Source organism: ANME-2 cluster archaeon (genome assembly GCA_019429385.1).
GTDB lineage: Archaea > Halobacteriota > Methanosarcinia > Methanosarcinales > Methanocomedenaceae > Methanocomedens_B.
Map to the genome: position 1 here is coordinate 1 of JAHYIS010000008.1, position 57,671 is coordinate 57,671.

Consider the following 57,671-nt stretch of genomic DNA (forward strand, 5'->3'; position numbering starts at 1 on the left):
CCCTTTTGGTGAGGGGGCTGGCAGGCGCTTTTCGATTCTTCCTGCGGGCTTTGGGTGCGAAGTGGCGACGGATGCTTGGGTGGAGTTATATCCAGTTGTTGTGCCGGTGGAGTGCCGCCATGGCTGTTAAAATATATAATTTATGAAATATGCCACATATAATCTGTGTAAATCCGTGAAATCTGTGTCTAAAAAATAATGAAACCCAGCCTCCATCCTTCTTCAGTTCTCCTTCCGCCCCTTCGTGTTCACTTATACAGGGTGCCCCTTTTGGTATGCTCTGCCTGTCCTTGTGGTGATGGGGGTTGGCAGGCGCTTTTCGATTATTCCTGCGGGCTTTGGGTGCGAAGTAAGGATGGATGCTTGGGTGGATGGTGGGAGGTGGGGGGCTTGAAACTAAATTTCGAATTTCTATTTCGAAACTAATTTTTAATTGTGGATTTGGGAAGTAGTATTCAGTTGTTGATTGTGGAGTGTCGCCATGGCTGTTAAAATATACAAATTATGAAATATATAACATCTAATCTGTGTAAATCCGTGAAATCTGTGTCTAAAAAATGATGAAACCCAGCCCCCATCCTTCTTCAGTTCTCCTTCCGCCCCTTCGTGTTCACTTATACATGGTGCCCCTCCCGGTATGCTCCGCCTGCCCTTTTGGTGAGGGGGCTGGCAGGCGCTTTTCGATTCTTCCTGCGGGCTTTGGGTGCGAAGTGGCGACGGATGCTTGGGTGGAGTTATATCCAGTTGTTGTGCCGGTGGAGTGCCGCCATGGCTGTAAAAATATATTAATATTCGATTAAAAAACCACAGAGAATACAGAGCGATTTTACATTTCTCTGTGTTCTCTGTACCCTCTGTGGTTAATTTTAAACTGATTTCCAGATCAAATTCATTCTTCACCTTTCCTGCTGCCCCTTTTGGTTCACTTATACAGGGTGTCCCCCTCGGTCTGCTCCGCCTGCCCATGTGGTGAGGGGGGATTGGCAGGCGCCTTTCGTTTCTTCCTGCGGACTTTGGGTGCGAAGTGAGGATGGATGCTTTTGTGAGGGGTTGGAGGGGGGGGCTCGATTTGCATTAAAAAGCAGGCATTTGGTGGGCTATTCAACTGACCCTGCCACCGCAGCCCGTAAGGGCGGCATGGTGGCAGCCAGCCTTGTTGATAATGTTGCCTGGGTTCGGAGAGTCAGGAATGAGAAACAGGGTGCCGACTATGGATGTGATTTCTGCTGCCCTTTTCGGTTCACTTATACAGGGTGCCCCTCTTCAATCTGCTCCCGACCGCTCTTGTGGTGAGGGGGCTAACAGGCGCTTTTCGTTTAATCCAGGTAGTCTGTTCTGAGTGAGTGATTTGTGTTTGGATTGGTGTGTCTGCTCAGTGAGATATAATTATAAAGTTATTTTTGGTACTTCAATTAAAACCATTTATCAACAATTTCAGTAGCATTCGAAGTCAAATCAATAATGTTTTGTTTCAATTTACTAAATGTTATGTTTTTATCGAAATTGAATTTTGCAATTCTCAATGGTGTTTTATTCATCTCCCATTTTCCTATGTCGTTATTATTAACATGTTCAAAGAACAACTCTCTTCTTTGTCTATAATCATTCAAGAAAGTTTTATCATATGTTTCCAACTCTTTACGTGTTTGGTAGGGGCATGTAGTGTATTCAAGGTATAAATCGAATGAATCATACCTAGTATCCCATTGAAAGTCAATATTGATTTCAAAGCATGTGTGACCATTATTTACATTTTTACAGTTGGTGCCTCTCCACTGAGGATTTTTGTACCATTGACCTGCTGGGATGTATGAACTGCCACGATTGCCAGTTACAAAATAATCTATAGTGAAGCTGTCATCAATACCCACATGTTCAACCATTGTATGGAATGCTTTGTGAAGTGTAACAAGCCTCTTGGCTCTATTCAGGTAGTCGATGATAATATCTTCATTTCGAGGTGGTTTCCAATTGTAGTATTCATCTACTCTTTCCTTCAATTCATGCAATAGAATGTCTCTTTTCGAGTTTCCAAGGTTATCAGGGATGCATTCTGAAATGGAAAAGTAATTCAAAATCTTGAAAGTCGATGATGCAGGTTTATCACTATCAAGTGTGAGGTAGAAGAAAGTCATGTGAGGTTCATGACTATCGATCATTCCATTTTCATTAAGGTACTGTATCAAACTTAATTTGAATTCTTCACTTGCATAGCGTCGGGTCTGCTCCCACCCTTCACCAGAGAATAACTTATTCTCAATCAATATTATGGAACTACCTTTTTTGCTTATCAGCAGCATGTCCGGTACGTCTTTTTTCCTTCTGGTATTGGATTTGATAGTAACAGGCAGGCGAGTCTTTATGATCCAGTCCCCATAGTCAGGAACAGATAATACCGTAAGTGTATTTTTTTTAAATTCTGGTGATGTTTCAAAGGAATAAGCAATCAGGTCAGTGTAACTGTCTTCCCTTCCACCAATCCCAAGAATATCAAAAATATGTTCAACCATAGTAAATACTTGATAAACTCTGTATATCTAACTTTCTTTTAGTATCCTCCCTTCTGGAACCCGGGGGAATAATCGTGAAAAGATAGTTTTGGGTTAAAGAAAAGACATTATTTTCATAATAGAAGGGAAACTGTTAAACTTGGGATAATAATTTAAGGGGGGTATCCATGAAAAACCTACCATCACGTGATGCAGGCAGTATCATCATGGAACCCGTCTACGAATTCTGTCCATGTCTGCGGATAGTCTTTGCCTGGCACTGGGTAGTGGGGGCTTTTCGTCATCGAATAACTTTACCCGTTCAACACCATAGGTTTTTCGTGGATACCCCCATAATTTAATTCCAAATTCCAGTTTCGAAATTAATTTTAAAAGGATAATTTCAACTTTCATCCCATCTTCGGCTCTCCTGCCGCCCCCTCTCGCCTTCCTTCTGCCCGGGTGCCCGTCTGGATCTGTTCCGCCCGCCCTTTTGGTGAGGGGGGCTGGCAGGCGCTTTTCGATTCTTCCTGCGGGCTTTGGGTGCGAAGTGGCGACGGATGCTTGGGTGGGTGGTTGCAGGTGGAGGGCTCGAAACTAATTTTATTAATTGTGGGTTGGGGGGTTGTATTGAGTTGTTGTGTGCGGAGTGACGCCATGGCTGTTAAAATATATATTTTATGTGTTTTTTTGAACCGCAGATAAACGCTGATGAACGCAGATATTGCGACTAAATGCAGATTCTTTTGTATTTCGGTCAATGAAATTAGATTTAAATTCCGAAATAACATTTATCTGCGTGTATCTGCGTTCATCTGCGGTTGATATTGAAATGATTCCTGCCCCCCCTTGAATCACTCACCCACTGCCCGGACATGCTTCTCTGGCTGGGTGTGGGTGTAACTATTCAACTGACACTGCCACCGCCGGCCGAAGGGGCGGCATGGTGGCAGCCAGCATTATTGATCCATGTTGCCTGGGTAAGGAGAGTCTGGAATGAAAAACCGGGTGACGATTATGAATGTGATTCCTGCCGCCCTTTTTTGGTTCACTCTGCAGGGTGTCCTTCTCAGTATGCTATGTTCTCCTCCTTTTCCCCAACCGTTTCGTCAACCACTTCTCTATCTCGATAACAAAAAATCCCGGAAGTGCAGCCAGTATCATAAGCCCCCACCAGTCGAGCGGTAGGGGTGCGGTCTTTAGCGGATTTATCCCGATGTAGGGGGGAGCATAGACAATTGCAAGTTGCAGCCCAACAGTAATGAGAATACCTGCAAGTACCCATCTGTTTGAGAAAGGACTGAAGGTGAATGCAGATTCGGTAATCGAGCGCGCAGTAATCAAATAGCCGATATGTACAAGCATCACGGTTGTGAACGCAGCGGTTTGCGCCTGGGTGAGCAGGTACGGGTCAAGTATCAGGTTTCCATCAATTGCCGGCATCCCGCGGTAATAAAATATCGCAAAACCTGATACCGCCATAACAAGGGAGACAAGTCCGACCTTCTTGAAGAATGGAGAGTCGGTAATCCGTTCATTCATATTTCTCGGAGGTTTTTTGAGCAGGTCCTTCTCCATAGGTTCTTTAATGATCGGCAGCGCGAGTGCCACCGCATCGAGAAGGTTTATCCAGAGGATCTGCACAGGTTCGAGCGGGAGGCGGTCGTGGAAGAGTGCCAGGAACGGAGCAAGCATAATAGCTCCCAGCACCAGTATCGCCTGCCCCCCGTTTGTCGGGAGCGAGTACAGGATGACTTTTTTAATATTGTCGTACACATACCTTCCCTCTTCCACCGCAGCAACCACGGTTGCAAAGTTGTCATCAGCAAGAATCATGTCAGAAGCTTCCTTGCTCACTTCCGTTCCCGTGATACCCATGGCAATTCCAATATCAGCAGCCTTCAGCGCAGGTGCGTCGTTCACACCATCGCCGGTTACTGCGACAACATGTCCATGCTTTTGCATAGCCTGTGTGATTCGTAATTTGTGTTCAGGTGTAACCCGTGCATATACCGAGGTATCTTCTACGACACTATACAGTTCATCATCACTCATACGTGACAGCTCATCTCCGGTCAACACCCTGTGAGTATCTATTCCCAGTTTTGCGGCAATGGCTTTCGCCGTACTTGCATAGTCCCCGGTCACCATTGCAACCCGTATACCTGCATCCCTGCATTTTTTCACCCCGTCAATCGCTTCTTCTCTTGGCGGGTCAATCATTCCCTGGATCCCGAGAAACGTCATGTCCCTCAGGTCGCGCTCATCAAGCGTCGTTTTGTCAGTTACCTTGAATGCCATGGCAATCAGCCTGAGCGCTTCCTCTGCCATCTCATTGGCTTTTTCCAGTGTCTTCTCTTTGTTGACCGGTCTGATGTTCCTATCTTCCATCCTGGTACTGCACATCTCCAGTATCCGCTCTGGTGACCCCTTCACATAGATGATATTCCCACTCTCTGCCTCATGGAGTGTAGCCATGTACTGCTGTTCAGACTCGAACGGGATCTCGTCCAGCTTTACCAGGTCATCGTCAATACCCGCTTTCATTGCACAAACCAACAATGCACCTTCGGTCGGGTCTCCACGTATGGAATATCCGCCATTTTCCACGATACCTGCATTATTGCAAAGATACCCTGCCCTCAATGTTTCCCTCAACTCATCAGTCATCTCCTGCGGAGTGAATTCTCCAGAGGGTTCGTATCCGACCCCGCTCACCCTGTAGTCCTGTCCGCCCGAATATATCCAGGAAACCGTCATCTGGTTCTTGGTGAGGGTCCCGGTCTTATCCGAGCATATGACTGTGGTGCATCCAAGGGTCTCTGCTGCAGGTAATCTTTTGATTATCGCATTCTTTCGCGCCATTGCGGTCACACCGAATGCCAGGGACATGGTCACTATTGCGGGCAGTCCTTCAGGTATAGCGGCGACTGCCATGGATACCGAAGCGAGGAATGCATATATTACATCGTACCCGAACCATACTGCCAGGAGAAAATTAATAAAGGTGATTGTGAGGATCGCAATGACAAGGAACCGTGTAAAGTCCGCCATCCTTCTCGTAAGCGGTGTTACGATCTTTTTTGTCCGGGTAATCAGTGTTGCGATCCTTCCAATCTCTGCCTGGCTACCGGTACCGATAACGATTCCATATCCGAGCCCTTTCGTGACGAACGTACCGCTAAATGCCATGCACTTCTGGTCCGCAATAGTCGCTTTTCTCATAACCGGGTCAGTATGCTTGGCCACAGGTACGGACTCTCCTGTCAATGCTGCCTCATCTGTGCTCAGATTCTTTGTACGGAACAGCCGCATATCTGCAGGGACTTTATTCCCGCCCTCCAGGATCACTACATCCCCCGGGACCAGTTCCCTTGCAGGTATGACAATCGTCTCATTATCCCGTATCACGGTGCACTCAGGTGTCATCAACTTCCCAAGCGCTTCCACCGATTCTTCAGCTTTTCCTTCCTGGATAAAGCCGATTACGGTATTTGCAAGGACCACGGCAAGGATGACTACTGAATCCATCCACATATCCGCGCCTTTCCATATACTAAGAGCAGTGGTGATCGCAGCACAGGCAAGCAGGATGTAGATCAACGGGCTGTTGAACTGCATCAAAAATCGAATAAGTGGACTTCGTGACTTAAATGTCAATTCATTGAACCCGTATTTGCCAAGTCTTGCCTTTGCCTCATCCGGGGAAAGTCCTGATGGTCCTGACCGCTGTTTTTCGAAAACGTGGTTCACAGACAGTTGATACCATTTGATTTCATTTGATGATACAGTTTTTTCCATTGCACCCACGTTTAATAGTACGCTCTGCCACTAAATAAATATATATACCCAAAAAATAATTGCGGACAGCAAACCATGGCTGCCAACAAACAATTTACCGGTAAGTGTTACCGTTCAACAACATATCAGTATGAACAGCCCACTACCGATGGGATATCATCGGATGCCATTGGATATCATCAGGTGCTATCGGAAATCGTGGAAAACTACAGAAGACCAGCGGAGAGCAGAGGATTACACAGGAGGCAGTAACTTGGGATACAAAACGCTTTTAATAATCGGCATTGGTGGATTCCTGGGTGCTACGTCACGGTATTACCTGTCAGGACTGGTCAGGCATGACAATTTTCCCTACGGGACCCTTCTGGTCAACTTTATAGGGTGCCTGGTCCTGGGATTGTTGATATTCTCACATATATACCAGGGATATTTTTCTGATACGACCAGGAATTTTATCGCTATAGGACTTCTGGGTTCGTTCACCACCATGTCAACATTTTCCTACGAGACCGTGCGGCTGTTCAATGAATCCAATATAATGATGGGGTATGGGAATATACTCATGAACATTGTGTTGAGCATTTCCGGGATTTATGTTGGCAGGTTCATTGTAACGTCATTAAGCATTTGAGGAGAATTAAGCAGCATTGCCTTGTTTGACACATTTGTTTGATATCTTTGGTCGATTACCATTTTTTTTCTGCATATCACCTCCAGGTTAAATAAACTGCGGATTAAACCGCAGCTAAAGTAAATTATAATAACCCCCACAGCTACTATTAAACAATGGAACACTATTTTGCCCGGGTGGTACACTATGGGAATCAGGCCGATAACCCAAATAATAATACTTTCAATCCTCACAACGCTGATCATGCTTAGCGGATGCACTGAAAACAATGATGGTCAGCCGCAGGTTGATGATAACAATTCCGGCAATGGACAGTTTATTTATGGGGACGCTGCAGTTGAAAATATAGATATAATGATACTTGAATCGTTTCCGGTGCAGGTGATAGTGAAAGCTGCAGGATACCTTCCCGATGGCTGTACCGAGATAAACAATGTCACTACAAGCAGGAACGGGAACACATTTACCATCAGCATTACAACGATCCGGCCTGCTGCTGTCATGTGCACCCAGGCAATCGTACCTTTTAATGAGACCATCCCGCTTAATGTCCTTGGACTCAAGGCCGGCATCTATAATGTGACGGTCAATACCGTAAGCGATTCATTTGAACTGCACATGGACAATGCCATTACCGAGGGCTTGGACGGAGAAGGTATGGAATTGAAAATGGGCAATACCTTTTATGTTCAGCTCAATGAGAACCCCACAACAGGATTTTCATGGATGATGGATACCACTGACGGACTTGTTGTGGTCAATGATGAGTACATTGCACCCGACCCCGGACTGGTGGGTGCGGGCGGAGTTCACGTGTGGGAGATACAGGCGGTTGCAACAGGGACGCACCAGGTCTCAGCTTTGTACAGGCGCTCATGGGAAAATGTGACCGGGGATGAGCAGATATTTGGATTTACCGCAGAGGTCATTTAATATTTCAACGGGAAAGTGTTCATTTTACCATGGATTCGGAGCCGGTTATATATCCTGTATTTCGTTCCAAATAGTGCTGCGACACGACAGTCACTGCCAAATTTTCACGAACCCACTGCCATACTCTTTACCCACTATTCTACCCATATCCCTGCGACCTTACTTCCAGCTCGTCCAGGCACACAGTCTCAGTCTGGGACACATCCCCCAATGATACCTCGATATCAAAACAATCGAACTGCTCGATACGATTATTTTTCAGGTTCAACTTCACCCCGTTGGCAGATGAATTGACATTTGAGTCCAAAGAATATATGAACACGTTATCCTCTCCATCCTCAACACCGTAAACGCTGACATCCCACCTGAAACCCACATACTCCGAAGGAAGGGTCAGTTCAATAAATGCCCACTGGTCAGTAGTATTTATGTAGCGTGAACCATTGAACCAGGTATTAACGGTCACATCGAATGTATCGATACCATTATTGTCAGGATATTTTTCCTCCAAAACATTTTCCTGATAAAACAATAAGACGAAAGCTGCTACTATGAGCAGCACACAACCCAGGGCAACCACGATCATCATTATGAACTTTTGTTTACCATCCATTCATACCAGAGATGAACGTTACAGCTAATTACTTTTGCCACCCATGATCTCTTTGAGGAACCGCCCGGTATATGAACTGCTCACCAGGGCAACTTCTTCGGGCGTACCTTTTGCGATCACGGTGCCGCCACCCTCGCCACCCTCGGGTCCCAGGTCGATGATATGGTCGGCGGTCTTGATGACATCAAGGTTATGCTCAATGATCACAACAGCGTTGCCGGCATCGGTCAGCCTGTTCAATACAGACAATAGTTTATTCACGTCATCAAAATGAAGCCCTGTGGTGGGCTCGTCAAGGATGTACACGGTACGACCCGTACTTCTGCGGCTCAGTTCAGCGGAAAGCTTAATGCGTTGAGCTTCGCCGCCGGACAGCGTTGTGGCTGACTGTCCCAGTTTAATATATCCCAGACCCACGTCCTGGATGGTCTGGAGTTTGTTCGTGATCTTGGGGATGTTCCGGAAGAATTCAAGGGCTTCCTCAACGGTCATGTCCAGCACATCCGCGATATTCTTGCCCTTGTAGGTTATCTCAAGGGTCTCGTTGTTATAGCGGCTGCTGTGACATACCTCGCACTGGACATACACATCGGGCAAGAAATGCATCTCGATGGTGATGATACCGTCGCCGCTACATGCCTCGCACCGCCCGCCCCTGACATTGAAACTGAACCTTCCGGGCTTGTACCCGCGGGCCTTGGATTCAGGAGTCATAGCGAACAGTTCCCTGATCGGCGTGAACACGCTGGTATACGTAGCAGGATTGGAACGCGGTGTCCTGCCAATGGGACTCTGGTCGATGGTTATCACCTTGTCTATCTGTCCGATACCGTCAATGCCATCGTGTTTGCCGGGTTTTGAACGTGCGCGGTGGAGCTTGTGTGCCAGTGCCTTGTTCAGTATTTCATTGACCAGCGTGCTCTTGCCCGAGCCTGAAACACCGGTCACGCAGGTCATTACACCCAGGGGGAACTTCACATCAATATGCTTCAGGTTGTGTTCCTGCGCACCCCTGAGAGTCAACCAGCCGGTCGGAATCCTGCGCCTGGACGGGATCTCAATGTTCTTTTTCCCTGAAAGATACTGCCCGGTAAGCGATTGTACGGTTTTCATGACCTTTTCGGGCGGACCTGCCACTACGACCTCGCCGCCGTGGACCCCGGCACCTGGCCCCATATCCACGATATAATCTGCAGCGAGCATGGTATCCCGGTCATGTTCCACGACAATGATGGTATTACCCAGGTCCCGCAGTTGTTTCAGCATCCTGATAAGCCTGTCATTGTCCCTGTGATGCAGTCCGATACTGGGTTCATCCAGGATGTACAGCACGCCCACCAGGCTGGAACCTATCTGCGTAGCCAGGCGTATGCGCTGTGCTTCGCCGCCTGACAGGGTGCCTGAAGCGCGGTCCAGGCTGAGATAATCCAGACCAACATCGATAAGGAATCCCAGCCTGGCATTGATCTCTTTCAGGATGCGCCTGGCTATCAGGAATTCCCGTTCATTCAATTCAATAGTAGTAAAAAAATCCGCAGCATCCTTCACAGACATGGCAGATATTATATCAATACCTGTATCCTTCACCGTGACCGCAAGGCTATAAGGTTTCAACCTCTTCCCGTTGCATTCCTGGCACGGCGCCGTGCTCATGTACTGCTGGATCTTGTCACGCATCTCTTCACTGGTGGATTCACGGTACCGCCGCTGCAGGTTATGTACCACACCCTCGAACCTGCTGTAGTGTTCCCATACACCTGGCCTTTCCTTAGGTACATACCTGAACTTTACCTTCTCGGTGGTCCCGTACAGAATAATGTTAAGCTGCTCCTGGCTCAACTCTTCGATAGGCGAGGTTATGGAAAAACCGTATTTTTCAGCAACAGCCTTCAGGGTCTGGATGTGGTACCCGTTTGGCGATTTGCCCCACGGTTCAACAGCCCCTTCCATAATGGAAAATGTGGGGTCGGGTATGATAAGTTCGGGGTCGAATTCCATGGTACTGCCCAGTCCCTGGCATTTGGGACAGGCACCCCTGGGATTATTGAACGAGAACATGGCAGGTTCCAGTGCCTCGAAACTCAACGTGCAGTGGGCACATGACAGGTGTTCACTGAACAGCATCTCACGGTCTTCATCCACAACCTGTACCATTACCACACCGCCACCCACATGCAGTGCAGTCTCGACCGAATCGGCAAGACGTTCCTTTATACCTTCTTTTATCACCAGGCGGTCGATGACGACATCGATATTGTGCTTCTGGTACCTGCCCATCTGGATATCATCTTCCAGGCTGTGTATCTCACCGTCCACCCGCACCCGGCTGTATCCTTCACGTTTCAGGTCATCGAATAACTGTTTATACTCCCCTTTGCGGTCCTGGACAATAGGTGAGAGCACGTGTATTTTGGTATCTTCAGGCAGTACCATCACGCTGTCGATGATCTGGTCAAGGGTCTGTGGTGCTATCTCCCTGCCGCAATCAGGGCAGTGCGGCACGCCTATCCTGGCATACAGCAGCCTGAGGTAATCGTGTATCTCAGTTACCGTGCCCACGGTTGAGCGCGGGTTCTTGCTGGTGGTCTTTTGTTGAATGGAGATGGCAGGGGAGAGCCCTTCTATATATTCGACATCGGGTTTGTCCATCTGGCCAAGGAACTGGCGGGCATAGGCTGAGAGGGATTCCACATAACGACGCTGTCCTTCCGCATAAATGGTATCGAATGCAAGCGAGGATTTACCGCTACCGCTGATCCCGGTAATAACGATGAATTTGTCCCTGGGCAGTTCCAGGTCGATATTTTTGAGGTTGTGTACCTTTGCGCCTTTGAGCAGTATCTTATCAAGTGCCATTTTGTAGCTCAAGATTTACCTGAACCATATTAACACTTTCAGCCAGACAATTCTGGAATGAGGGTAAAAAGCAGGAAGGTTTATTGCGAAATAAGACTAAATATTAATGGGGAATGGAAATATGAGCTATGTATGTATCTATCTTGTAGGTAATCGATGTACTGCTAGCGCGAGCCATTATTTTCCTGACGCAAAACACATTGAGAAGTATTGCCATAGTCTTGATTGCCAGAGATGTCCTGTCATGATGACGTACATAACCCGGCCAGGTATATTTTCAGATGGGTGGTAGAATAATAACGATTTTAGCCGATTTTAGTCTATTTCTTCCAGTTTCTGTTTCAATTCCCTGATACGATCCCTCATAGAAGCAGCATCTTCGAACTCAAGCTGTTTTGCTGCCTTTTGCATTCTGGCTTCCAGGTCGATCATGAGGTCCAGTATCTCCTCCTGGGACAGATCTTCAAAGAGTTGTGTGCCAATTTCTTCGTGTTTTGGTACAATGTCTTTTCGAATAGATTTGGTTATGGACCGTGGTGTGATATTGTGCTGTCTGTTATATTCCTGCTGGATGAGACGACGCCGGTTTGTTTCATCCATCGCTCTTTTAATGGAACCGGTTATCTTATCGGCATACATTACCACCCTGCCTTCCACGTTGCGGCTGGCGCGGCCGATGGTCTGGATGAGCGAGCGCTCAGACCTCAGGAATCCTTCTTTATCAGCATCAAGAATGGCGACCAGTGACACTTCGGGAAGGTCAAGACCTTCCCTCAACAGATTAATGCCCACCAGTACATCGAACTGGCCCAGGCGCAGATCCCGTATTATTTCCACCCGTTCAAGGGTCTGGATATCAGAGTGCATATACCTGGCTTTGATATCGAGTTCAGCCAGGTATTCGGTCAGGTCTTCAGCCATCCGCTTGGTCAGGGTAGTGACCAGGACGCGCCCGCCTGCATCCACCTCACGCCTGACCTCTCCTATCAGGTCGTCCACCTGTCCCTGTACAGGACGTATCGCAACTTCGGGGTCTACCAGCCCGGTAGGCCTGATGATCTGTTCAACCACTCTGGCGCTATTTTCCAGTTCAAAATCACCGGGCGTGGCCGAGACATATATGGTCTGCCCCGCACGTTTGCGAAACTCATCGATCCTGAGCGGCCTGTTGTCATAAGCACTGGGTAACCTGAAACCGTTTTGTACCAGCGCGTCCTTGCGGGCGCGGTCTCCATTGTGCATCCCCTGTATCTGCGGGAGGGTAACATGGCTTTCGTCAAGGATGGCTAAATAGTCATCAGGAAAAAAATCAAGGAGGGTATAAGGGGGTTCTCCAGGCGAGCGGCCTTCCATATGCGCGCTGTAGTTCTCGATACCGGAACAGTACCCTATCTCGCGCATCATTTCGATATCGAACCGCGTTCTTTGTTCCAGCCGCTGTGCTTCCAGAAGTTTCCCCTGGGAACGGAACCGCTCAACTTCCACTTCCAGTTCCGCTTCTATTGAGACTATGGCTTTTTCGATGGCCTCGGCAGGCATAACATAATGCCTGGCAGGGTATATTGCAGCGCACTGGAGGTCGTGCAGGGTATGACCTGTCAACGGGTCGAACTCGGTTATCCGTTCCACTTCGTCGCCGAACAATTCTATGCGCAACCCCTGGTTCGACATAGCGGGAAAGATTTCTATGGTATCGCCGCGCACTCTGAAATTGCCCTGGGTAAAGTTCAGGTCATTGCGCTCGTACTGGATATCTACCAGCGCGGCCTGGATATATTTTCGTTCGATATGCTGGCCCACATCAAGCACCAGCGTCATGCTGCGCCATTCTTCAGGACTGCCCAGTCCGTAGATACAGGATACACTTGCTACCACGACCACATCCCGCCGTTCTATGAGCGAGCGGGTGGTAGCGAGCCTGAGTTTGTCTATCTCTTCATTGATGTGGGCATCTTTTTCAATATAGGTATCTGTGGTGGGCAAATAGGCTTCCGGCTGGTAGTAATCGTAATAACTGACAAAGTATTCCACTGCATTCTCAGGGAAGAACTCCTTGAACTCGCTGTACAATTGGGCGGCGAGGGTCTTGTTATGGGCAATGACCAGGGTGGGGCGCTGGACTTTTTCGATCACCTTAGCTACCGTGAAGGTCTTGCCTGAACCAGTGACCCCGAGGAGGGTCTGGTGTCGTTCACCGGCCTGGATACCTTTTGACAGGGATTCTATAGCAGGTCCCTGGTCACCGGTGGGCTGGAATTCTGATACGACGTTAAAAGCGGGCATTTACTGGAGGATATGTTTAGGAGAGGTATTAAAAGGTAGGTTGGTAACCGGGTCATATAATTAGTAGATAGGGATTTTCTTCTGCTGAAAAAGGGCATTTGCGGATTTTATTACAAATAATTAAATACTATCTGATGTTATAACCAAAGAATGGTTACATGTTATTTCGAAAAAACAGGCACAATTCAGATAATCAAAACACTTTATGTGTGATTCATATTTTTAATAATGGCGAATGTTCCCATTAATACGTTGTACGAGGAGGATATTGTTTGTGGATAAAATCAAAATTGCAATTGTAGGTCTTGGAAATTGTGCCAGTTCCCTGATACAGGGAATTGAGTATTATAAGAATAACGACAGCAATAGTGTTAATGGACTCATGCATTGGGACCTCGGAGGTTACCTTCCTTATGATATTGAGGTCGTGGCAGCTTTTGATGTTGATAAGCGGAAAGTGGGAAAGGATGTATCAGAGGCTATATTTGAAAGACCGAATTGTACGACCGTGTTTTGTAAAGATATACCCCGCACCGGCGTAAAGGTGATTATGGGGCAGGTGCTGGACGGCATATCAGAACACATGAGCGGTTATGATGACAAAGCCACCTTTATTGTTTCTGATGAAAAGGAGGCTTCGAAAGAGGATATCGTAGATATACTAAATGCCACCAGGGCCGAGATTCTTTTGAATTACTGTCCTGTAGGGTCTGAACAGGCCACACGGTTCTATGCAGAATGTGCCCTGGAAGCCGGAGTGGCGTTTATCAATAACATGCCTGTTTTCATTGCAAGTAATCCGGAATGGGCTGCCAGGTTCAAGGAAAAAGGCATACCCATAATAGGCGATGATATAAAAGCACAGATAGGGGCCACCATTACCCACAGGACCCTGGTTGACCTGTTCAGGAAACGCGGAGTGAAAATTGACAGGACATACCAGTTAAATACCGGGGGGAATACTGATTTTCTGAATATGCTCAACAGGGAGAGGCTTGCCTCTAAAAAGACGTCAAAGACCGAATCGGTGCAATCTGTGCTGTCCGAGAGGCTCGATGATGATAATATCCATATCGGTCCCAGCGATTATGTCCCGTGGCAAAAGGATAACAAGGTCTGCTATCTGAGGATTGAAGGCAAGCTGTTCGGTGATGTGCCCATGAACCTGGAAATGCGACTGTCTGTGGAGGATTCGCCAAACTCTGCGGGAGTGGTGGTAGATGCCATCCGCTGTTGCAAACTGGCACTTGACAGGGGTGTAGGCGGGATACTGTATTCTCCATCCTCATATTTCATGAAGTACCCGCCCGAACAGCATTCCGATACTGAGGCTTACCAGTTGACGGAAGATTTCATCAACGGTGATAGAGAGAACTGAACAGGGACCTTACCCTGCCGGGCTATTGAGCTCACGAACACGACCATGTCTGGGGAACGGGAAGTTATCCTTGTCAAAAAATTAGTGAATAAACGCATCGACTGTACCTGCGGGGTGGCTGTGATGCCCATTGACCCCTCGCCTGAAGTAAGTGAGGCCATCAAGAGAGTGGCCCGGGAGTCTGGTGCACGTTTTCGTATTATTGATACCTCGGTGCATCCGGAGGTAGTTTCAAAGTATCATATCAAGGAACTGCCTGCTGTTTTGATAGAAGAAAGGGTGTACGAGGCTGATGAAGGAACGGTAAAGAGGGTGCTGGCTGAAATTACCAGCTGAAATAGAGCCAAAAATGGGGTTTTTATTTGTAAACAGGCGAATATGGTGGTTATTTTAAGACATTTTTAAGAAAATGCTATTCGCCCAATGTTTCATGTGGAAAAATACGAAAAAGGGTAATGTGCAGACCAGCGACCAGAAGATCCGTATCTACAGTACAGGCAATACCGTAATGAAATGATTTATAGCATATTTAATGGGTTATTTATTAAGGGAGAACATGAGACTTCGTAATCTAGCGATTGTGTGCATATTGGTAATATCTGCTGTTTCCGGGTGCCTATCTAATACAGAAAAGATAAACGATTACGGGAATGAGACCGAAGCTACCCAATACCAGGGTATCAAATTAACTCCTCTGAGCAGGCAGCGTAATAATGCAGTAGAAGGAACTCAATATATCGATAAGGAAACGTACAGGCTGCAAATTGATGGACTGGTGGAAAAGCCGGTAAATCTTACGTATGACCAGATACTTGCATACCCTTCAACATCCAAAGTGGTCGACATGAACTGCGTGGAAGGGTGGGGCTTTACTGCAAAATGGACCGGGGTTCTCTTCGAAACATTGCTCAACGATTCGGGTGTTCATGAAAATGCTACTGACGTGATATTCTACTGCGCTGACGGATATTCCACGTCACATGACCTCGATTTCCTGATGGATAATGATATCATGCTTGCCTACAGGATAAATGACGTTACCCTGCCTCATAGCAGAGGATTTCCTTTGCAGCTGGTTGCTGAGGATAAGTATGGGTACAAGTGGGCTAAATGGATAACCCGTATCGAAGTTACGAATGCCGAGTACAGGGGGTACTGGGAGAGCAGGGGGTACAGTGATAGAGCTGATGTAGGTGGACCTGCATTTGAAAGATGAACGGGTAACTCCGTATGAAGAACATGTGTTAAAAAGTGTTATGTATACCTCGGATGATCCCGGATACATGAAAGATGAGGATGGTGAGAAAATCTCACCAATTCCCTTTTAGATTTATTTCATGACGATCCTCGGTCATACATCAGATTTGACACTATTTTGATAGTACATAAAGTATACCTTTTTGTACTCAAGTAAATCCGACCGCAGGGAGGATTTTCTTGTACCTCATACTACAGTTATCGTCTGCGTGTCTGGGATTTCACTACTTTTCAGGCTGAAACTGAATGTACCCGTTTCATTGAAAGTGTATTCATGATATCTCATATAACTGATATCGATCGGTTCTTCCCAGAATCCATCTTCACTTATCAAATACCTATGACTCTTTTTGAGCTCACGGTTCTGCCATTTGATAGTTGTACCTGCGGGTATTATTATATCCATGGGTAATGAGAAACGATTTAGCGAAAACTGACTTATATATTCAGCAGGTTCATTTACAGGCATTGTATCGGGTCTCAGAAGTGTTTCCATTATCCCAAACTGGAACTCGCCATATTCTAAACAAGTCAATGCTTCGTCCATTTTTGAAAAATCGGTTCTGGTAGGATCATATTCTGCATAATATCCGGCGAGTCGGTATGCTTCCAATGCATGTTCATATTGTTCAACAATTATTTGATTTTCGGGAGAAACATGGAACCCTTTTACTTTTAATTGATCATCTTCGACATACTCTTTGAGGGTTTTGCCCCAATTTCCGGTTCGCATATTAATAGTGGTCTGACTTCTGATTGAACTCATAGAATCTAATGTCCATGCAATGAATTGTTCGTCATCATATGTTTCCACTACTATCGGAGTTAGGGATGTTGTATTTTTTGAAATGAATGTTGTTTCATCAGTTTTATCATCATTGATATCAGACTCTTCTGCAGGCGCAACGGCAGGTTTTCTTACATGTTCGTAAGGCTTGACATCATATTCATCAACACAACCCAAAGTTAGCATCAATAGTAAAATGACTGCTATTCCTATGATTACGTTTTTCTTTCCATTCATTTTTCTCTACCTTCTTCAAAAATATATACTATATTATACTATCCATGTTTTTGTTTAAATAAATTGTGAACAATTTAAGGAGAATGTATACGATTAACATTGACTGAACATGAAATTATTATAAGTACAGGGCTAATCAGACAGTATCGAGCAGATGTACACTATTTTAATGTCTTAATTCCAAATTATGGATAAAATTCTCATAATCAAAAAGAATAAGTACATAATGACCATAATTTATTGAACGGAAATATTTTTAAGGGGATGTCAGATGAAAAAGGAGAAGAAGTTCGGCACTCAATGTGTCCATGCAGGAGAAACACCGGATATTTCATACGGAGCACATACGACACCGATATATCAGACGTCCACTTTTGTATTTGATAGTGCCCAGCAGGGTGCTGCACGATTTAACGGTGAAGAAGAAGGATATGTATATGCCCGTGTAGGACCAAATACCCCCACACATGCAGCTTTTGTAAAAAAGATCGCTGCACTCGAAGGTGGTGAGACCGGCCAGACCTTCTCATCCGGCATGGCTGCGATAACTGCTGTTGCTCTTTCTCAACTGGAACAGGGAGACCATCTTTTGTCCACGAATGTAGTCTATGGCGGTACCTATGGATTATTTTCATCAATTCTCAGTAAGTTCGGTATAGAGGTCAGTTTTGTTGATACATCGGATCCCGGGAATGTGAAAAAGAACATACAAGAAAATACCAGGGTCATCTTTTTAGAAACACCAGCAAATCCCACCATGATAATCAGTGATATTGAAGAGATATGCACAATAGGCCACGATAGAGGTGCACTGTGTGTCGTTGACAACACCTTTGCTACTCCCTGCTTCCAGAGACCTCTGGAATTGGGTGCAGATGTCGTAATCCATAGCTGCACGAAATATATCGGTGGTCATGCGGACCTGTTAGGTGGTGTTGTTGTTGGAAAAAAAGATTTTATTGATAGCATGTCATCAATTGTTAATTCTACTGGGGGAGCTATGGGTCCCCTTGAAGCCTGGCTATGTATCAGGGGATTGAAGACCCTGCATCTCAGAATGGAAAGGCATGCCAGTAATGCTATGAAAGTTGCCGAATTCCTGGAGACACATCCGAAGATAGGGTGGGTCAGGTATCCCGGATTGCCTTCTCATCCACAATATGATATCGCTAAAAAGCAGATGAACGGCTTTAGTGGTATGATGTCTTTTGGGATCAAGGGGGGTATTGAAGCGGGACAGAACCTCATGAACAGTCTTGAATTGTGTTCACTGGCAGTTAGCCTGGGTGCAGTTGATACCCTGATACAGCATCCTGCGTCCATGACCCATGTGAATGTTCCCGCTGATGTACGAGCAGAGACGGGAATTACTGATGAGCTGGTGAGAATTTCAGTGGGTGTCGAAGATGCAGAAGACATAATAGCAGATCTTGACCAGGCGTTAGCACACCTATGAACAATACGACGGCATATGAATTATAATTTGAATTCTAGACAATTATGCTTTCCCAGCTATTGCCAATCGTATCTACCTGATATTACCAGGTATCAGTTTCCACCCCGGCAATAATCGTGCTTAATGGTTCTTGATGTTGTATTTGGATACATGGTAGATCATACGATTAGGCTGATACTGATTGTGCAGCTTCGGAGGTGAGCAGTGTACAGGGAGTTGGCAAGGTCAGAATATATAACCCAAAATCTATTTATCACATCATCTCTAATGATAAAATTGGAGTGTAATTGTAGTAGATATATAATTCTCTAGCAATGCACAGAATTGTACATACCAGGGGGTAATGTAAATGACTGTATATGAAAAGATGATACGTGAAGCCATAGCTGCACAAAAAGCCGATGTGGCAGTGGTAAAGGAAAAGCGAGGTACGAAATTCAAATTAAGTGATGTCAAGCCGTATGTTGACGTTGCCAATAAAATGAAACCTGAAGGAACCCAGAGCAAAGCTGTATTCGACCTCCATAAGGATTCGATCAACGCACACTTTGAGATACTGAGCAGCCTCACAGACACGGTAAGGCCAGAGGATGACCCGTTCGTGGAGCATTACCAGACCGGACCCATTCTTGAGATACTGTATGATGAGAAACCGGATTTCCGCAAGTCCATGGATACATTCATCAATGGATTGGACAAGGCGAAAGCCCTGATATCCAAGGAAGTGATCCGGAGATATGGCGGATTTTACGGACCCACCTGTGTAGTGGATTTCGCTCTTGTCCCCGGCAGTACCACAAACCTGGTCAACAGGATCCTCCAGAAACTGGATATAAAGGATGACCATAAACGCACTATCCTGGCATCAAAATCCTGGGGTATGAATACATCGTACGGTATCGGAGATGTGTTCGCCCATGCCCTTGAAGACGGTAAGACCGCTGCAGAGGCAGTGGATGAAGAGGTCAAGATGTTGAAATTCATCTATGATCAGCCTATAGAAGCACAGACGAAACTCATGGAGAATGCAGGACATACTTCTTTTGATGTAAGGAAATACCAGGACCAGTATAAGGAAAGGATGAAGAACACGGTAAAAGCAGCCATCGATGATGAAGTGCTTGATGCGAACATTGTGACCGTTCCTGCCTATTGTGTAGGTGACATAGCACATCATATCTCCCAATCCACCTTCAACATGTGCAAGGATGACGTGATAATGGCGGTCATCGAAGCCGAGACAGCCGTGCTGGAGAGTACATTGAACAAGGCGATACGCCAGGGTATAGAAAGTGAGTATAAGATATTGAGCCTGGCAACAGCAGCAACAGCAGCGGGAGCCGAGTACATACTTGAAAAGGACGGGTTCACCGCACCTATGGTCGTGGACCTGCTCACGAAGAGGTTCCATAATTACGTCCAGCTATATCCCACCCGGGGTGCCGCAGCAGAACTGCATAACCATGATTTCATGGATATGATCTGGCGGGGCTGGATGATACTTGAGAAAGCCCAGAGAAGCCGTAATGGCAAGAAGGAATCGCTTAAACCCAAGTCCGGTACCTATACCATCGATCTTGAACCTATTGACAAGAACGAGGTCATCATGAACCCGCAAAGATACGCATATCCAGGATGTGCCATTACTGTCCGGTTCTCAGCACTGATGAGGTTGGCCGATTACCCGTGCCTGCTCACGAGTGAGCCGGTAACCGCGACCCTGATGACCAACATCATCGCGCTGCATAAGGATAAACCCGGGGCGCCGGCCAGGGTATGCAAGCATTGCGCCTCAACATCCATTGATGTCAGGCACCAGTACTGCCAGTGGGCTGAAGCTATATGAGGAGACTATTACCATGCATTGCTATGTTTGTGCACAAAAGGGAAAAGAGACTGTTGCCATTGCCACATGCATTGTATGTGGAATGGCCCTCTGCCAGGAACACCTGATAAGGTCAGATATCGATATGTGGGAAGGGGGGTACCCGGTCCCGCGCCAGAAAGCAAAGAAAAAACTTCCGAGGATCCTTTGCCATGAATGCTATAGCGCATTAACGTGAGGTTTGATGATGGCTGAAATAGGAATCATGAAGCGCTCTCTGGCCGAGCTGATAGGCACGTTTGCCCTCGTATTCATCGGGCCCGGAGCAGCAGTGATAACATTATTACTGGCTGAGGGGCAGACCAATAAGGGTGGCTTTAATATCGGCATAGGGTATGGTGGACTGGGAGACTGGCTGGCCATAGGTCTTGCATTCGGATTTATTATAATGTGCATGATCTATGTCTTCGGTCACATATCAGGGACCCATATCAATCCGGCAGTTACTCTTGCTCTATGGGCTACCAGACGGTTCCCGGGCAAAGACGTGGTACCCTACATAGGAGCACAACTTATCGGTGCTGCTCTGGGGTCATTATGCCTGGTGGCTGTACTTGGTACAAGAGCAGCTACGATCGGTGGTCTGGGTGCAACGGCACCGTTCGAGGGTGTCACCTATTCCCAGGCTATTATCTGCGAGGCCATAGCAACGTTCTTTTTAATGCTGACCATCATGGGGGTAGCAGTGGATAGGCGTGCACCGGGCCAGTTTGCAGGATTTGCCATTGGGATGGTTGTGGCAGTGGACATTATTGTCACGGGAAATATCACAGGCTCGTCGTTGAACCCTGCCCGTACTTTTGGACCATATCTGGGAGATACACTGTTCGGGGGACCAAACCTCTGGAACTTTTTCCCGATCTATATTATTGGACCAATAGTGGGTGCCGTAATCGCTGCCTTTCTCTACGACTATATTGCAGGTTTGAAAGAAGCCGAATAAGGCTTCTTTATTTTATTTTCTGCTCTTATAGAGAAACAAATACTATTTGTAGAACTTCCTTGATGTGTGCGGGCCTGGCAGACGCTTTTTGATTAAACCGGTGATTCAGTGTTTGAATTCCCATGCAAAAGAAATGCTACTCCACTGGGAAGCAAAATAAACCTTTATCTCATGTCAATGGATTAGATTCCTGTATGGACGATAGACCAGAAGAACCTGAATCCCGGCTGTATAGTGAACGGATGAGAGGGAAGACAGGTCACAAACACCATCATGGTTCATGGGATGATATATACAAAGGAGCTAAACCGGAATACCTTCCCTGGTTTTCACCTGAGCCTGATACCGATATCATGCAATTGATCGACAAGCTTGTACCGGGCAGGGCCCTGGATATGGGCTGCGGTCCCGGTATCCATTCGATAGCACTGGCAAAACGGGGATGGCATGTAACTGCCCTGGACATTTCACCGGGGGCTATCACCATGGCGGAAGAACTTGCTAAAAAAGCCGGGGTTGATGTAGATTTCAGGGTCATTGATGTGCTCACCTTTGAACCGGATGGGAAGTTTGACCTGGTGCTCGACCAGGGGTTTTCTCCATTCACTTGAACCACCCCAGCACCCCGGATGGACGGACCTGGTGGCAGCCGCCCTGAAACCGGGTGGTATTGTGGTGGCCAAGGAATTTACCATTGATCCGGTGAACCAGTACGGTCCGGCGGGATTGAGCGAATCCGAGATGCGGGATGTCCTGGATGGGCGATTCACGGTAGAGATGCTTGAGAAGACAGAATTCTCTGTCAGGGGGTACGCGCATGATGGGCTCATCTTACGGGGGATACGTGTTTAGGTGGGAAAAGATTGTACGTGGGTCAGGATGTCGGTTTTTCCTTCCGGTTCCTGTATTCCCTGTTATATGAAGGGAAACGGGCCGTTTAAACCGGTAAATCACTTTGAGAACCCTGTGCTTCTATCAGTTTTATGGTTGCCAGGCAAAAGCAGAGCACAGTGAATGGGTATGTGACCAGCCAGCCCACCTGAAGTGCGCCCCCGACTCCATTGATGACCCATAGGACGATACCCAGTATTATTGAAAATTGCAGGTTCGCCCAGCCTAATTGATAACTTTTTGTCAGGGAATCAATGGCACCTTTTTTTTCAGATACGGCAATCGGGATGGCATACTGGAATAATATAATGAGGACCAGGCCGGGGATGATAAGGAACAACATTCCTACCATTATTGCCAGTCCTGCGATTATTGCCAGCACCCAGCTGGTGATGAAGTAATCAAATCCCTTGAACACATCTCCGATCTCTACTTTCTCTCCCCTGATAAGCATAAACGCCATATGGAATATGCCGAAGAACAGGGGCGGTGAAAATTCCCACCTAAAATTGACCCTACTGCAGCGATAATTGTTGCAACGATAAATGTGACAAACTGTTCTTTATATAATCCATACCCTTCACTCAGTATATCTTCCACTCTCACGGGTTACGCCTCCACAAATTATTGAAACCATTGGTGGAATGTTCTGTTCATTTATTTATAATTATCTGGCAGATTTTCCCCATTCTTTTAGCCCAAGTTTGACACTTAAACTTCCTTTTTTCAATAAATTCTTCTGTTTTGTCAGGAAAACCAATTTGACAGTTTAAAAAATAAAGACATAAACCTACGAAATTCCCGTATTTCGACTCATAATCAACGTATTTATCCAGTTAAAATTCGCATAAATCAGATTTTTCATCCCATTTTTCATGAAATCCACAGTAACTTTCAAATGGTTTTTCCTGACAAAACAGAAGACATTCCCGAAAAGAAAGAAGTGAAAAGTGTCAAACTTGGGTTATGCATGAAAAAAAAACCATAAAACAGATTTTGTTTATTTTTTCACCGAAATTGCTGTTGGTTCAATGGTGACCTCTGATTTCATGGAATTAGCGGCAATGCAACGCTTTTTTGCATGCTCCAGCATCCGCAGGATCTGTTCTTCGGACTCCTCTGCTTCGACTCTGGGCCTGAGGACTATTTTTGTGAACACCCTGAGTTTATCTACTTTTTCCAGGGTCCCTGTTGCAGTGGATTCATAGGAAATTAGGTTCACTCCCATATTTGCAGCTGTTCCTAAAAACGTAGTCATGAAACATACGTTGGCCGCTGCCACAAACAGGTCTTCAGGTGTTATTATCCCTTCATGTCCGCCGAATTCCGGCGGAGTAGCCACAATAATCTCAGGCTTTCCCTCCTGAAAAAACGAGACCGTTCCCATTTTCTCACGACCCCACCTGAGGGAACTTTCATAAAAAAGCATATCTTCTACCATGTCAATTCACTACACAAATTATATCCTGAAAAATCTTAATACTTTTGGAACAACCATGAATGACACAATATCTCGTATTCCCCTTCACCTTTATCATGCAAACCAGTGCGACCCAAAGAAATGCACTGGCAAAAAGCTGGCAAAGTTTCACCTTGCACACCTGCATCGTCAGGCCGGCAAATTACCGAGAGGTGCAATATTTCTCGATCCAATGGCACAACAGGCCCTCTCGCCAGCAGATAACTATAGCCAGGGGATAATTGTGCTGGATTGTTCATGGGAAGAGGTCGAGCGTGTTTTCCCCACCCTGCAAAAACTCAGGCTTGAGCACAGGGCACTGCCGTATCTGTTAGCTGCAAACCCGGTAAACTACGGAAAACCGTTTAAGATGGGGACTGTAGAAGCTTTTGCCGCGGCTCTGTATATCTATGGGTATAAAGGTCAGGCCATGGAGATATTGGACAAGTTCAAATGGGGCCACACATTCCTGGAACTGAACTATGAACCGCTTGAAGCATATTCAAAAGCCAGGGACAGTCGTGAAGTGGTCAAAATCCAGTATGAATTCATGTAATAGTAGAATACTGGCGTTCATTGTATATTCTCTAAAAAGTCTCGCAATTCAATACATAACTTATTTATGCATGCCTTATTATAATACGCTCGATGGATAAGCGAATAGACTCATTGAAAAATGATACTACATTCATGTTAAGCATTATATCCATTATAGCAATATTCATACGAATAATACCTTTTTCAAAAATCTTTATCAATGGTACTGTTGCCATAATTGGATGGGACCCCTATTACCATATGAGAAGGATTTTTTTTACTGCTAATCATTTTCCTGATACTATCACGTTCGATTCATATCTCAATTATCCGTATGGGCTGGAGATCGGGTGGCCTCCCCTGTTCGACCAGGTCATTGCATTCATCGCACTACTGAACGGCCATGGCTCTCCGGACCCGTTCATCGTCCAGACGACAGCGGCAATTTTCCCTGTCATTTTAGGGATTATCGTATTCATACCACTCTATTTTGCCGTATCAATGATCTTTGACCGCAACGTTGCATTAGCAAGCGCGTTTATCCTTGCAATTCTCCCGACAAACATTAATTATTCAATGCTGGGGTCAACAGACCACCATATTGCAGAAGTATTTTTATTAATTACATCATACGCATTTGTTATCGCTGCTCTTAAAAGTCCTCGTCATAAACGTCTTTCATTATCGCGTATTCCGAAAATCGGTCAAGGCAAATCCCTTTCACTCCAATTTATTTATGCGATATGTGCCGGCTTCTTCCTGGCAGTAGCCTTATTTACCTGGATAGGTGCTCCGATATTCATTGGCATTATTTCACTTTATGTGGCATTACAATACACAGTTGACTTGAAAAAAAACAGGCCTTTGCCAGGTCTTAATAACATTTTCATCCCGGCTTTATGTGTTACCCTTGTGTTAACAATCTTTGGAGTAATAAGGTCTGTTCGACCGGGATTGGAGATGAGTCCGATACACATCTCCTGGTTCCAGGTCTTATTCGTTCTGCTCATTATCCTGTCAGTATTTGCATTATCTTTCCTCGCAGGATTTGTTTCATCAAAAGGATATGGTTGGTGGAGTTTCCCGTTCATTGTAGCAATTTCAATGGTTATCATCTTTTTTGCACTTCACCTTTTCTCGCAATCAACATTTGGTTCACTGAAATATGGAATTAGTTATTTACTTGGGTATGGAGACGTATTATCAACAATTGCCGAAGCCCAGCCTTTAATTCAGGGACCGCAACAAACACTCAATACATTATTCGCTTTCTTTGGTTCAAGTATATTCTTTGCCATTCCGGCTTTACTCCTGTTCGTACAGAAAATGTTCAAGGAAGAGCATCCACCTGAATTGCTTTTCTTTGCATCCTGGACTCTTGTTATCTTGATCCTTTCATTGTCACAGATACGTTTCGTCAACCAACTTTCTATTATTGTTGTGATATTGGCAGGATATTTCATTATCTTCAGTATCAACGTGATCAATTCATTCAAATATTCAAATGTATTGAAACTCACCGGCATTGCTATACTGCTCTCGGTTGCCATCATACCTACTGTGTATTCAGGGTATCAAATAGTGGCAAATCCGCAACTTCCTCCGCAGGATTGGGTAGATTCTATGGAATGGTTGAAAAAAAATACACCCGAAACTTCATACTATGACAATCCCAATATGATGCCAGAATATGGCGTGATGAACTGGTGGTCGTATGGTAATTGGATCCTGTATCTTTCAGAACGTCCTGTAGTGGCAAATAATTTCCAGGCAGGTATGGAAGATGCAGGGCGCTTTTTCATTGAATCTGATGTATCCAGGGCAAGAGCGATACTGGATGCCAGGAATGTCAGGTATATCATTACGACAGGCGAAATGGTGTACGGGAAAAACGAAAATATTGCACTGGCTGCAGGTGAAAATCCTGCTGAGTATTCTGTACGCAGCGATATGTTGAAAACTACTACAATGTATAGATTGCACATTGGTGATGGTTCAGGACTGGGTTATTATCGTTTATTGTATGAATCTAAAAGTCCACAGATATTCCTTAAAAATGTTAAAATATTTGAGTATGTAAAAGGTGCGAATATCATCGGGCAGGCTTCACCACATGAAGTGGTGCTGGCATTCACCAATATTACGACGAATCAAAATAGGGTTTTTACCTATTTTAATTCAGTGGAAGCTAATGAAACTGGGTGGTATACTATTTCGGTGGCATATTCTACGACTGAGTCAGCATTTGTAAGGAATAAAGTAGAACCGTATAAGGTTATTAATTCTAAAAATATTCTGATAGACGAAGTATCAGTGAAGGAAGATGATATAATTCATGGCAGAAATGTTGTTTGATGAAATGTAATCTTTCCCATTTGAATAATATTATGTTTTTTTCCTGTAATCCCTCAATCCAATAAGGAATCAAGAACAAATATCAGTTATCGATTTTTTTCTTTTTTATTCAATTCAATAAAAGCTTCTCTGAGTTCATGGTGAATGTTAAACGGAAGTTGGCCGTTGACTTTGTATGAACACCAAATATAATATCCTATGATATAAAGGCCTAAAAGCAGAAATAAAATACCTAACAATTCCGTGATATCGAATATCGAATTAAGAAATATTGAGGTGATCGGAACTATAATTATCGGAGCGAAACCAATGACCCATGCGTCTTCAAAGTGAAAGATCTTAAATTGGTTGGTAAGGAAGAACCACCATCCAAAAAAGATAATAGGTATAACATAAGGAACTACAGTAATAAGCCGTGTGACTTCAATAAAATAGATAAAAAGGGATAAAGTAATTAACACAAGCAAGATATTTCGTACGACGAAATTATCTGAAATACCGGCATTTGATGGCGAATGGCTTTTCCCTTGAACGTGTTCCATTTCAGATTCTATATTTTCAACTTTATTTAAGAGCATTTTCAAATCTATAGAAAAATCCTTGACTTCCACCTGCGTCTCAGCTAGAACATTGACCAGTGGGCCCAAACGTCTATAAATACCATTTTCGAACGATGAATCTAAAAGTTCATCCAAATAAAGAACCTTTCGGTAAATTTTAACTGCATAAATGAGAGTGAAACCTCCGATAAATAAAAACAGTGTTCCAACTATCACATCAAGGATAATATTGGAGATAAAGCCTGAAATAACAGAAAAAAATGACCATATTATTAAAAAAACTGCCGCTATTATCGTACTGTAGAGGCCGATTTTTTCTAAAGTCGTTAAATGGTTGGCCATTTTACCTCGATGAAGGTCTTGAATATTAACGTAATCACATCAGCAATTGTAGGGATACCCCCTGCCTCTTTTATTGGAGCAGGTGAAATCTCAGGTGATGTTTCCAACAGTTTTACAATCTCACTGTCAGGTTTATTTGAATAACTCAGCCCGTATTCACCATGACAAAGAACACATAAACTGCTCAGGTTCTCATGCGACCCATGTGGACCATATGGATGGCAAATACTGCAATCAGTAGTATTCGGCCTTATCAATCGCTCTTTTTCCACATGGCAGACTTCACATTTTTTATTACTATGAAGTATGTGGATATCATTATCCCCTAATTGGTCAACTATTCCGACATGGCATCGGATACACGGACTATTCCCGTGTATCTGCTGTACTTTCTTGATATCAATTTCCATATCCCATTGATTGTTTTCCAGATAATGACATTTACAATTGATTCCATAAGCCCTCTCGATCTCTATGAGCGAAAAATGGCATTGAAAACATTTTGCTCCACTATGACGTAGGTCACCTGACCACCCGGGTCTTTCATAGGGGAAGGTATATTCAGGGGCGTTTTTTTCATCAGTGACTGCTGATGAAGAAGATACTTCCTGTACCACAAATAGTGAAATGAATATTATTAGAACAATTAATGTGGAACCCGGTTTCTTCATGATGCCTCTTACTATAATTGCATAGATTAAATATAATTATATCCATATATACATGAATTGATGATATAAATTATTTGAGGACTATTAACCTTTTCATTATACAGGTTTGTGAAATGTATTTTATTGAGTTTCATGCAATACGTACCATATGAGTCTAATGTTATATGATTCTACCAGATATCCGGAACAAATCCTGGGTTTCAAGTACCTGGTATCGCAAAGGAGTGTTTTTTTCAAAACAACGTGAATCGATATATTTATCAATGTGATTTAATAATTCTAATGTGTGAAAACCAGATATATCATAATTGCGGGACTAGCTGTTATAATAATATTGATCTTTGGTGCAAATTTATTTGACTTTTCAGAAAAAGTGCCGGTAATTAAAGCGAAATTTGAAATTATCGAAGTTGATAATGAAACTATAATTATCGATAGATCGGTCGAACAATCTAAAACCACCTATTTAAAACGACCCAGATCAGAATTACAGGAATATCCTTTATTAACCTCGCATGCAGCTATAAATGGAGTTTATTATAGCGATTGGGGTATTACTCAATATAATGGTCCTGGGGAATATGAAATTCAAATGGGATTTCGGGAAGGATATTATCCTGTATCGAATGATTATGTTATGGTGATCTCTTATCTCTATGATGAGGAAGGGAATGTAATACTGAAAGATAAAATTGATTATTATTGGGAATAGAACAACAATATTTTTAGAATATTATATATAATTATTTTACATTGCAGATTTCGCACTTTTAATAAGTATCAAGCATCTATCAAGTGTAATTTGATTTACTGTTATATACATATCGGAATTTATATAATTATATAGCTTTCAGAAAAAAACGATACATATATATGCTTTGAAACAAACAATTAGCCATTAATTGGGATTCATCCCAAACGGAATAGGAGAATTATTATGAATAAGATTGGACTCGTATTAGCAGCTGTAATAGCTGTTGGAATGTTTGCCCTGCCTGCCACATTGGCATACTTTGATGGGCAGCACGTATTCGTATCTGGTTCTGATGTGGATTGTGGTAAATGTCATACTGCAATTGCTGATGAATTCTATTACGCAAATAGAGGTGCCGATGGTGGTGTAGTTGGTCCTCACGCAACCAACATGGTTTGTACGGACTGCCATGTCACTGTACTGATGAATGGTAACAGTACAAGTACTGTCTATCAGAACCCTGCTGCCAAGGAGGGTCACGCATCAACAGCTGTTGAATGTATGGATTGCCATGACAGCAATCAAACATCTTATGCTAAACAGGCTGGACAATATGGTAACCATGACATCACTGATCCCACCGCAGCTCACTACGATTTCTATGCTGCCGCTCTTGCAAACGAGGACACAACACTGAGAAATGGTGCCAATGAAGCTTGTATTGCATGTCATACCCATACCGCCGTAACTATTGTTTGGGTATCAACAGATGGCAATATGACCTATGACCAGGCTACTGGACATTTCTCACAGAACGCCAATCCAGGGAACAAAGTAAACGCAACATATTAGAGTTTTGAATTGTTACCTAACTCTAACAACAATTGGTTAAGGTTTTTTGAACCTTAACCGATACCTTTTTTTTATGATTATTTATATTATACTTTCCTCGATTTTTCTGATTATTCTATTCGGCTTTTTTTACAATCAACATCATAATGGTAAACTGTATCTCCTTCCTTTAATTTTCATCCAGGACCGGTACAAAAAGAATTCAACAAAAAAACGTATTGAACAGATACGTTCAAATTGTCATACCCCTGATACGACATTTACCTTGATTGGTAATTTTGGGTTCATTGCAATTTGTATAATCCTGGCATATGTCTTTCTCTCCCATACACTATTGTTCGGTGCAGTAATGACCGGGAGCATGACCGGTACAGTTGATAAAGGTGACCTTATTTTTATGACCTCTGTAGGTGAGGTAGAAGTAGGAGATATCATAATGTTCAATTCTCCGGATGTACTGTATCCCGTGACTCACAGGGTCTATGACATCACTCCGTTCGGTATAACAACGAAAGGAGATGCCAGGAACCTTCCTGACAGTTGGACTATCCAGAATGAAGATGTACTTGCCCAAGCCGTTTTGATATTTGAAAAACCCATTGTCATCCCTGATGCAGGTAATTATTTCATTGTCGGGGATGAATTCGAAAGAAAATCAACCATTGATACAGAATACGGAGATGAATATGCCATTGCCAAAAAATTCTTTAGTATGATACGCTCATATGGAGTAGTAATATTTATCATAGTACTGTTATATTCAGTGTTAGATCTATTCAAAGGCGGTTGAATTGAAAAAACTGATATTACTTCTCATTGCCATAGCATTCATTGCCACCCCCAACACCATTTCTTACTTTACAGGTCAGCACACTTTTGAATCAAAAAGTTGTATGGCCTGTCACAACAGCATAGAACTGGATGTCAAACAGGGGACTACTCTTATGGCAACATTTGATTGTATCCAATGTCATTATTATATTTCAATTTCCAATTCATCCGTTCAAGGGCATTCTACCGTCAATAATGCATGTATTGATTGTCACTTAAATGTCGGGGACCAATTCATTTCAAAAAATGATTCTCATAAGAATTTTTATCAAGCTGCGATCCTTGATAATTCCATGTTATCCACAAATGAAGCCTGTCTTATGTGTCATAGTGATATCAATAAAAGTTTTATTTTTTCAAGGCCTGAATTCATAGAATACGAAGTAATGAATGATAGCGGTACCTGGACGGTCCAGAATTTACTGGAAGGAGCTACAGTGAACAATAATATCAATTTTAACAGCAATAATGGAACACACACCATACTAAGTGGAGCTGATGTGGGTTGCACAAAATGCCATACTGATATCACCACTGCGATAGGTACAGGTGGTCATTATCCTGTAAACACCACGTTCCACTCGGCTTCATCGACCTGTGCCCTTTGCCATGATAACTATGACCAGGTACAACTCGTCCAGCATGTATCAAATTCATCCACATGTATTAGTTGCCATTCTACCCATAATGGAAGTATTATCAATTCAATTAACAATTATCCTATGAACGTTAAAGGAAATATTTGTCTTGGATGTCATATGACATCTGCTCCCTATTTACCGGCAAACAATACCATAACAAATTTTAAAGTGTATCTTGAACCTGGTTCAGATGTCATTATAACATGATTGATAGTGAATTCAAGGTAATTGAAAGACAAGAAAATCCCTCCTACGGTCGGATTACCTTGAGTTTAGAAAGTTATACTGTATTTACAATTAAAAAATAGTAACAATTGATTGTTATTTTCTTTTTTTATTAAGTTGTCTTGATATCATCACCAATGCAAAAATGACGAAAAATCCTGAAATCGATGGAATTGAAAAACCATTATCACTATCAGTTTCATTTATTGCATCACCAGGATTAACTGGGGATTCTGCATCCTGAACAACAATTACTTTCTTAAATTCCTTGCCCTGGATTTTTGCCTGGAATATTCCCGGAGTTTCCATCGATACATTAAAACGAACGACTTCAGATTCTCCATAGGCTAATGTAACATTCCTGGTGGCCTTTACTTCATCATTAAGCAATAAGACCACTGGTCTGGTACCATTCTCACCTGTATTGAACACTCCGACAGAAATCGTTACGTTTTCGCCTTTATAATATTTTATCCTATCTGCCTGAAGTTCATTATAAATGAATTCCGTAGGTTTTACAGGAATTATTTCAACTTCATAACTCACGTTCTTTGAGCCTAATTCCAGGTTATTAATACCCGGTATAGATGAAATAACGGTGAAATATACTTCATTTATCTTGTTGGGCTGCAAATCGAAACTGACATCGCCCAGTTTTTTTCCATTCAATACCAGTGGAATACTATCCTTAACAATGTTGGGATTTTCATTCGCAATTAAGACTTTCACATTCACATCTGATTCAGGTGGTACATGCTCGGGCACAATGATCTCTTTGACAAAATACGGCTTTGCCGAGCTGTCAATGATGATCTTGAGTTCTTTTTCAACTACTTCAGCATGACTGCGGGGGATCAACAAACCTTCATCGATCAAAGTGTCTTCATCATAGGTTGAAAAGAATTTTTCCAGATGATTGACCTCTTTATCACTCATCCTTGGATCGATGGGTGTAATAAACTTTTTCGTAGTATATGTATAGTTCGTTCTATCCATCTGGTATATCTTGATAGTATATTCTCCATCTATCCACTCGGGAGGTATCTTCTTTGAAAAAAAAGCTGACGTTTCTTTACCATACGTCCTTGACCTGTCCTTTTGTATCTGGATATGCACAGGATTATCGTTCGGGTCCTTTATTACTAATAGGTAATCATAAGCAACGATACGATTATAATTATAGAGAAGGTTCCTGTGCGAGTATACATTAATAGTACTGCCCGGTACAAACACAGTATTATCGCGGAGTGTTTTTCCGTCAGAAAGCGTGAAATATAATGTTTCGGTGTAGTCCGTAGCATCAACTAATGGTGCTAATAGTATCAGTATGAACAATATTCCAATAATTGCTGATTTTATACTCATATCTGGTAATTGGCATTAATAAATTATGAACGCATAAATAGATATTGTTTTGAAAACATCATTTATATGATTATCATCATACCAATTTATGCAGTCTATTGTACCTGTTTATATATTAAATTATATAATCGTATAGATTACATAATTATATATGTATTCCGATTAATTTGAGATACGTGGTAACATTATCTCATTACAAAAAAAAATGCCGATGATAAACCCTTTACCAGGTCTATCATCCTTATCTAAACCTGGTAGTCCTTCATTCCGGGAGCCTGTTTCGGCCCTTTACTACCGCTGGAAGCTATCATATCATCAATGCGGAGTATCATGTTGGCTGCCTCGGATGCCGAATCAATTGCCTGGAGCTTCACTCTCAAAGGCTCTACCACACCAGAGACCTTCATATCTTCTACCCTGTTCTTAAAGACATTCAGCCCGGCATTCTTTTCCCCTGCCTCATGCCTGCTTTTAAGTTCCACAAGTTTATCAATAGAATCAAGACCACTGTTCTCGGCAAGGGTCTTGGGAATTATTTCTACTGCCTCGGCAAACCTTATCACTGCCAGTTGTTCCCTGCCCTTCAATGTAGCTGCATATTCCTTTAGCCGTAATGACAGTTCCACTTCAGGTGACCCACCGCCGGCTACGACCCGCCCGTCCTCAATGACCACACCTACCACGCGCAGGGCATCGTTCATGGCCCGTGCAAGATTATCCACCACCTGTTCGGTGCCGCCTCGCAGGATAATAGATACAACCTTTGTATTGGGACAATCACGTACAAATATCATCTCGCCGTTACCCACCATTTTTTCTTCGACCAGCCCGGCATTACCCAGGTCGTCCGGAGTAATTTCGTCAAGATTGGTAACAATCTTACCGTTCGTGGATTGGGCAAGCAGTTTCAGGTCCTTCTTCTTTACCCTGTGAATAACAAATATACCGGCCTTGGCCAGGTAGTGGCGCGCCATATCGTCAACAGCTTTCTGGCAGAACACTGCATTAGCCCCGCTGTTGATCACTTTATCCACCACGTCCTTCACCATCCGCTCTTCCTGCTCAATAAAAGCCCGGCGCTGTGTTGTACCTGTCAGGGATATCTCATTCTTGAATTCCATTGACCGTACATCAATGGGCGTGGCAAGTATTGCAATTCTGGCATTATCGACCCTGGTGGGCATGCTCTGGTGGGTACGGGTCCTGTCAATGATAAGTCCTTCTACCAGTTCAGTATCGTCCACACTGCCCTCCACCCTGCGCTCCATCATAACATCCTTAATATCTACGGTCTTTTTTCCGTTTGCATCAGTTTCAGTAATAGCGCGCACGGCCCTGACCACAAGTGGTGCAATGATATCCGTCGCAGATTCCGCACCTTTGCCCGTAAGCGCCGTCTCGGCTATCTTAACCAGGGTATCCACATCGTCTTCGGTCACCTGGATTGATATGCCTTCCAGAATGCGGTGTGCCTCAATAGCAGCCATCCGGTATCCTTTTGTAATAGTCGTGCTGTGCACGTTCATATCCAGCAGTTCTTCTGCCTTTTCCAGCAGTTCTCCGGTCAGTACAGCAGCTGTGGTGGTGCCGTCGCCCACTTCGTCATCCTGGGTTTTTGCGACCTCTACAACCATTTTGGCTGCAGGATGCTTGATATCCATTTCATCCAGGATAGTTGCGCCGTCGTTGGTAATGGTAACCTGGCCTGCAGAATTCACCAGCATCTTATCCATACCCTTTGGTCCCAGGGTGGAACGTACTGCCGATGCAACCACTTTTGCTGCCATGATATTACCCCTCTGGGCATCTCTACCTGTAGTCCTTTGTGTCCCCTGTCTGAGGACCATTATTGGCTGACCGCCTAACTGTGCTGCCATGTGATAATCTCCATTATAAATAATATTTGATTGTAATTAACTAAGTAACGGATTTCGCATTTCGTATGTTTGAAGTTCTATATTTACGTTGTGGTACGTTCAATCTCAACATTGTATACCTTTTCCGGATTCTCCTTGTGGATTTTCCAGAAAACCTCATCTTCCCACTCATCCACCAACGCAAGCGTCTTTCGGGGTATGGTCCTGGCACCCAGCACTGCACCGGGACGCTGTGGGTCGTCAATATAATCCGTTTCCATCATGAACCTGTCCCCCTGGACCAGTGCCTCCTCTATCATCCCTTTACCGGCAAGTACGCCCGGCCATATACCGCACTTTGCAAATTCAGGTATCATGGGCGGTGAGAAATGCTTCACCACTTTTTCAGGGGAAAGTCCGGCTTTTCGTGCCATGCACGCCAGCTCATGTACGCCCTCAGGAGTTGCGGTTTCGGTATGCAATTGCACAGGACATCCTGCGTCCCGTGCCAGTTCCATAGCGTAGACCAGTATCATATTTGAAGCATCCCACAAAGCAGGTTCAACCTCATAATGGGGACGACCCGATTTCATACCCACGGCAAGCCCATCTTCTACATATCCGGCGGCAATCTCAAGACCAGACCGCATCAACTCAATAGTCCTGTCCAGACCAACCCTTCCATACATCTTGGTAATGGCAGCAGGATGTACGCCAAGCACAGGAAAAGCTGTCACACCGATCCTTTTAACAGCTTCTGCCATTTCGATGGTTTCATCGAACACCAGTCTGTAATCATCTGGCTTGTTTATGGTTACACCTATGGTCCATGAAGGTTTTGAAACTAAAAAAATATGGGTGCCGCCTGCGCGCTTGAAAGCTTTGGCGGCCTCTGTACCCTGACAACGGTGGTCAAGGTGCATGTGATGGTCAGTAATTGGAAATGTGTGACCTGAATTCACATCAATCCCAGGCTATCCAGTTCCTCTACGATTTTATCAACAGCAGCGTGTGCATCTTCTGGTTTTTTTCCGCCGGTTACCACAAGTTTGCCTGAACCGAACAGGAGCATGACCACCTTAGGGACTGCTAACCGGTAAACCAATCCTGGAAACTGTTCAGGTTCATATTCGATGTTCTCAAGTCCCAGTCCTATGGCAATAGCGTTGAGGTTAAGAACTGTACCCAGGTCAGCGGAGGCAACAATATTTTGCACCGTTATCTCTGGATTGTCCATTACCTCGACTCCCATATTTGTCAGTTCATTGAATACCTTTTTCAGGCCGTTATGGACATCTTCAATACTCTTTGCACCGGTACATACGATCTTTCCGCTCCCGAATATCAGGGCCGCAGTCTTTGGGTCCTTGGTTCTGTAAACCACCCCGGGAAAACGTTCTTTATTATAATCTGCACCTTCAAGTTTCATGGTTATTTTGGGCAGGTCTAGTGTGGTACCAATAGCGGTGGAAGCTACAACATTTTCTATCTTAATAGTCTCTTTTGGGTCATCAGTATTAGCCATGATAATCACTACCTTCATATAGGGAATTTAAACCTTTATATAGTTTAAGTAGTAATGTAAATTGCCCGAGGAGAAATTATCGTTATTAGAATCTGTTTTTGTAGCAAAAGGCGGAATGCATACCACCCTTGTAAAGCAGTATAAGCAAAGACTAAAAAAATATGACCTTTACGATGAAATCCCAAAATAGTATACGCACAGGGCGTTCAGGTTCGCAGAGGGTTATTATTTTTCTCTGAGTCTCTTTGCGCACTCTGCAATTTTCCCTAAACGTCCGGAAAATCATAAAAGGTCTTTATTTTACCCTACCGTATCACCGAAATAGAATGCGGTTATTGTCAGGTCCTGGACATTTATTGTTCCATCCTGGTTCACATCCCAGCGTGGATACGGTTTTTCTATTGATGCACCATATTTTTGGCCAATTATGGTTACATCCAGAATATTTACGATACGGTCCTCATTCACATCCCAGCGGGGATGCACATCATTTATAGTAATGGTGTGCAGATGGGTAACCTGGTTAGTCCCATCACTAACCGTAATATCAATGATATGGATGCCTGAACTTGAGTAGCCGGTTTCCCAGGTATAGTTTGGATTTGTGCTGCAGGTGACCCCATCGATCTTTATGACATAGGTCAATACATGGCCATCCACATCGTTTGCGGTAACGTTTATATTGACCGTACTCAACTCATCAAAGACCGATGCATCTGCTGGTTCGAAGACAGTAATGACCGGGGGATGGTTCACTTCATATACAGTGATAGTAACGGCTTGCGAGTCGCCAAAGACGCCATCACTTACTTCAAAGGTAACCACATAGGTGCCTGCCTGCCCATCACCAGGAGTCCAGGAGAAAGCTCCTGTGACAGCGTCAATGCTGGCACCATCTGGCAGATTAGTAGCAGAATATACCAGGCGGTCTCCATCCTCATCAGAAGCGCTGATAGTAAAAGTAAGCACAACCTCTTCATCAATTGATCTCGCACCGATGGAACCCATCACTGGCGCGTGATTAACTGCATTTACAGAAATCGTCACCACTTCAGAATCGCTAAGGAAGCCATCAGTAACAGTAAAGGTAACCACATAAGTACCTGCCTGACCATCTGCAGGAGTCCAGGAGAAAGCTCCGGAAGCAGTGTTGAAACTGGCGCCTGCGGGAATACTGGATGCAGCATATACAAGGCTATCGCCATCCACATCAGACGCGCTGATAGTAAATGCTATGGCATTTTCTTCGTCAATAGATTTTGCGCCTATTAAACCCAGCACCGGAGCAGTGTCAACAAGAACTGATGCATTCGTGATAGTATATGGTGCAGCAGTTGAATTAAAGTCGCTGATTATCACTTTGGTGAGGTTTAGGTTAAGATAGCCTGTAGTGCTGCCCGCGGTCATGGTGACCGATGCAAATACACCCGGTAACGACACATTCGTATTGCCAAGGATTGAACCATAAACATTCGTTACTGTTCCTGTGGAATTGTTGATAGTGCCGCTGTTGAACAGGGTGTTTGCACCGTCCTGATCTAAGAAATTACCTTCTGTAACAGAGTTCACACGTGCCAGCGAACTATCATAGAGTAAATTTAATTGAGCACCGTTCATAGGGACTGCCGGGGTTATGGGTATTGTCAGTGTAAAAGTCTGACCAGGGATTATCTGGCTGGATGAAGGAACAACCGAAATAATACTATCTGATGTTCCGGAAGCTGTACCAGGGGTGCTTATTCCTATAAGGAATAAGCCAAATACAATCATAAAGCCAATTATTCGTATTCTGTGCAAATTTCGTTTTGTTTGAACGCTAAGGTGGTTCATAAGCAATACAGTGTATGGCCACGCATATATGGGATATGTAATCAATTCAGCATGATATGTTCACATAATCTCTGAAGTGTGATTATATCGAATATTCAATGATTACGTGAAATATTTATTCAAAAAAAGGAGCATCCTTATTTAGTTAAATGTCACAGGATATCAAAAATCAACATGGCATATTTTTCGACACTGTTTAGATCCATCAATAATTATTACCTCTAAACATGACCATAATTTTTACTTTCACGGCTAGAAGTAATATTGGGAACATTCGTACTCTTTGTGTTCATGGTATACGTGATTGATATTGTTAATAAGTTCAACCTCTCATTCGTATATTAACATATTACTGGTTACTTCCACATGTTTGTTAGCAGCCAGGATCAACTCGTTTCCAGTATTCTCAATGAATGAGATTATCTCAACCTTAACCCCTTTTGATTGAAGTGCATAAACCAGAGGTACAAAGTCACTATCACCTGTTAATATAACCATTATATCCACTTTGTCGGCAAGTGCAAGGGCATCAATGGCAATTTGCATATCCCAATCTGCCTTGATGGAACCGTCAGGAAGTTTGCGCGGTTTTTTGGACTTTACTTCAAAACCCAGTTTTTCCATGGTATGAACAAACTTTGACTGGTCAATTCCTTCAGGCGAGACATTGTATAGTATAGCCCTGGTGATCAACCTGGAGTTCATTGAATCTATGAGCGCACTATAGTCCGGTTTCGCACCCCTGGTTTTTGCTGATAAGTATATGTTCTGGCCATCTATCAGTATGGCTGTTCTTTGTTGAAAATTGTTTTTTATGTCATTCATACTATTGCCAGTGCAATTTATGTTTCCATGACTCATTTATACTTTTGGTAATACCATTTATGTTTTTTATGACTCGTTTATACTTTTGTGTCATGGTGCTATGATTTGGGAAATGTCCTGAAATACAGGTTTCATTTTCAGGTATTGAAACATAGGAACTATTTCAGCACTATCCTGTAACATCGAAACATGATAAACAGCAAACACTTATTACCCTTAATTTTCAATGTTACTATCGGGGAATCATTGTGCAGGAGTATAAATTACTGATAAATGGAGAATGGGTTGGCTCATCAACAAATGATACTTTCGATGACATCAATCCCGCAACGCTGGACAAACTTGCATCATTTCAGGTTGCATCCAGCGACGACGTATCACGTGCTGTCACATCAGCACAGGAAGCTTTTACGACCTGGAGCGAGACACCGCCCCCTAAACGGGCATATATACTCTTCAAAGCAGCCCGCATCCTGGAAGAGCGAAAAGAGGAACTGGCAAGACTCCTCACCCGGGAAATGGGGAAGGTCATATCAGAAGCAAAGGGCGATATCCAGGAAGCTATAGACATCACCCTGTATGCTGCCGGTGAAGGCCGCCGCATGTTCGGTGAGACCACCACTTCTGAATTGAAGAACAAGTTCTGCATGACCATACTGCGCCCCATCGGCGTCATCGGGATGATAACACCCTGGAATTTCCCCATGGCCATCCCGGCCTGGAAAGTGATGCCCGCACTGGTGGCCGGAAATACTATCGTCATGAAACCGGCAAGTGACACCCCGCTATTGACCATCCGAATGGTGGAAGTGCTCATGGAAGCAGGACTTCCACCCGGGGTCATCAACCTGGTGTTCGGGCCCGGAAGTACCGTGGGAAGTGCCATCGTCCATCATCCTGATATCAGGGCCATATCCTTTACCGGCAGCCTGGAAACCGGGAAATGGATCGTGAGCGAGTGCGGCAAGGAGATGAAACGGGTATCTGTGGAACTGGGCGGTAAGAACCCCATCATAGTCATGGACGACGCAGACCTGGACCTTGCAGTGGATGGCGTTATCTGGGGTGCGTTCGGTACCACAGGCCAGCGCTGTACCGCAGCCAGTCGGGTCATCGTACATGAGAAGGTTAAGGCTGCATTCACAGACAAACTGCTGGCCCGGACCAGGGCACTTAAACTGGGCGACGGTCTGCTTCCTGAAACCGACATCGGCCCGGTCATCAACCAGTCACAACTGGATAAGATAGAGCACTATGCACGCATAGGTCAGGATGAGGGGGCCGTATTGCTAATGGGCGGCAAAGTGGCCGAACCCGGGTTACCTGGCTACTTCTTCGAGCCTACCATCTTCACGGATGTGGGCCAGGATATGCGCATTGCCAGGGAGGAGATATTCGGCCCCGTAGTGGCCCTGATATCCGTATCCGGACTCGATGAGGCCATTGAAGCTGCCAACAATACCGCGTACGGCCTGTCATCATCAATATATACCAGAGATATGACCAGCGCATTCCGTGCCATTGAAAAGATAGACGCAGGAATTACCTACATCAATGCATCCACTATCGGTGCCGAAGTACACCTGCCTTTTGGTGGTGTGAAGGGAACCGGTAACGGTTTCAGGGAGGCGGGAACAGATGCGATTAAAGAATTTACCGAGGTCAAGGCCGTGTATTTCGATTACAGTGGAAAGCTGCAAAAGGCACAGATAGATTAGAACGAGGCAATACATGATAGAACCACCCGGACCCATAGCAAAGAACATCATTGAACGTGACTGTGATGTCATGTCCTCATGCCTGGCACGTCCGTATCCGCTGGTGATAGACCGGGCAAAAGGAGTCACCATCACCGATGTGGAAGGAAAGGAGTACATTGATTTCGTGGCAAGCATTGCAGTGATGAATGCGGGCTATTCCAATCCTGCAGTATCAGAGGCCATAACTTCGCAACTGGCAAAAATATCACACTGCGGGTTCCCTGACTTCTTTGCCGAGCCGCCTGTGAAACTGGCTGAAAAACTCAAACAATTGACGCACTATGACCGTGTGTTCTTCTGCAACAGCGGGACCGAGTCTATTGAGGCTGCTATTAAACTGGCCATGTGGAAGACCCACAGGCAGGCTCTGGTAGGATTCTATGGGGGTTTTCATGGCAGGACACTGGGTTCGTTATCCCTCACCTGCTCTAAGGTCAGGCAGAAGGCATATTTCCCTGCGATACGGACAGTACATTCCCATTATGCATACTGCTATCGCTGCCAGTTCAATAATGAGTACCCTGGCTGCGGTATCCAGTGTGCCGCATATATCGAGGATGTTATTTTCAATCGGGAATTGAGCCCCAATGACACTGCAGCTATTGTTGTGGAACCCATACAGGGCGAGGGGGGTTTTATCGTACCGCCGTCCGAGTTCCTCAAAGAGATCAGGCGCATATGTGACGACCATAATGTGCTGATGGTGGCCGATGAAGTACAGGCGGGCTGCTACCGTACCGGGACGTTCATGGCCCTGGAGAACTTCGGGGTAAGGGCTGATATCGTGTGCATGGCAAAGGCGCTTGGCGGCGGTCTTCCCATGGGGGCCATGTTGTCAGGCAGCCACATCATGGACTGGCCGCCAGGTACCCATTCAAACACCTTCGGCGGCAACCTGCTGGCATCGGCAGCGTCACTGGCGACACTGGAATATATGGAAAAAGAAGGACTGGGCAACCATGCAAAGGAACTGGGCAGGCATATCATGCAACGGCTTGGGGAGATGCAGACCGAATATCCCGGCATAGGGGATGTGCGAGGTCTGGGGCTGATGATAGGTGTCGAGATGATAAAGCCAGATGGGTCCATTGACCCTGGTACCAGGGACCGTATCATTCTTGAAGGATACAAAGAAGGCATCATCCTGCTTTCATGCGGTGATTCTGTCATCCGTTTCTCACCGCCGCTGGTCATGACCAGGGAGGAAGCTGACGTGGGTCTGGACAGGTTCGAAACAGCACTGAAGAGGGCTGTATCATAGGTGTTCATATGGTACGGATAGAGAGAGATACTATGGGCCAGGTGGAAATACCTGATGAGGCGTATTACGGACCACAGACCGTGCGGGCCGCCCGGAATTTCAGGGTAAGCGGCCTGAAACTGCCGCCCGTTTTTATCAGAGCCCAGGCAGCGATAAAGCAGGCATCTGCAAAAGCCAATATGGATGCCAGTAAACTGGACCCTGCTATCGGTGAGGTCATCATCCAGGCTGCATCGGAAGTCAGGGAAGGCAGGTTCGATGACCAGTTCGTGGTGGATGCGTTCCAGTCCGGGGCCGGGACCTCACAGAACATGAACGCCAACGAGGTTATCGCAAACCGTGCATTGGAGATAATGGGCGAACCCAGGGGCCGATATGATAGTATCCATCCCAATGACCACGTAAATATGTCCCAGTCATCCAACGATACTGTCCATACTGCGATTCACATCGCATCAATGGAGGCGCTCAGCAACAGGTTGCTGCCGGTACTTTCCTTATTGCATGAGGGACTTACAGCCAGGTCGGTCGAGTTTCGGGATGTCGTCAAACCGGGCCGGACACACCTGCAGGATGCAGTCCCGGTAACTCTTGGTCAGGAATTTGGCGGGTATGCCCGGATGGTGGAACTGGGGATGAAGTGCATATTCACCTCAATGGATGGCCTGACAGAATTGAATATGGGTGGCACTGCTGTTGGGACTGGATTGAACGCACCTGAAGGTTTTGGGGATAGAGCAGTAGCTGAGGTGAACCGGATTACTGGCTTTACATTCAGGCTGGTACACAATCCATTTGAAGCAACCCAGGGTGCCAGTGCTATACTCGCTACATCGTCGGCACTTCGCAACATTGCAGTTAGCCTTATCAAGATAGCCAATGACCTGCGATTGCTGTGCAGCGGACCCAGGACCGGTATTGGTGAAATTAATCTTCCTGCTGTCCAGCCAGGGTCGTCCATTATGCCAGGCAAGGTCAATCCGGTTATGGCAGAAATGGTGAACATGGTATGTTTCCAAGTGGTAGGAAATGACACTGCCATTATGATGGCAGCACAGGCGGGCCAGCTTGAACTGAATGTTTTCACTCCTTTAATGGCACACAATCTCCTGGGTTCAATTGAGATACTGTCCGGGGCTGTTGAATCATTTAACAGGCAGTGCCTGTCGGGTATCACAGCCAATGTTGAGCATTGTGAATCACTTGCCAGCAAAAGCCTTGCACTGATCACATCACTTGCCCCGAAATTGGGATACGAAAAAGCGGCAGATGTCGCTTACCAGGCTTACCGGGATAATAGAACGATACGGGAAGTCGTGCTTGATTCGGGATTATTGATAGAAGAAGAAGCTGATACAATGTTGGACCCACTCAGGATGGCGGCGGTAAAGAAATGATAAAACATGATATACTTGTGATTGGTGGCGGTCTTGCAGGTCTCCGGGCTGCTCTTGAAGCTCATCTACGGGGTGCGGATGTTGCTGTGATATCCAAGGTACATCCCATACGCAGTCATTCGGTGGCCGCCCAGGGTGGTATCAATGCCGCGCTTGGCCAGGATGACAGCTGGGAAGCACATACTCTGGATACGGTCAAGGGGAGTGATTACCTGGCCGACCAGGATGCTGTTGAGGTCATGTGCAGGGATGCACCCGGCCGGGTTCTTGAGATGGAACACTGGGGCACCCTGTTCTCCCGCACCCCTGATGGTCATATCGCACAGCGTCCTTTTGGCGGCGCAGGATTTCCCCGGACATGCTATGCAGGGGACAGGACCGGGCACAACCTGCTGCATACCCTGTATGAACAGGTGTTGAGGGCAGGTATCAGGATATACCGGGAATGGCTGGTCACCAGACTGGTGGTCGATGAGGGAAGGTGTACCGGATTTATCGCTATGCACACCCCTGATTCAAAACTGGAGGCGTTTGGAGCAAAGGCCACGGTCCTTGCCACTGGCGGATACGGCAGGATATACCAGCGTTCCACCAATGCCATCATCAACCGGGGGTATGGCATAAGCCTGGCCTACCATGCCGGTGTCCCGCTCCAGGATATGGAATTCGTACAGTTTCATCCAACCACGCTTATGGGGAGTAATATACTCATGACTGAAGGTGCCCGAGGTGAAGGTGGATATCTCTATAATAGACTGCACGAGCGGTTCATGAGCACTTATGCCCATGATATGATGGAACTCGCACCGCGCGACATTGTGGCCAGGTCCATCCAGATTGAGATCGATGAGGGCAGGGGATTTGAGGGTGGGTACGTCCATCTGGATATTACCCATCTGGGCGAGAAGAAGATCGAAGAAAGATTGGGCGGCATCAGGCAGATTTCCATTGATTTTGCGGGTATCGACCCTGTTAAGGAGCCCATCCCGGTCCAGCCCGGGCAGCATTATTCCATGGGTGGCGTTCCGTGCGATGTTAACGGTGCAACGCCTCTGGAAGGTTTGTATGCTGCCGGAGAATGTGCTTGTGTCAGTGTTCATGGAGCCAACCGGCTGGGCGGCAATTCCTTGCTTGACACCATAGTGTTCGGAAAAAGGGCCGGCGAACATGCTGCAGGTTTTGTGAAAGGGATCACTATGTCGGCAGTTGATGCATACCTTGAGTCCCTGGTCCGTGAAAAACAGGCCATTTCTGACCTGATGGGGGAAGGAGGAGGGAATTTTGCTGTTGTCAGGGATGAGCTGAGATCTGTGATGCAGCAGGATGTTGGGGTGTTCAGGCACAGGGACGGATTGCAGAGGGCTGTTGATATGATTAAAGAACTCAGGGAAAGAGGGCGAAATGTGCGCGTGAAAAGCAATGCAACATCTTTCAATTTTGAATTGCTCAATGCTATTGAATTAAAAGGAATGCTTGAGCTTGGGCAGGTTATTGCAGAAGGGGCGTTGGCCAGGGAAGAGAGCAGGGGCGCCCACTACAGGACGGATTTCCTGGAGCGTGATGATGAACACTGGCTCAAGCATACGCTTGCATACCAGACCCCCGAGGGTCCCAGGCTTGAGTATAAAGATGTGACCATAACCCAGTTCCAGCCTAAGAGGAGGGAATACTGATGGTCAGGCTGAAGGTCAGGCGGCAGGACGGTGATAGGGTCTGGCATGAAACATTCGATGTAGAAGAGACTCCGGGTATGAGTGTACTGGAGGCCCTGTTCTCTGTGCAGGAGCGGCTGGACGGGGGATTGTGTTTCCGGTATTCCTGTCGCGGAGCCGTGTGCGGAAGCTGTGCTATGCTTATTAACAAGGTACCCAGGCTGGCCTGTCGTACCCAGGTCAGTGATGCGCGGAGCGAGATGACGGTGGATGCAGTGAAATGGGGGGCTCTGGCCAGACCGGTTGTAAGAGTGGCAAAGGCTGAGATACTTATCGAGCCCCTGCCTAACATGAAAGTCATCCGGGACCTGGTGGTGGATATGGATCATTTCTATGAACTGCTGGACTCTATCAAACCATGGATATCGGCTGGTGAGGATGTACCAGAGGGAGGCAACCTGATGAGCCCGGCAGTGGAGCAGAAGATAGAGGTCTATACCAATTGTATCCTGTGTGCCATCTGCCACGGGGCATGTCCGGCAGCTGGAAGGGATGAGACGTACCTGGGACCTGCTGCCCTTGCAAAGGCATGGCGGTTCTACCTGGATCCGAGGGAGCCGGAAAAGGATAAACGTGCCAGGCTTGAAGCTGTGGATAACCAGTCTGGTGTGTGGGGCTGTGATGGGGTGTTCAAGTGCACTGCTGTGTGCCCCAAAAAGGTTACGCCTACACAGGGTATATTAGCACAGCGCAGACAGATTCCTAAGAATAAGATAAAAAATGTATTCAACAGAGGGAAGAAGAGTGAAGATTAATAATTATACGGGAGCAGGCATGTGGTCCTGGGTTTTGCAGCGTATCACTGGTGTACTGCTGGTAGTATATTTTATGGCACACATGTGGGGCATGCATTTCAGGTTCGAGTTCAAGACACCCCTGGATGGATTGTTGACATACATCCTTTCTACGGATTTCTTCCTGATAATAGTGGTACTGGTAGTGTATCACGGGTTCAATGGAATCCGTTCCGTGACCATCGACCTGGTGGGAGGAATGCGGTTACAGCGCTGGTTATTCTGGGTGCTTATGGTATTAGGGGTATTGCTGTTATATTCGGTAAGTATCAGATCGAGGCTGTTTTGAGCGGGGGTATCTAAATATTAAAGCGATTTTTATTCAATGATTATGGTTTAGCGCAAACATTATGTTGATGTTATTGTATATGTTTATGTAAACACAGATGGTGATACAAATGACCGAATATGTGCGAACCACAATAAAGTTAAGAGAAGATGTTTACCAGACACTGAAAAAGGAAGCCGGACCAAAGAACTTATCTGAAAAAATCAACGACATATTGATGAAAACACTGTTCAAAGAAAAGAAGAGCCTGTTCGGGACAATGGAAAAAACCGATTTGTCTGATCTCAGGGATCATGAGGATAGGTCATAATGCTACTGGATTCTTTTGCCTGGATGGAGTATTTCATGGGGACAAAACAAGGTGAGGTTGTAAAAGAGTTGGTAGATGACAATGTGCAATTATATACCTCTCCTATTGTAATCGCTGAAATATACTCCAAATCTCTCAGGACTGATGGGAATGCAAAAGTGAGAACAGATTTCATAATTGACAGGTGTGCTTTAATTCCTATAGGTGATATTATTGCTATCGAGGCAGCCAAAGTCCATGCTGAGAATAAGAGGAAATATTCAGATTTTGGTCTTGACGATGCCTTTATACTTGCTTCGGCACGTAGTAAGGAATTGAAAGTACTAACAGGAGATTCACACTTCAGGGATTTCAAGGAAACTGTAATGCTGTAATCTATTTTTCTGGTAGATTATTTTCAATTTATTTTAGGGGGGTTAAGAATTGAAACCAAAGATTATGAAATCAAAGGAAGAATGGAAAAATGAACTTGCTCCTGAAAAGTTTCACGTATTGATAGAAAAGGGAACCGAGCCGCCATTCACAGGCACGTTCAACAAGCACGATAAAGAAGGTGTCTATGTATGCGCAGCCTGCGGCCAGGAGCTGTTCCACTCTGACGAGAAGTATGATTCAGGTAGCGGCTGGCCGAGTTTCTGGACTCCCATATCAAATGATAAGGTTGAACTGAAGCCCGATAACAGTCTGGGGATGCACAGGATAGAGGTGGTGTGCAGCAGGTGTGGCGGGCACCTGGGGCATGTGTTCGATGACGGGCCGCAGCCGACCGGGGAGCGGTATTGCATTAATTCGCTGGCCCTGGAGTTTGAGGATGGGAAATAGGATAATCCAACCTGAATAGTATTTATTTACCGAAATTGCGGACGGTTTTCTTAATTGTTTTAATTTTCTCAATGTCTTGATACCAATAATCATAGTCTGTCCTTGCCATAAAAATGATACAATAGCCAGGCCAAAATAACCACATCTTTTTATTGTAACAGATACAAAACAGGAGCAGCATGAAAGCCGTAATCCTTGCCGCCGGAGAAGGAACGCGTATGCGTCCGCTCACCCGTCACCGTCCCAAAGTGATGCTTCCTATCGGGAACCGCCCCTTACTGCAGCATGTCATTGAACAGGTAAAAAATGCCGGCGTTGACCACGTTATCCTGGTCATAGGGTACCAGGGCGACACTATCATGGAACATTTCGGGGAAGGGGAACGGTTCGGTGTTAAAATTGATTATGTGATACAGGAAGAACGGCTGGGCACTGCCCATGCCATCGGTACTGCACGCACCCTGATCGATGAGCGGTTCCTGGTGTTGAATGGCGATGTCATGGTCACAACAGCACAGGTCAGGACCCTGCTTGAGAGGGACGAAGTGGCGGTCATGGCAGCACTTGAAGTGGAAGATGCATCGCAGTTCGGTGTGCTGGAAGTCGAAGGAGGATTGGTGGTCAGGTTGCACGAGAAACCAGAGAAACCTCCAACCAATCTTGCAAATGCAGGAATTTATGTTTTTGAACCTGAAGTGTTCGGCGGTATTGACAGGACACCCCTATCCACACGAAACGAATATGAAATAACCAGGACCATCCAGGATATGATCGATAACGGTATCCATGTGGGTTATCAGGTACTTTCCGGCACCTGGCAGGATGTAGGTAGACCGTGGGAGCTCCTGGATGCGAACAGGGACTTCCTCAAGACCATTCACACAGATATCAAAGGCGACATCGAGGATGGTGTACATATCCACGGTCCTGTGATAATCGATACGGGTGCCAGGGTCCGCAGCGGCGCATATATTGAAGGACCGGCAATAATCGGACCAGATTGCGATATTGGACCTAACTGCTATATCCGGCCATATACCAGCCTGGGCAGGGGTGTGCGTATCGGCAATGCCGTTGAGGTCAAGAACTCGATAATCATGGACAGGACACATATAGGCCACCTGTCCTATGTGGGTGATAGTGTCATTGGCACTGGCTGTAATTTCGGGGCCGGGACGAAAGTGGCGAACCTGCGGCATGATGGCGGCAATATTAAGATTTTGATTAACGGTAAAAGGATAGATTCCGGGCGCAGGAAACTGGGTACCATCATGGGTGATAACGTGCATACCGGCATCAACAGCATGTTGAACGTGGGGTCGGTAATCGAGCCAGGCAGTAATATCCAGCCAGGTGAATTGGTAAGGGATCATTATCCCCATAAATAAGAACTATTAAGATTGGTGATTTAACATTGAATGTTTCTATAATAGGTTCCGGTTATGTAGGTACGGTAACAGCAGCGTGTTTTGCCGAACTGGGGCACAATGTGGTGTGTATAGACATCGACCCTGAAAAGGTGGATATGATTAACAGGGGCGAACCTCCAATATATGAAGACGGACTGGAAGAACTCCTTGCAAAACATGCAGGTAAGACACTTCGGGCTACTGCAGAATATGATGATGCTGTGTCCAGTACTGACATATCGTTCATCTGCGTTGGTACCCCGTCGGATGATGAAGGCAATATCGACCTCTCCATTGTCAGGGCAGCCAGTAAAAGCCTTGGTATAGCACTGGCTAAAAAAGACGGATACCATGTAGTTGTTGTGAAAAGCACAGTCGTGCCCCAGACCACGGAAAATGTGGTGGTGCCGCTCATTGAGAGCGTTTCAGGTAAAAAAGCGGGTGTGGATTTTGGTGCTGCCATGAACCCGGAGTTCCTTCGGGAAGGAAAGGCCGTGTATGATTTCATGCATCCTGATAAGATTGTGGTAGGTGCCATAGACCGGCGTTCAGATGATACGGTATCTGCTTTGTATGCAGGTCTTGAACGTGAGATAACCCATGTAGATCCCGGCACGGCAGAGATGATAAAATACGTGAACAACTCGTTCCTTGCAACCAAGATATCGTTTTCAAATGAGATAGGGAATATCTGCAAGAAACTGGGCATCAATACCTACCAGGTTATGGACGCTGTGGGAAAGGATTTCAGGATATCGCCCTATTTCCTGAACTCTGGTGCAGGTTTCGGGGGTTCGTGCTTCCCCAAGGACGTCAAGGCACTGATAGGGAAAGCCAGGGAACAGGGATATGAACCTGTATTGCTTAATTCCGTGATCAAAGTCAATGAGCTCCAGCCCCTGATAATGGTAGACCTGCTGGAGTCCAGACTTGGCGACCTGAACGGCCTGACCATTGCCGTGCTGGGCCTGGCATTTAAGAATGATACCGATGATATCAGGGAATCCAGGTCCATACCTGTGATAAAGGCATTACTGGACAGGGGTGCTGTTGTTACCGCATATGACCCCATGGCCGCTGATATTATGAAGCAGTTATTTGACAATACCATCGTTCATTATTGCGACAGCGCGGCGCAGGCCCTGGAAGGTGCCCACGGTTGTCTTGTGATGACCGAGTGGGATGAGTTCAGGTCATTGTGCCATGAGTTTTTGACTATGAAAAGACCGCTGGTAATTGATGGGCGCAACGTCATTTCCTGCAATGGGATCGAATATGTGGGCTTATGCTGGTGAGCACATTGCAAAAGACCTCTCAACGCTGTGACTATTTTGGCGAATCTGTGATCAGGGATATGACACGGTTGGCACTGCGTTACGACGCAGTGAACCTTGCCCAGGGATTTCCTGATTTCCCTGCGCCCGAAGAATTGAAAAAAGCAGCCTGTGATGCGGTTACGACCGACCATAACCAGTACGCTATTACATGGGGCGCCAGGGAACTGAGAGAAGCGATAGCGAACAAGGCTGCCCGGTTCAACAACATCAAGGCAGACCCTGAACAGGAAGTGACAGTGACCTGCGGTACCACTGAGGCAATGATGGCATCCATGCTGGCAATGATAGACCCGGGAGACGAAGTGGTCATTTTTGAACCGTTCTACGAGAATTACGGTCCTGATGCAGCGGTCTCCGGTGCAGTGCCCAGGTTCGTACCCCTGGAAGGGGACGATTTTACCTTTGATGCTGATGTACTTGCTGCAGCGTTCAATCACAGGACAAAGGCACTGGTCCTGAACACGCCCAACAACCCCACAGGGAAGGTGTTTGACAAAGAAGAGATGTCGATAATCGCTGACCTTGCAACCGACAATGATGTAACCGTGATAACAGACGAGATATATGAGCATATCATCTATGACGGGGCACAGCATACCAGTATTGCTTCGATGGGTGACATGGACCAGCGCACCATTACTATCGGGGGTTTCAGCAAGACATATAGTGTTACCGGCTGGCGTGTGGGGTATGTGCTTGCGCCGCCCCATCTGACAGGTGCCATACGCAAGGTGCATGATTTTCTCACGGTAGGGGCACCGGCTCCTTTACAGCATGCCTGTGTTGCAGCCCTTGACCTGCCACCTGCATACTATGAAGAACTGGTCAGGATGTATGATAAAAAACGGCACATGCTCTATAATGCTCTTACCAAGAATGGATTTACCTGTAAGCTTCCCCAGGGGGCATATTACATCCTGGCTGATATTTCAGCATTTGACAGGGGAGATGATGTTACGTTTGCGCATTATCTTGCCTCTGAAATCGGCGTGGCGGCAGTGCCAGGCAGTAGTTTCTTCAAAAATCCTGAAATGGGGGCAAACACTGTGAGGTTTACGTTCTCCAAGAGCGATGAAACTCTGCAAAAAGCTGTATCCAGACTGGAAAACCTATAACCATCGATGCAATATCGATGTACTTATTTATTAGGAGGTATAAAGTTTCATTTCGGTGAGATTATGTCAGGTGATGATAAATCCCAGTATGGAGAAAATGTAAAAATTATTACTAAGTCGGTATCACTTGAAAACCCGATTATTTTTGAGGGTTTTCCGGGTATTGGGCTTGTTGGGAATATTGCCAGCCAGCATCTGATAGATGAACTGAACATGAAATATATTGGAAGTATTGAATCAAAATATTTCCCGCCAATTGCGGTTCTATTCAATGGTATTATCAATATGCCCGTTCGTATTTATGAATGTGTGGAACACAATATATTGACCGTGATCTCTGATATCCCCATTCATCCGACTATTTCATACGAGGTCAGTAAGGTTTTGATAGACTGGGCCCAGTCATTGAATGTAAGAGAGATCGTATCAATTGCAGGGATAGCTACCATGTCTGGCGAAAACAAAGTTTTTGGGGCAGCAACCAATGAAGAAATGCTTGAAAAAATAAAAGAGCATGTTGAGGTATTCCAGGTTGGTACGATAAGCGGTATTTCCGGCAGCGTGATGACAGAATGCTACATGCGAAATATTCCCGCGGTAAGCCTGTTGGGAGAGACCAACAGTCCAAACCCTGACCCCAGAGCTGCGGCAATGGTCATAAAGATCTTAAATAATATCTACGATCTCTCTATTAACACTGAAAACCTGCTTGAACAGGCAGAACAGATCGAACTTGAACTGCAAAAACTTGCTGAACAGGTCAGGACTACAGAAGAGGGCGAACAACCCAGACGTGAGTTCCCAATGTACGGGTAAGAATAAGCGTGGGAGTGTTGTAAATGCAATATATAGCGCTAACAGGTATATCTTCGCAGGTGCTCAAGGAGCTACAGGAGAACTGTATTCGTACTATTGAGATACACAGTCCCCATAATTTTTTATCCGTTTATCATACTGAAGTTGGCGACCTGCTTTTCCTGACCAAATCCAGTTATAATGATATTAAGACCGGGACAATAGGTATACTGGCAAAGATAAAGGAACGGCATATCTCAATGCATCGCTTTGTCAGCAGGTCGCAAGAGATGTTTGAGGAGTGCGAAACTTTTGCAGCAAGGATTCAATTGCAGTTACAGGGAATTGCCAGGGTACGCACGGTTGGAGATGCTGTTATGGGCAGTCCTTTCTTTGTGGATGCTGACAGTGTCACGTATCTTGAAGCAAAATGATATGCCATAAAACTCTTTTATTTGGAATTTGTACCAAAGAGTTTTTATGGTTGGAATACTATTTGAAAGTCCACTGGCCAAATCGGTAAACGCCTGTGGGCTCGTGGCTTAGCCAGGATATAGCGCCGGGCTTCTAACCCGGATGTCGAGGGTTCGAATCCCTCCGGGCCCGCCAGTTGAAATTGAAAGGAAAAACAGGACATATCATCATGCCTCGGTGGCTTAGGGGTATAGCGCGTCCTTGGTAATGTGCTGTGAACGTTTCGCAGGACTCCAAACAGGACGAGGTCGGGGGTTCAAATCCCCCCCGAGGCTTCTTAATTTTTATTACCGTTTTTGGGATTGTGATTTTTAAAAAAATTGGATCGGTGTTCAATACCAGACATAGATATGATAGGAAGATCGAATTTTCTATAGAGTAGTATAATTTTTAAAATGGTCTTGATGCAAAGATAAAAGCCTAACAAAATGTAAAGTGCTCCGGCCGGGATTTGAACCCGAGTCTTCGGCTCGAAAGGCCGGAATGATTGACCGGACTACACTACCGGAGCACGATGGTGTTTTTGTTGCATATGATTGAATTATAGTCCCGGGCGGATTCGAACCGCCGTCGCGGGCTGTCCTCATCCTCGACCCTACAAGAGTCTCGGGATTCCAAAGGCCTGCAGGATTGACCTCTACCCTACGGGACTGCAGGGTATCCTAATAGCGCATTAAAGTACTTATTCTTTATTGTTACCTGGGCCGATAATTGACAATTGTATCAAAACGTTTATGTCTTTTCAATGCATCCAAGAGCAACACTCGCCTACCCACAATACAATGTGCCCGGGTGGGGTAGGGGTTATCCTATAGGACTGTGGATCCTTCGACTCGGGTTCGATTCCCGACCCGGGCCCCATTTCAACTCACCATCGGACTTTTTAATAATCCTTTCTGTTGTAAGTGACCTCAGGATTGCGGAATTATAAAACCATTATAAAAAGTTCCACGTAACAAAGTGGATTTAAATAACCAGGATAAAAAGGAATGAGACGAACCTATTTAGATTCGTCTGCGGCGCCTTCGCCAGCTTCGGCCCCGCCGCCCAGAAGTTCATGAATGGATTTACTGCCGTAATCTTCAATAACCGTATTTATCTGGCCAATATCGGAAGCTATCTCCTCGCCCCTGATAGCCTTACGGCGTCTCATCCCATCAACCTTGGTCTTGAATCCAACGCCACCTGATACGAGTACCTTGCGACGGCTGGGACCTGGAAGGCCGCTTCGCATGGGGAACCCGCCATTATCAGTTCCGCCAGTGATCTTCAGGGAATATCCCGGTAGGTTCACAGCGTCTCCCTTTACAATATCACCAATATTCTTACCGATAAAATTGTTGATATTGTTATCCGAAATCTGTATCTGGTGTGCATGTCCTGTCTTTCTATCTGAAACAATAACTCTGAAATCTGCCATTCATTATCTCCTTATGGGATCATCAAATTTGAAATATGAAGTTCAATTCAAACGTATGAATATATCGGACTTTACAAGCTATAAAGATATTTAAGATTATCGTGAGGATGGACAAATACCATCATTTCCATGGTCAGCGACACAATGCAATACTATTAACATATAAGGAACTATCAGGAGATATATGAACAAGGAGGCACCCGTAATTGGCATTGACATCGGTGGTGCCAACACCAAATTAGCTTTTGCAGACCGTTCTATCGTCGAGCTGCACTATATCCCGTTGTGGAAAGATACTCAGCTCCCCCAGGCCCTTCAGGATATGGCCAGGCGTTTCAAACCCGGAAAAGTAGGAGTGGTCATAACCGGCGAACTGGCAGATTGCTTTCCTGACAAGGAACAGGGTGTACGGTTCATTGTAGACGCTGTAGATGCAGCATTTCCCGGTGCAATGTACCTTGACCACCACGGTCTTTTCTCGAACAGCAGCAATATCAGTGATATCCGCTCACTGGCAGCCGCCAACTGGATGGCTTCGGCGCTGCTGGCAGGCAGAGATATTGATTGCATTTTTGTCGATGCAGGCAGTACCACCACGGACCTCATTCCTGTGAAGAACGGGCGCCCGCTTGCAGGAGATACTGACCTGAAACGTTTAGGCCGCCATGAACTGCTTTATCGCGGCATGCTGCGCACGAACATTGCAGCATTCATGAACAGGATAGAACTGGGTGGCGTGCAGTACAGGGTCGCTTCAGAACTGTTCGCCCAGACCGGTGACGCGTATGTACTCCTGGGATGCGTCCGGCCTGAAGATTATACCTGCGATACGCCCGATGGTGAGGGAAAGACCCCCAAATCTGCGGCCCGGCGCCTTGCAAGGGTGGTATGTGCAGACACCACAGAATTGCAACATGAAGATATCATGAATATTGCCAGGCAGATCTATCTACACCAGCGGGATGAACTATCTGAAGCACTGGAATTACTCTCTAAGCAGCATGGTATTAAAAAAGTAGTGGGGGCGGGCCTGGGCGAGCTACTGATCCAGGATGCTGCCCGGCATGCAGGACTTGGAAGCACCTTGCTGTCCAGAAAATACGGCCCTGACATCTCAAAAGTATTCCCGGCATTTGCAGTTGCCTGCCTGCTCAGCGAATATGATACCTCTTCTCAGTTATCGTACTGACGCAGAAAGTTCCCTTTGGCCTCATGAAGTAATGCTGTCAAACCGAAACAGTCTCGATGAAACGATTCTCTGTCTGCGCCTTTCTCATCGCCGGAAACGTTGTTCGTTCTATGACATCCGGTACCAGAAGAATTACTCGTTATTGACCTTACACGAAAAAAAGATTAATAAAAGAAAATGTATGGAATTATCTCATTATTTTGAGGTTATGAGAATATGAAAAAAAAGTTATTTGTTCTGAGAAGTACCGACCTGGTGTATACCACCATCGACGATTGGATTCACCATGAAGCGATTCCATTCTCAGTCGATTCGTCCGAAACCTTCAATGCCTCCATCGACAGGGTCATCGCCTCATTTGACGACCCGGTGGAGTTGCTCGGCTTTGGAGAAGCACTCCATGGCGGCGAGGACATTCTTATACTCCGCAACCGGCTTTTCCAGCGTTTGGTTGAGACGCACGGCTACAGTGCCATTGCCATCGAGAGCAGTTTCCCCCGGGCACGCGTGGTGAATGAGTACATTGCCGGTCGCGGCCCGGCATCATATGAGGCTGTGCAGGACACCGGATTTAGCCACGGCTTCGGCCTGCTCGATGCGAACCGGGAACTCGTGGAGTGGATGCGGAGATACAATGCCGATCCTTTCCACCGAGTCAAACTCCAGTTCTACGGCTTCGATAGTCCGACCGAAATGGTCGGCACCGATAGTCCAGGCAAGGTCCTGCATTTTGTTCTCGATTACCTCGCTTCGATCGATAATGCCAGAGGCAAAGAATATCGCGAACGCATAGACCACCTTCTGGGCCAGGATTCTGACTGGGAGAACCCAGCCGCATCGTTCGACCCGGCGAAGTCGGTAGGACTGTCACCAGAGGCAACTGCATTGCGCATCGAAACTGAGGATCTCATTACAGAACTGCACATACGCCGTCCCGAATTGGTGGCAAGGAGCGGCGAAAGCTGCTATCTTGAAGCCAGGCAATATGCTTTGGTGGCACGGCAGTTACTGAACTATCATGCCGCTTTAGCCCGAAAATCGGATGAACGGGTTTCCAGACTTCTCGGCATTCGCGATGCGATGATGGCGGATAATCTGGCGTACATGGTGTCTCGTGAGCGTGGCCGGGGGAAAGTGCTGGCCTTCGCTCACAACAGCCATCTGAAACATGGAGAGTCACAATGGCAATTCGGCACTGACGTATACTCATGGTGGCCGGCGGGTTCGCACCTCAATGAGATGTTCGGCCCAGGTTATGTCGTCATCGGTTCGGCATTGGGCGTTTCTGATGCCAATGGCATCGGCCAGCCCGAACCCGGCACGCTTGAAGCCCTGCTGACTGCCGTGCCGGGACCAGTGCGGTTCATTCCCACGCATAAAAGCCAGGGGCTTCCGACCACGGCAATATCAACTCTTCCGGCTCGCTCGGGCAGTATAAAGAACACGACCTATTTCGCACTGACTCCCCAAAGTTTCACCGATTTCGACTGGCTGGCTGTCCTGGATTCAACGATATATAGCCGCGGTGGGCCACCGCTGCAATAAAGGTATATGACCCCGGGCATATACTAATGCCTGCTAACGTCTACTAACGTCTACTGTCCCCTGTTCTGTCAGCATCCTCTCAATGGCATCCATATTAACATGTGCCTGGAAATGCGTTGCAAGCTGGTGGTAGGGTTCAATATACTCCACGTTGTCCCTCACAGCACTATATGACATATCGCGCCCGTTATACAGGAACTCCAAAAAAGCATCCCTTAGATTCTCATTCTCGAACAACCCGTGCAGGTATGTCCCCCATACCAGCCCTTCTTTATTCACACAGCCATCATCACCAAAAGCGGGTACTTCATCCCCGAGCCGGGTCTTACCCATGTGGATTTTATAACCTGATACCTGCTGCCCCTTTATACAGCCCAGGATGGGGCCGTTACCTGTTACTGTCTTTTCGGTCTGGACAGTCTGCTTTTCATATTCAGTAAAATACGTGGCAATATCCAGCAGTCCCAGGCCATTGAAAACTGCAGCTTCCCCGCTTCCCCCTTCTATACCGCTGTCAGTGATGGTACTGCCGAGCATCTGGTAGCCGCCACAGATGCCAATAACAGGAACACCTGCCTTTGCAAGTTCAAGTATCCGGGCATCAGAGCCGCAATCCTGCAGCACTTTCAGGTCGTCAATGGTGTTCTTGGTGCCGGGAATGATAAGGGCGTCTGGGTGCCCTAAGTCATCGCCCGGTTCAATATAATGCACATTTGAATAGGGCTCCAGGGGCTCGAAGTCGGTGAAATTGGATATTCTTGGCAGGCGGAGAACTGCAATATCCACCAGCCCGTTGTCTTTGGATGCGGAGCGTACCTTGTCGGCAATGGAAACCGAATCCTCTGAGGGAATGGATAGCCCGGTATAGGGGATGACGCCCAGTACCGGCACCCCCGTGAGTGCTTCAAGCTGCCGTATGCCGGGTTCCAGTATTGCCGGGTCGCCCCTGAACTTGTTGATGATGATGCCTTTGACCAGGGGCGCAATGTCTTCGGGGAGGAGTTTCAGGGTGCCATAGATACTGGCGAACACGC

The 57,671-nt window shown here is 45.7% G+C and carries 54 protein-coding genes and 5 tRNA genes (1 of these 59 running past the window's edge); 37 read left to right on the plus strand and 22 right to left on the minus strand.

From position 1 onward, the window contains the following. Positions 1–1,189 precede the first annotated feature (1,189 nt). Positions 1,190–1,339 (plus strand): hypothetical protein, encoded by a 150-nt coding sequence (locus K0A89_04335; protein ID MBW6517714.1) that lies wholly within the window; start codon positions 1,190–1,192, stop codon positions 1,337–1,339. Between the two features lie 73 nt (positions 1,340–1,412). Here K0A89_04335 and K0A89_04340 read toward each other — a convergent pair whose 3' ends face one another. The 4 genes from K0A89_04340 to K0A89_04355 all read right to left on the minus strand — a co-directional run bounded on the left by K0A89_04340 (position 1,413) and on the right by K0A89_04355 (position 6,290). Next, positions 1,413–2,510, minus strand: a complete 1,098-nt coding sequence (locus tag K0A89_04340) for a PD-(D/E)XK nuclease family protein (protein MBW6517715.1) — start codon at positions 2,508–2,510, stop codon at positions 1,413–1,415. A gap of 204 nt (positions 2,511–2,714) precedes the next feature. Next, positions 2,715–2,903 carry a hypothetical protein gene (locus K0A89_04345; GenBank protein MBW6517716.1) on the minus strand — a complete coding sequence of 63 codons (189 nt, stop codon included), beginning with the start codon at positions 2,901–2,903 and terminating at the stop codon, positions 2,715–2,717. Further along, positions 2,900–3,148, minus strand: a complete 249-nt coding sequence (locus K0A89_04350; protein ID MBW6517717.1) for a hypothetical protein — start codon at positions 3,146–3,148, stop codon at positions 2,900–2,902. The genes K0A89_04345 and K0A89_04350 overlap by 4 nt, the downstream gene beginning before the upstream one ends. A 418-nt stretch (positions 3,149–3,566) precedes the next feature. Further along, a complete protein-coding gene (locus K0A89_04355; GenBank protein ID MBW6517718.1) occupies positions 3,567–6,290 on the minus strand; it encodes an HAD-IC family P-type ATPase in 2,724 nt (907 codons plus the stop codon). Between the two features lie 163 nt (positions 6,291–6,453). Between K0A89_04355 and crcB the strand changes: the two genes are divergently transcribed. Next, entirely contained in the window at positions 6,454–6,921 is a 468-nt protein-coding gene (crcB, locus tag K0A89_04360) for a fluoride efflux transporter CrcB (GenBank protein MBW6517719.1), read from the plus strand. Between the two features lie 186 nt (positions 6,922–7,107). Continuing rightward, complete coding sequence (locus tag K0A89_04365; GenBank protein ID MBW6517720.1) at positions 7,108–7,854, plus strand: protease inhibitor I42 family protein; 747 nt, start codon at positions 7,108–7,110, stop codon at positions 7,852–7,854. A 139-nt stretch (positions 7,855–7,993) separates the two neighbouring features. Here the strand turns inward: K0A89_04365 and K0A89_04370 are convergent, their stop codons facing one another. The 3 genes from K0A89_04370 to uvrB all read right to left on the minus strand — a co-directional run bounded on the left by K0A89_04370 (position 7,994) and on the right by uvrB (position 13,606). After that, positions 7,994–8,467 carry a hypothetical protein gene (locus K0A89_04370; GenBank protein ID MBW6517721.1) on the minus strand — a complete coding sequence of 158 codons (474 nt, stop codon included), beginning with the start codon at positions 8,465–8,467 and terminating at the stop codon, positions 7,994–7,996. 24 nt (positions 8,468–8,491) lie between these two features. Further along, positions 8,492–11,323: an excinuclease ABC subunit UvrA gene (gene uvrA / locus K0A89_04375; GenBank protein MBW6517722.1), complete on the minus strand. Its 2,832-nt coding sequence runs from the start codon at positions 11,321–11,323 to the stop codon at positions 8,492–8,494. Between the two features lie 315 nt (positions 11,324–11,638). Beyond that, the gene (uvrB, locus tag K0A89_04380; GenBank protein MBW6517723.1) at positions 11,639–13,606 is read right to left on the minus strand and encodes an excinuclease ABC subunit UvrB; all 1,968 of its coding nucleotides are present in this window, start codon (positions 13,604–13,606) and stop codon (positions 11,639–11,641) included. Between the two features lie 274 nt (positions 13,607–13,880). Here uvrB and K0A89_04385 point away from each other — a divergent pair, with 274 nt between their 5' ends. The 3 genes from K0A89_04385 (at position 13,881) to K0A89_04395 (ending at position 16,200) form a co-directional block, all read left to right on the plus strand. Then, a complete protein-coding gene (locus tag K0A89_04385) occupies positions 13,881–14,984 on the plus strand; it encodes an inositol-3-phosphate synthase (protein MBW6517724.1) in 1,104 nt (367 codons plus the stop codon). A gap of 45 nt (positions 14,985–15,029) precedes the next feature. Then, positions 15,030–15,320, plus strand: coding sequence for a hypothetical protein (locus tag K0A89_04390; GenBank protein MBW6517725.1), 291 nt, complete (start codon positions 15,030–15,032; stop codon positions 15,318–15,320). Between the two features lie 220 nt (positions 15,321–15,540). Beyond that, positions 15,541–16,200 (plus strand): molybdopterin-dependent oxidoreductase, encoded by a 660-nt coding sequence (locus tag K0A89_04395; protein ID MBW6517726.1) that lies wholly within the window; start codon positions 15,541–15,543, stop codon positions 16,198–16,200. A 228-nt stretch (positions 16,201–16,428) separates the two neighbouring features. On the opposite strand, the gene K0A89_04400 is transcribed toward K0A89_04395, so the two are convergent. Next, a complete protein-coding gene (locus K0A89_04400; GenBank protein MBW6517727.1) occupies positions 16,429–17,265 on the minus strand; it encodes a hypothetical protein in 837 nt (278 codons plus the stop codon). Between the two features lie 271 nt (positions 17,266–17,536). Between K0A89_04400 and K0A89_04405 the strand changes: the two genes are divergently transcribed. The 6 genes from K0A89_04405 to K0A89_04430 all read left to right on the plus strand — a co-directional run bounded on the left by K0A89_04405 (position 17,537) and on the right by K0A89_04430 (position 22,401). After that, positions 17,537–18,721 carry a PLP-dependent aspartate aminotransferase family protein gene (locus tag K0A89_04405; protein ID MBW6517728.1) on the plus strand — a complete coding sequence of 395 codons (1,185 nt, stop codon included), beginning with the start codon at positions 17,537–17,539 and terminating at the stop codon, positions 18,719–18,721. Between the two features lie 349 nt (positions 18,722–19,070). Next, on the plus strand, positions 19,071–20,567 hold the full coding sequence (locus K0A89_04410) for a DUF2193 domain-containing protein (protein MBW6517729.1): 1,497 nt from the start codon (positions 19,071–19,073) through the stop codon (positions 20,565–20,567). Positions 20,568–20,580: 13 nt separating this feature from the next. Continuing rightward, positions 20,581–20,784 carry a DUF2180 family protein gene (locus tag K0A89_04415; GenBank protein MBW6517730.1) on the plus strand — a complete coding sequence of 68 codons (204 nt, stop codon included), beginning with the start codon at positions 20,581–20,583 and terminating at the stop codon, positions 20,782–20,784. Between the two features lie 9 nt (positions 20,785–20,793). Next, a complete protein-coding gene (locus tag K0A89_04420; protein MBW6517731.1) occupies positions 20,794–21,549 on the plus strand; it encodes an aquaporin family protein in 756 nt (251 codons plus the stop codon). A 194-nt stretch (positions 21,550–21,743) separates the two neighbouring features. Further along, positions 21,744–22,160, plus strand: coding sequence for a class I SAM-dependent methyltransferase (locus K0A89_04425; GenBank protein MBW6517732.1), 417 nt, complete (start codon positions 21,744–21,746; stop codon positions 22,158–22,160). Further along, positions 22,120–22,401, plus strand: a complete 282-nt coding sequence (locus tag K0A89_04430) for a hypothetical protein (protein ID MBW6517733.1) — start codon at positions 22,120–22,122, stop codon at positions 22,399–22,401. Before K0A89_04425 ends, K0A89_04430 begins: the two co-directional genes overlap by 41 nt. Positions 22,402–22,486: 85 nt before the next feature. Here the strand turns inward: K0A89_04430 and K0A89_04435 are convergent, their stop codons facing one another. Both K0A89_04435 and K0A89_04440 read right to left on the minus strand, forming a co-directional pair. Then, positions 22,487–22,903: a hypothetical protein gene (locus K0A89_04435; protein MBW6517734.1), complete on the minus strand. Its 417-nt coding sequence runs from the start codon at positions 22,901–22,903 to the stop codon at positions 22,487–22,489. 537 nt (positions 22,904–23,440) lie between these two features. Continuing rightward, the gene (locus K0A89_04440; GenBank protein ID MBW6517735.1) at positions 23,441–23,881 is read right to left on the minus strand and encodes an OsmC family protein; all 441 of its coding nucleotides are present in this window, start codon (positions 23,879–23,881) and stop codon (positions 23,441–23,443) included. Between the two features lie 55 nt (positions 23,882–23,936). On the opposite strand from K0A89_04440, the gene K0A89_04445 reads away from it, so the two are divergent. Together K0A89_04445 and K0A89_04450 are read left to right on the plus strand one after the other, a co-directional pair. After that, positions 23,937–24,455, plus strand: a complete 519-nt coding sequence (locus K0A89_04445) for a DUF367 family protein (GenBank protein ID MBW6517736.1) — start codon at positions 23,937–23,939, stop codon at positions 24,453–24,455. A 92-nt stretch (positions 24,456–24,547) separates the two neighbouring features. Beyond that, a complete protein-coding gene (locus K0A89_04450; protein MBW6517737.1) occupies positions 24,548–26,791 on the plus strand; it encodes an oligosaccharyl transferase, archaeosortase A system-associated in 2,244 nt (747 codons plus the stop codon). Positions 26,792–26,877: 86 nt separating this feature from the next. Here the strand turns inward: K0A89_04450 and K0A89_04455 are convergent, their stop codons facing one another. Both K0A89_04455 and K0A89_04460 read right to left on the minus strand, forming a co-directional pair. Beyond that, positions 26,878–27,693, minus strand: coding sequence for a hypothetical protein (locus K0A89_04455; protein MBW6517738.1), 816 nt, complete (start codon positions 27,691–27,693; stop codon positions 26,878–26,880). Beyond that, on the minus strand, positions 27,678–28,364 hold the full coding sequence (locus tag K0A89_04460; GenBank protein ID MBW6517739.1) for a hypothetical protein: 687 nt from the start codon (positions 28,362–28,364) through the stop codon (positions 27,678–27,680). Before K0A89_04460 ends, K0A89_04455 begins: the two co-directional genes overlap by 16 nt. 286 nt (positions 28,365–28,650) lie before the next feature. Between K0A89_04460 and K0A89_04465 the strand changes: the two genes are divergently transcribed. From K0A89_04465 to K0A89_04480, 4 genes are all read left to right on the plus strand, one after another. Next, positions 28,651–29,076, plus strand: a complete 426-nt coding sequence (locus tag K0A89_04465) for a hypothetical protein (GenBank protein ID MBW6517740.1) — start codon at positions 28,651–28,653, stop codon at positions 29,074–29,076. Between the two features lie 225 nt (positions 29,077–29,301). Continuing rightward, on the plus strand, positions 29,302–29,910 hold the full coding sequence (locus K0A89_04470) for a hypothetical protein (protein MBW6517741.1): 609 nt from the start codon (positions 29,302–29,304) through the stop codon (positions 29,908–29,910). Between the two features lie 265 nt (positions 29,911–30,175). After that, positions 30,176–30,700: a signal peptidase I gene (locus K0A89_04475; GenBank protein ID MBW6517742.1), complete on the plus strand. Its 525-nt coding sequence runs from the start codon at positions 30,176–30,178 to the stop codon at positions 30,698–30,700. A 1-nt stretch (position 30,701) separates the two neighbouring features. After that, entirely contained in the window at positions 30,702–31,589 is an 888-nt protein-coding gene (locus tag K0A89_04480; protein ID MBW6517743.1) for a hypothetical protein, read from the plus strand. 114 nt (positions 31,590–31,703) lie between these two features. On the opposite strand, the gene K0A89_04485 is transcribed toward K0A89_04480, so the two are convergent. From K0A89_04485 to K0A89_04510, 6 genes are all read right to left on the minus strand, one after another. After that, positions 31,704–32,972 (minus strand): hypothetical protein, encoded by a 1,269-nt coding sequence (locus K0A89_04485; GenBank protein MBW6517744.1) that lies wholly within the window; start codon positions 32,970–32,972, stop codon positions 31,704–31,706. A 245-nt stretch (positions 32,973–33,217) separates the two neighbouring features. Next, positions 33,218–34,849 (minus strand): TCP-1/cpn60 chaperonin family protein, encoded by a 1,632-nt coding sequence (locus K0A89_04490; GenBank protein ID MBW6517745.1) that lies wholly within the window; start codon positions 34,847–34,849, stop codon positions 33,218–33,220. A gap of 83 nt (positions 34,850–34,932) precedes the next feature. Further along, on the minus strand, positions 34,933–35,751 hold the full coding sequence (locus K0A89_04495) for a TatD family hydrolase (GenBank protein ID MBW6517746.1): 819 nt from the start codon (positions 35,749–35,751) through the stop codon (positions 34,933–34,935). A gap of 35 nt (positions 35,752–35,786) precedes the next feature. After that, positions 35,787–36,353, minus strand: coding sequence for a TATA-box-binding protein (locus tag K0A89_04500; GenBank protein MBW6517747.1), 567 nt, complete (start codon positions 36,351–36,353; stop codon positions 35,787–35,789). A gap of 300 nt (positions 36,354–36,653) precedes the next feature. After that, a complete protein-coding gene (locus K0A89_04505; GenBank protein MBW6517748.1) occupies positions 36,654–38,123 on the minus strand; it encodes a putative Ig domain-containing protein in 1,470 nt (489 codons plus the stop codon). 390 nt (positions 38,124–38,513) lie between these two features. Beyond that, the gene (locus K0A89_04510) at positions 38,514–39,008 is read right to left on the minus strand and encodes an NYN domain-containing protein (GenBank protein ID MBW6517749.1); all 495 of its coding nucleotides are present in this window, start codon (positions 39,006–39,008) and stop codon (positions 38,514–38,516) included. 245 nt (positions 39,009–39,253) lie between these two features. On the opposite strand from K0A89_04510, the gene K0A89_04515 reads away from it, so the two are divergent. The 16 genes from K0A89_04515 to K0A89_04590 all read left to right on the plus strand — a co-directional run bounded on the left by K0A89_04515 (position 39,254) and on the right by K0A89_04590 (position 52,758). Continuing rightward, the gene (locus tag K0A89_04515) at positions 39,254–40,726 is read left to right on the plus strand and encodes an aldehyde dehydrogenase family protein (protein MBW6517750.1); all 1,473 of its coding nucleotides are present in this window, start codon (positions 39,254–39,256) and stop codon (positions 40,724–40,726) included. Positions 40,727–40,739: 13 nt separating this feature from the next. After that, on the plus strand, positions 40,740–42,029 hold the full coding sequence (locus K0A89_04520; GenBank protein ID MBW6517751.1) for an aminotransferase class III-fold pyridoxal phosphate-dependent enzyme: 1,290 nt from the start codon (positions 40,740–40,742) through the stop codon (positions 42,027–42,029). Positions 42,030–42,037: 8 nt separating this feature from the next. After that, positions 42,038–43,426, plus strand: a complete 1,389-nt coding sequence (locus K0A89_04525; GenBank protein MBW6517752.1) for an aspartate ammonia-lyase — start codon at positions 42,038–42,040, stop codon at positions 43,424–43,426. Next, positions 43,423–45,099 carry an FAD-dependent oxidoreductase gene (locus K0A89_04530; protein MBW6517753.1) on the plus strand — a complete coding sequence of 559 codons (1,677 nt, stop codon included), beginning with the start codon at positions 43,423–43,425 and terminating at the stop codon, positions 45,097–45,099. Before K0A89_04525 ends, K0A89_04530 begins: the two co-directional genes overlap by 4 nt. Next, positions 45,099–45,893, plus strand: a complete 795-nt coding sequence (locus tag K0A89_04535; GenBank protein MBW6517754.1) for a succinate dehydrogenase/fumarate reductase iron-sulfur subunit — start codon at positions 45,099–45,101, stop codon at positions 45,891–45,893. Before K0A89_04530 ends, K0A89_04535 begins: the two co-directional genes overlap by 1 nt. Continuing rightward, on the plus strand, positions 45,883–46,221 hold the full coding sequence (locus K0A89_04540) for a hypothetical protein (protein ID MBW6517755.1): 339 nt from the start codon (positions 45,883–45,885) through the stop codon (positions 46,219–46,221). Before K0A89_04535 ends, K0A89_04540 begins: the two co-directional genes overlap by 11 nt. Positions 46,222–46,330: 109 nt before the next feature. Then, positions 46,331–46,531, plus strand: a complete 201-nt coding sequence (locus K0A89_04545; GenBank protein ID MBW6517756.1) for a hypothetical protein — start codon at positions 46,331–46,333, stop codon at positions 46,529–46,531. Between the two features lie 35 nt (positions 46,532–46,566). Further along, entirely contained in the window at positions 46,567–46,905 is a 339-nt protein-coding gene (locus tag K0A89_04550; protein ID MBW6517757.1) for a PIN domain-containing protein, read from the plus strand. Between the two features lie 64 nt (positions 46,906–46,969). Continuing rightward, positions 46,970–47,353, plus strand: a complete 384-nt coding sequence (msrB, locus tag K0A89_04555) for a peptide-methionine (R)-S-oxide reductase MsrB (GenBank protein ID MBW6517758.1) — start codon at positions 46,970–46,972, stop codon at positions 47,351–47,353. A 179-nt stretch (positions 47,354–47,532) separates the two neighbouring features. Continuing rightward, positions 47,533–48,741: an NTP transferase domain-containing protein gene (locus K0A89_04560; protein ID MBW6517759.1), complete on the plus strand. Its 1,209-nt coding sequence runs from the start codon at positions 47,533–47,535 to the stop codon at positions 48,739–48,741. 26 nt (positions 48,742–48,767) lie between these two features. Beyond that, positions 48,768–50,057: a UDP-glucose/GDP-mannose dehydrogenase family protein gene (locus K0A89_04565; GenBank protein MBW6517760.1), complete on the plus strand. Its 1,290-nt coding sequence runs from the start codon at positions 48,768–48,770 to the stop codon at positions 50,055–50,057. Positions 50,058–50,062: 5 nt separating this feature from the next. Next, entirely contained in the window at positions 50,063–51,214 is a 1,152-nt protein-coding gene (locus K0A89_04570) for an aminotransferase class I/II-fold pyridoxal phosphate-dependent enzyme (GenBank protein MBW6517761.1), read from the plus strand. Between the two features lie 63 nt (positions 51,215–51,277). Continuing rightward, positions 51,278–52,030, plus strand: a complete 753-nt coding sequence (locus K0A89_04575; protein ID MBW6517762.1) for a proteasome assembly chaperone family protein — start codon at positions 51,278–51,280, stop codon at positions 52,028–52,030. Positions 52,031–52,053: 23 nt separating this feature from the next. Further along, positions 52,054–52,443, plus strand: a complete 390-nt coding sequence (locus K0A89_04580) for a DUF473 domain-containing protein (protein ID MBW6517763.1) — start codon at positions 52,054–52,056, stop codon at positions 52,441–52,443. Positions 52,444–52,540: 97 nt separating this feature from the next. Then, positions 52,541–52,618: transfer RNA gene (locus tag K0A89_04585), tRNA-Arg, on the plus strand. Between the two features lie 36 nt (positions 52,619–52,654). After that, positions 52,655–52,758 (plus strand) — tRNA-Thr (locus tag K0A89_04590). A gap of 161 nt (positions 52,759–52,919) precedes the next feature. Here K0A89_04590 and K0A89_04595 read toward each other — a convergent pair. Together K0A89_04595 and K0A89_04600 are read right to left on the minus strand one after the other, a co-directional pair. Further along, positions 52,920–52,994: transfer RNA gene (locus tag K0A89_04595), tRNA-Glu, on the minus strand. Positions 52,995–53,027: 33 nt separating this feature from the next. Next, positions 53,028–53,135, minus strand: a tRNA-Gln gene (locus K0A89_04600). A 134-nt stretch (positions 53,136–53,269) separates the two neighbouring features. Here K0A89_04600 and K0A89_04605 point away from each other — a divergent pair. Beyond that, a tRNA-His gene (locus K0A89_04605) sits at positions 53,270–53,344 on the plus strand. A gap of 139 nt (positions 53,345–53,483) precedes the next feature. On the opposite strand, the gene K0A89_04610 is transcribed toward K0A89_04605, so the two are convergent. Next, complete coding sequence (locus K0A89_04610) at positions 53,484–53,903, minus strand: 30S ribosomal protein S6e (protein ID MBW6517764.1); 420 nt, start codon at positions 53,901–53,903, stop codon at positions 53,484–53,486. 184 nt (positions 53,904–54,087) lie between these two features. Here K0A89_04610 and K0A89_04615 point away from each other — a divergent pair, with 184 nt between their 5' ends. Next, entirely contained in the window at positions 54,088–55,092 is a 1,005-nt protein-coding gene (locus K0A89_04615; GenBank protein MBW6517765.1) for a H4MPT-linked C1 transfer pathway protein, read from the plus strand. A gap of 255 nt (positions 55,093–55,347) precedes the next feature. After that, complete coding sequence (locus K0A89_04620) at positions 55,348–56,637, plus strand: erythromycin esterase family protein (protein ID MBW6517766.1); 1,290 nt, start codon at positions 55,348–55,350, stop codon at positions 56,635–56,637. A gap of 33 nt (positions 56,638–56,670) precedes the next feature. Here K0A89_04620 and K0A89_04625 read toward each other — a convergent pair whose 3' ends face one another. Next, positions 56,671–57,671, minus strand: the 3' portion of a protein-coding gene (locus tag K0A89_04625; GenBank protein MBW6517767.1) for a cobyric acid synthase. It continues 517 nt past the right edge of the window; the window shows 1,001 of its 1,518 coding nt (coding positions 518–1,518); its start codon lies beyond the right edge, outside the window — the gene reads right to left on this strand; it ends in the stop codon at positions 56,671–56,673.

Coding starts and splice junctions, on each gene's coding strand:
- K0A89_04335 (MBW6517714.1), top strand. CDS start 1,190: ATGAGAAACAGGGTGCCGACTATGGATGTGATTTCTGCTGCCCTTTTC.
- K0A89_04340 (MBW6517715.1), bottom strand. CDS start 2,510: ATGGTTGAACATATTTTTGATATTCTTGGGATTGGTGGAAGGGAAGAC.
- K0A89_04345 (MBW6517716.1), bottom strand. CDS start 2,903: ATGAAAGTTGAAATTATCCTTTTAAAATTAATTTCGAAACTGGAATTT.
- K0A89_04350 (MBW6517717.1), bottom strand. CDS start 3,148: ATGGCGTCACTCCGCACACAACAACTCAATACAACCCCCCAACCCACA.
- K0A89_04355 (MBW6517718.1), bottom strand. CDS start 6,290: ATGGAAAAAACTGTATCATCAAATGAAATCAAATGGTATCAACTGTCT.
- crcB (MBW6517719.1), top strand. CDS start 6,454: ATGCCATTGGATATCATCAGGTGCTATCGGAAATCGTGGAAAACTACA.
- K0A89_04365 (MBW6517720.1), top strand. CDS start 7,108: ATGGGAATCAGGCCGATAACCCAAATAATAATACTTTCAATCCTCACA.
- K0A89_04370 (MBW6517721.1), bottom strand. CDS start 8,467: ATGGATGGTAAACAAAAGTTCATAATGATGATCGTGGTTGCCCTGGGT.
- uvrA (MBW6517722.1), bottom strand. CDS start 11,323: ATGGCACTTGATAAGATACTGCTCAAAGGCGCAAAGGTACACAACCTC.
- uvrB (MBW6517723.1), bottom strand. CDS start 13,606: ATGCCCGCTTTTAACGTCGTATCAGAATTCCAGCCCACCGGTGACCAG.
- K0A89_04390 (MBW6517725.1), top strand. CDS start 15,030: ATGTCTGGGGAACGGGAAGTTATCCTTGTCAAAAAATTAGTGAATAAA.
- K0A89_04395 (MBW6517726.1), top strand. CDS start 15,541: ATGAGACTTCGTAATCTAGCGATTGTGTGCATATTGGTAATATCTGCT.
- K0A89_04400 (MBW6517727.1), bottom strand. CDS start 17,265: ATGAATGGAAAGAAAAACGTAATCATAGGAATAGCAGTCATTTTACTA.
- K0A89_04405 (MBW6517728.1), top strand. CDS start 17,537: ATGAAAAAGGAGAAGAAGTTCGGCACTCAATGTGTCCATGCAGGAGAA.
- K0A89_04410 (MBW6517729.1), top strand. CDS start 19,071: ATGACTGTATATGAAAAGATGATACGTGAAGCCATAGCTGCACAAAAA.
- K0A89_04415 (MBW6517730.1), top strand. CDS start 20,581: ATGCATTGCTATGTTTGTGCACAAAAGGGAAAAGAGACTGTTGCCATT.
- K0A89_04420 (MBW6517731.1), top strand. CDS start 20,794: ATGGCTGAAATAGGAATCATGAAGCGCTCTCTGGCCGAGCTGATAGGC.
- K0A89_04425 (MBW6517732.1), top strand. CDS start 21,744: ATGGACGATAGACCAGAAGAACCTGAATCCCGGCTGTATAGTGAACGG.
- K0A89_04435 (MBW6517734.1), bottom strand. CDS start 22,903: ATGGCGTTTATGCTTATCAGGGGAGAGAAAGTAGAGATCGGAGATGTG.
- K0A89_04440 (MBW6517735.1), bottom strand. CDS start 23,881: ATGGTAGAAGATATGCTTTTTTATGAAAGTTCCCTCAGGTGGGGTCGT.
- K0A89_04445 (MBW6517736.1), top strand. CDS start 23,937: ATGAATGACACAATATCTCGTATTCCCCTTCACCTTTATCATGCAAAC.
- K0A89_04450 (MBW6517737.1), top strand. CDS start 24,548: ATGGATAAGCGAATAGACTCATTGAAAAATGATACTACATTCATGTTA.
- K0A89_04455 (MBW6517738.1), bottom strand. CDS start 27,693: ATGGCCAACCATTTAACGACTTTAGAAAAAATCGGCCTCTACAGTACG.
- K0A89_04460 (MBW6517739.1), bottom strand. CDS start 28,364: ATGAAGAAACCGGGTTCCACATTAATTGTTCTAATAATATTCATTTCA.
- K0A89_04470 (MBW6517741.1), top strand. CDS start 29,302: ATGAATAAGATTGGACTCGTATTAGCAGCTGTAATAGCTGTTGGAATG.
- K0A89_04485 (MBW6517744.1), bottom strand. CDS start 32,972: ATGAGTATAAAATCAGCAATTATTGGAATATTGTTCATACTGATACTA.
- K0A89_04490 (MBW6517745.1), bottom strand. CDS start 34,849: ATGGCAGCACAGTTAGGCGGTCAGCCAATAATGGTCCTCAGACAGGGG.
- K0A89_04495 (MBW6517746.1), bottom strand. CDS start 35,751: ATGCACCTTGACCACCGTTGTCAGGGTACAGAGGCCGCCAAAGCTTTC.
- K0A89_04500 (MBW6517747.1), bottom strand. CDS start 36,353: ATGGCTAATACTGATGACCCAAAAGAGACTATTAAGATAGAAAATGTT.
- K0A89_04505 (MBW6517748.1), bottom strand. CDS start 38,123: ATGATTGTATTTGGCTTATTCCTTATAGGAATAAGCACCCCTGGTACA.
- K0A89_04510 (MBW6517749.1), bottom strand. CDS start 39,008: ATGAATGACATAAAAAACAATTTTCAACAAAGAACAGCCATACTGATA.
- K0A89_04520 (MBW6517751.1), top strand. CDS start 40,740: ATGATAGAACCACCCGGACCCATAGCAAAGAACATCATTGAACGTGAC.
- K0A89_04525 (MBW6517752.1), top strand. CDS start 42,038: ATGGTACGGATAGAGAGAGATACTATGGGCCAGGTGGAAATACCTGAT.
- K0A89_04530 (MBW6517753.1), top strand. CDS start 43,423: ATGATAAAACATGATATACTTGTGATTGGTGGCGGTCTTGCAGGTCTC.
- K0A89_04535 (MBW6517754.1), top strand. CDS start 45,099: ATGGTCAGGCTGAAGGTCAGGCGGCAGGACGGTGATAGGGTCTGGCAT.
- K0A89_04545 (MBW6517756.1), top strand. CDS start 46,331: ATGACCGAATATGTGCGAACCACAATAAAGTTAAGAGAAGATGTTTAC.
- K0A89_04550 (MBW6517757.1), top strand. CDS start 46,567: ATGGGGACAAAACAAGGTGAGGTTGTAAAAGAGTTGGTAGATGACAAT.
- msrB (MBW6517758.1), top strand. CDS start 46,970: ATGAAATCAAAGGAAGAATGGAAAAATGAACTTGCTCCTGAAAAGTTT.
- K0A89_04560 (MBW6517759.1), top strand. CDS start 47,533: ATGAAAGCCGTAATCCTTGCCGCCGGAGAAGGAACGCGTATGCGTCCG.
- K0A89_04575 (MBW6517762.1), top strand. CDS start 51,278: ATGTCAGGTGATGATAAATCCCAGTATGGAGAAAATGTAAAAATTATT.
- K0A89_04580 (MBW6517763.1), top strand. CDS start 52,054: ATGCAATATATAGCGCTAACAGGTATATCTTCGCAGGTGCTCAAGGAG.
- K0A89_04610 (MBW6517764.1), bottom strand. CDS start 53,903: ATGGCAGATTTCAGAGTTATTGTTTCAGATAGAAAGACAGGACATGCA.
- K0A89_04615 (MBW6517765.1), top strand. CDS start 54,088: ATGAACAAGGAGGCACCCGTAATTGGCATTGACATCGGTGGTGCCAAC.